Source organism: Nocardia sp. NPDC127579, from assembly GCF_042672005.1.
Taxonomy (GTDB): domain Bacteria; phylum Actinomycetota; class Actinomycetes; order Mycobacteriales; family Mycobacteriaceae; genus Nocardia.
The window spans coordinates 980,837-1,036,542 of the sequence record NZ_JBHXVZ010000001.1; the positions used below are offsets into that span (position 1 = coordinate 980,837).

At 68.3% G+C, this 55,706-nt stretch carries 60 protein-coding genes and 1 riboswitch (2 of these 61 running past the window's edge); of the genes, 20 read left to right on the forward strand and 40 right to left on the reverse strand.

The window, feature by feature from the left end; translation table 11 throughout:
- Both ACFVMC_RS04010 and ACFVMC_RS04015 read right to left on the reverse strand, forming a co-directional pair.
- A protein-coding gene (locus ACFVMC_RS04010; protein ID WP_379206647.1) for a BTAD domain-containing putative transcriptional regulator crosses the window boundary here: on the reverse strand, positions 1-301 show its 5' portion. Its footprint begins 3,122 nt before the window's first position; only the first 301 of its 3,423 coding nucleotides appear in the window; the start codon lies at positions 299-301; its stop codon lies beyond the left edge, outside the window.
- Between the two features lie 168 nt (positions 302-469).
- Positions 470-991, reverse strand: coding sequence for a hypothetical protein (locus ACFVMC_RS04015; RefSeq protein WP_379206648.1), 522 nt, complete (start codon positions 989-991; stop codon positions 470-472).
- 195 nt (positions 992-1,186) lie between these two features.
- On the opposite strand from ACFVMC_RS04015, the gene ACFVMC_RS04020 reads away from it, so the two are divergent.
- Positions 1,187-2,356, forward strand: a complete 1,170-nt coding sequence (locus ACFVMC_RS04020; protein ID WP_379206650.1) for an acyl-CoA dehydrogenase family protein — start codon at positions 1,187-1,189, stop codon at positions 2,354-2,356.
- Positions 2,357-2,397: 41 nt separating this feature from the next.
- Positions 2,398-3,207, forward strand: coding sequence for an enoyl-CoA hydratase/isomerase family protein (locus ACFVMC_RS04025; RefSeq protein ID WP_379206652.1), 810 nt, complete (start codon positions 2,398-2,400; stop codon positions 3,205-3,207).
- Positions 3,208-3,210: 3 nt separating this feature from the next.
- Here ACFVMC_RS04025 and ACFVMC_RS04030 read toward each other — a convergent pair whose 3' ends face one another.
- The 6 genes from ACFVMC_RS04030 to carD form a co-directional block, all read right to left on the reverse strand.
- The gene (locus ACFVMC_RS04030) at positions 3,211-3,489 is read right to left on the reverse strand and encodes a DUF4190 domain-containing protein (protein WP_379206654.1); all 279 of its coding nucleotides are present in this window, start codon (positions 3,487-3,489) and stop codon (positions 3,211-3,213) included.
- Between the two features lie 66 nt (positions 3,490-3,555).
- A complete protein-coding gene (gene rlmB / locus ACFVMC_RS04035) occupies positions 3,556-4,530 on the reverse strand; it encodes a 23S rRNA (guanosine(2251)-2'-O)-methyltransferase RlmB (RefSeq protein ID WP_379206656.1) in 975 nt (324 codons plus the stop codon).
- Positions 4,531-5,934: a cysteine--tRNA ligase gene (gene cysS / locus ACFVMC_RS04040; protein WP_379206657.1), complete on the reverse strand. Its 1,404-nt coding sequence runs from the start codon at positions 5,932-5,934 to the stop codon at positions 4,531-4,533.
- Between the two features lie 99 nt (positions 5,935-6,033).
- Complete coding sequence (gene ispF / locus ACFVMC_RS04045; protein WP_379207803.1) at positions 6,034-6,498, reverse strand: 2-C-methyl-D-erythritol 2,4-cyclodiphosphate synthase; 465 nt, start codon at positions 6,496-6,498, stop codon at positions 6,034-6,036.
- A 2-nt stretch (positions 6,499-6,500) separates the two neighbouring features.
- Positions 6,501-7,253 carry a 2-C-methyl-D-erythritol 4-phosphate cytidylyltransferase gene (gene ispD / locus ACFVMC_RS04050; RefSeq protein WP_379206659.1) on the reverse strand — a complete coding sequence of 251 codons (753 nt, stop codon included), beginning with the start codon at positions 7,251-7,253 and terminating at the stop codon, positions 6,501-6,503.
- A 3-nt stretch (positions 7,254-7,256) separates the two neighbouring features.
- Positions 7,257-7,745 (reverse strand): RNA polymerase-binding transcription factor CarD, encoded by a 489-nt coding sequence (gene carD, locus ACFVMC_RS04055; RefSeq protein WP_040686206.1) that lies wholly within the window; start codon positions 7,743-7,745, stop codon positions 7,257-7,259.
- Between the two features lie 382 nt (positions 7,746-8,127).
- Here carD and ACFVMC_RS04060 point away from each other — a divergent pair, with 382 nt between their 5' ends.
- Both ACFVMC_RS04060 and radA read left to right on the forward strand, forming a co-directional pair.
- On the forward strand, positions 8,128-8,802 hold the full coding sequence (locus ACFVMC_RS04060; RefSeq protein WP_379206661.1) for a hypothetical protein: 675 nt from the start codon (positions 8,128-8,130) through the stop codon (positions 8,800-8,802).
- 81 nt (positions 8,803-8,883) lie between these two features.
- The gene (gene radA / locus ACFVMC_RS04065) at positions 8,884-10,287 is read left to right on the forward strand and encodes a DNA repair protein RadA (RefSeq protein WP_379206663.1); all 1,404 of its coding nucleotides are present in this window, start codon (positions 8,884-8,886) and stop codon (positions 10,285-10,287) included.
- A 3-nt stretch (positions 10,288-10,290) separates the two neighbouring features.
- Here the strand turns inward: radA and ACFVMC_RS04070 are convergent, their stop codons facing one another.
- Both ACFVMC_RS04070 and ACFVMC_RS04075 read right to left on the reverse strand, forming a co-directional pair.
- Positions 10,291-10,953, reverse strand: coding sequence for a hypothetical protein (locus tag ACFVMC_RS04070; RefSeq protein WP_379206665.1), 663 nt, complete (start codon positions 10,951-10,953; stop codon positions 10,291-10,293).
- A 103-nt stretch (positions 10,954-11,056) separates the two neighbouring features.
- Positions 11,057-11,680, reverse strand: coding sequence for a carbonic anhydrase (locus ACFVMC_RS04075; protein WP_379206667.1), 624 nt, complete (start codon positions 11,678-11,680; stop codon positions 11,057-11,059).
- 101 nt (positions 11,681-11,781) lie between these two features.
- On the opposite strand from ACFVMC_RS04075, the gene ACFVMC_RS04080 reads away from it, so the two are divergent.
- On the forward strand, positions 11,782-12,684 hold the full coding sequence (locus ACFVMC_RS04080; RefSeq protein ID WP_379206668.1) for an A/G-specific adenine glycosylase: 903 nt from the start codon (positions 11,782-11,784) through the stop codon (positions 12,682-12,684).
- Here ACFVMC_RS04080 and ACFVMC_RS04085 read toward each other — a convergent pair.
- Positions 12,681-13,424 (reverse strand): alpha/beta fold hydrolase, encoded by a 744-nt coding sequence (locus tag ACFVMC_RS04085; protein ID WP_379206670.1) that lies wholly within the window; start codon positions 13,422-13,424, stop codon positions 12,681-12,683. The two genes, ACFVMC_RS04080 and ACFVMC_RS04085, sit on opposite strands and share 4 nt — an antisense overlap.
- Positions 13,425-13,455: 31 nt before the next feature.
- Here ACFVMC_RS04085 and ACFVMC_RS04090 point away from each other — a divergent pair, with 31 nt between their 5' ends.
- The 4 genes from ACFVMC_RS04090 (at position 13,456) to ACFVMC_RS04105 (ending at position 15,509) form a co-directional block, all read left to right on the forward strand.
- Complete coding sequence (locus ACFVMC_RS04090; RefSeq protein ID WP_379206672.1) at positions 13,456-13,767, forward strand: antibiotic biosynthesis monooxygenase family protein; 312 nt, start codon at positions 13,456-13,458, stop codon at positions 13,765-13,767.
- Positions 13,757-13,924: riboswitch (cobalamin riboswitch) on the forward strand. Its footprint overlaps the gene before it by 11 nt.
- A 30-nt stretch (positions 13,925-13,954) precedes the next feature.
- Positions 13,955-14,149, forward strand: coding sequence for a CbtB-domain containing protein (locus ACFVMC_RS04095; RefSeq protein ID WP_379206673.1), 195 nt, complete (start codon positions 13,955-13,957; stop codon positions 14,147-14,149).
- A complete protein-coding gene (locus tag ACFVMC_RS04100) occupies positions 14,140-14,946 on the forward strand; it encodes a CbtA family protein (protein WP_379206675.1) in 807 nt (268 codons plus the stop codon). The genes ACFVMC_RS04095 and ACFVMC_RS04100 overlap by 10 nt, the downstream gene beginning before the upstream one ends.
- A gap of 80 nt (positions 14,947-15,026) precedes the next feature.
- The gene (locus tag ACFVMC_RS04105; RefSeq protein WP_379206676.1) at positions 15,027-15,509 is read left to right on the forward strand and encodes a hypothetical protein; all 483 of its coding nucleotides are present in this window, start codon (positions 15,027-15,029) and stop codon (positions 15,507-15,509) included.
- Between the two features lie 8 nt (positions 15,510-15,517).
- Here ACFVMC_RS04105 and ACFVMC_RS04110 read toward each other — a convergent pair whose 3' ends face one another.
- The 4 genes from ACFVMC_RS04110 to ACFVMC_RS04125 form a co-directional block, all read right to left on the reverse strand.
- A complete protein-coding gene (locus ACFVMC_RS04110; RefSeq protein WP_379206678.1) occupies positions 15,518-15,958 on the reverse strand; it encodes an OsmC family peroxiredoxin in 441 nt (146 codons plus the stop codon).
- Positions 15,959-16,092: 134 nt separating this feature from the next.
- Positions 16,093-16,539, reverse strand: coding sequence for an SRPBCC domain-containing protein (locus ACFVMC_RS04115; RefSeq protein WP_379206680.1), 447 nt, complete (start codon positions 16,537-16,539; stop codon positions 16,093-16,095).
- 17 nt (positions 16,540-16,556) lie between these two features.
- Positions 16,557-16,877, reverse strand: a complete 321-nt coding sequence (locus ACFVMC_RS04120; protein WP_379206682.1) for a DMT family transporter — start codon at positions 16,875-16,877, stop codon at positions 16,557-16,559.
- Position 16,878: 1 nt separating this feature from the next.
- A complete protein-coding gene (locus ACFVMC_RS04125; protein ID WP_379206684.1) occupies positions 16,879-17,526 on the reverse strand; it encodes an FMN-dependent NADH-azoreductase in 648 nt (215 codons plus the stop codon).
- Positions 17,527-17,622: 96 nt separating this feature from the next.
- On the opposite strand from ACFVMC_RS04125, the gene ACFVMC_RS04130 reads away from it, so the two are divergent.
- Entirely contained in the window at positions 17,623-18,228 is a 606-nt protein-coding gene (locus ACFVMC_RS04130; protein ID WP_379206685.1) for a TetR/AcrR family transcriptional regulator, read from the forward strand.
- A gap of 30 nt (positions 18,229-18,258) precedes the next feature.
- Here ACFVMC_RS04130 and ACFVMC_RS04135 read toward each other — a convergent pair whose 3' ends face one another.
- Positions 18,259-19,104: an ABC transporter permease subunit gene (locus ACFVMC_RS04135; protein ID WP_379206687.1), complete on the reverse strand. Its 846-nt coding sequence runs from the start codon at positions 19,102-19,104 to the stop codon at positions 18,259-18,261.
- Positions 19,101-20,000 (reverse strand): ABC transporter ATP-binding protein, encoded by a 900-nt coding sequence (locus ACFVMC_RS04140; RefSeq protein WP_379206689.1) that lies wholly within the window; start codon positions 19,998-20,000, stop codon positions 19,101-19,103. The genes ACFVMC_RS04135 and ACFVMC_RS04140 overlap by 4 nt, the downstream gene beginning before the upstream one ends.
- Before the next feature lie 109 nt (positions 20,001-20,109).
- Between ACFVMC_RS04140 and ACFVMC_RS04145 the strand changes: the two genes are divergently transcribed.
- Both ACFVMC_RS04145 and ACFVMC_RS04150 read left to right on the forward strand, forming a co-directional pair.
- Entirely contained in the window at positions 20,110-21,441 is a 1,332-nt protein-coding gene (locus tag ACFVMC_RS04145) for a sensor histidine kinase (protein WP_379206691.1), read from the forward strand.
- A gap of 27 nt (positions 21,442-21,468) precedes the next feature.
- Complete coding sequence (locus ACFVMC_RS04150; RefSeq protein WP_379206693.1) at positions 21,469-22,131, forward strand: response regulator; 663 nt, start codon at positions 21,469-21,471, stop codon at positions 22,129-22,131.
- Positions 22,132-22,217: 86 nt separating this feature from the next.
- On the opposite strand, the gene ACFVMC_RS04155 is transcribed toward ACFVMC_RS04150, so the two are convergent.
- The 19 genes from ACFVMC_RS04155 to ftsH all read right to left on the reverse strand — a co-directional run bounded on the left by ACFVMC_RS04155 (position 22,218) and on the right by ftsH (position 40,677).
- Positions 22,218-22,865 (reverse strand): hypothetical protein, encoded by a 648-nt coding sequence (locus tag ACFVMC_RS04155; protein WP_379206694.1) that lies wholly within the window; start codon positions 22,863-22,865, stop codon positions 22,218-22,220.
- A gap of 197 nt (positions 22,866-23,062) precedes the next feature.
- Complete coding sequence (locus ACFVMC_RS04160; protein WP_379206696.1) at positions 23,063-25,618, reverse strand: ATP-dependent Clp protease ATP-binding subunit; 2,556 nt, start codon at positions 25,616-25,618, stop codon at positions 23,063-23,065.
- Positions 25,619-25,966: 348 nt separating this feature from the next.
- On the reverse strand, positions 25,967-26,521 hold the full coding sequence (locus ACFVMC_RS04165) for a DUF1772 domain-containing protein (RefSeq protein WP_379206697.1): 555 nt from the start codon (positions 26,519-26,521) through the stop codon (positions 25,967-25,969).
- A 130-nt stretch (positions 26,522-26,651) separates the two neighbouring features.
- Entirely contained in the window at positions 26,652-27,212 is a 561-nt protein-coding gene (locus ACFVMC_RS04170) for an FHA domain-containing protein (protein WP_379207805.1), read from the reverse strand.
- A 240-nt stretch (positions 27,213-27,452) separates the two neighbouring features.
- On the reverse strand, positions 27,453-27,812 hold the full coding sequence (locus tag ACFVMC_RS04175; RefSeq protein WP_379206699.1) for an Lsr2 family protein: 360 nt from the start codon (positions 27,810-27,812) through the stop codon (positions 27,453-27,455).
- Between the two features lie 116 nt (positions 27,813-27,928).
- Positions 27,929-29,395: a lysine--tRNA ligase gene (gene lysS, locus ACFVMC_RS04180; RefSeq protein WP_379207807.1), complete on the reverse strand. Its 1,467-nt coding sequence runs from the start codon at positions 29,393-29,395 to the stop codon at positions 27,929-27,931.
- A gap of 223 nt (positions 29,396-29,618) precedes the next feature.
- The gene (locus ACFVMC_RS04185; RefSeq protein ID WP_379206701.1) at positions 29,619-30,050 is read right to left on the reverse strand and encodes a rhodanese-like domain-containing protein; all 432 of its coding nucleotides are present in this window, start codon (positions 30,048-30,050) and stop codon (positions 29,619-29,621) included.
- On the reverse strand, positions 30,047-30,610 hold the full coding sequence (locus tag ACFVMC_RS04190; RefSeq protein WP_379206702.1) for a cysteine dioxygenase: 564 nt from the start codon (positions 30,608-30,610) through the stop codon (positions 30,047-30,049). The genes ACFVMC_RS04185 and ACFVMC_RS04190 overlap by 4 nt, the downstream gene beginning before the upstream one ends.
- Positions 30,611-30,770: 160 nt before the next feature.
- Positions 30,771-31,565 (reverse strand): type III pantothenate kinase, encoded by a 795-nt coding sequence (locus tag ACFVMC_RS04195; protein WP_379206704.1) that lies wholly within the window; start codon positions 31,563-31,565, stop codon positions 30,771-30,773.
- A 31-nt stretch (positions 31,566-31,596) separates the two neighbouring features.
- Positions 31,597-32,016: an aspartate 1-decarboxylase gene (panD, locus tag ACFVMC_RS04200; RefSeq protein ID WP_379206706.1), complete on the reverse strand. Its 420-nt coding sequence runs from the start codon at positions 32,014-32,016 to the stop codon at positions 31,597-31,599.
- 12 nt (positions 32,017-32,028) lie between these two features.
- A complete protein-coding gene (panC, locus tag ACFVMC_RS04205) occupies positions 32,029-32,967 on the reverse strand; it encodes a pantoate--beta-alanine ligase (protein WP_379206708.1) in 939 nt (312 codons plus the stop codon).
- The gene (locus ACFVMC_RS04210) at positions 32,948-33,898 is read right to left on the reverse strand and encodes a Rossmann-like and DUF2520 domain-containing protein (RefSeq protein WP_379206709.1); all 951 of its coding nucleotides are present in this window, start codon (positions 33,896-33,898) and stop codon (positions 32,948-32,950) included. The genes panC and ACFVMC_RS04210 overlap by 20 nt, the downstream gene beginning before the upstream one ends.
- 234 nt (positions 33,899-34,132) lie before the next feature.
- Positions 34,133-35,116: a DUF6779 domain-containing protein gene (locus ACFVMC_RS04215; protein ID WP_379206710.1), complete on the reverse strand. Its 984-nt coding sequence runs from the start codon at positions 35,114-35,116 to the stop codon at positions 34,133-34,135.
- A gap of 70 nt (positions 35,117-35,186) precedes the next feature.
- Positions 35,187-35,669 carry a DUF3180 domain-containing protein gene (locus ACFVMC_RS04220; RefSeq protein ID WP_379206712.1) on the reverse strand — a complete coding sequence of 161 codons (483 nt, stop codon included), beginning with the start codon at positions 35,667-35,669 and terminating at the stop codon, positions 35,187-35,189.
- The gene (gene folK, locus ACFVMC_RS04225) at positions 35,654-36,202 is read right to left on the reverse strand and encodes a 2-amino-4-hydroxy-6-hydroxymethyldihydropteridine diphosphokinase (protein ID WP_379206714.1); all 549 of its coding nucleotides are present in this window, start codon (positions 36,200-36,202) and stop codon (positions 35,654-35,656) included. Before folK ends, ACFVMC_RS04220 begins: the two co-directional genes overlap by 16 nt.
- The gene (folB, locus tag ACFVMC_RS04230) at positions 36,199-36,618 is read right to left on the reverse strand and encodes a dihydroneopterin aldolase (RefSeq protein ID WP_379206715.1); all 420 of its coding nucleotides are present in this window, start codon (positions 36,616-36,618) and stop codon (positions 36,199-36,201) included. Before folB ends, folK begins: the two co-directional genes overlap by 4 nt.
- Entirely contained in the window at positions 36,615-37,472 is an 858-nt protein-coding gene (folP, locus tag ACFVMC_RS04235) for a dihydropteroate synthase (RefSeq protein WP_379207809.1), read from the reverse strand. The genes folB and folP overlap by 4 nt, the downstream gene beginning before the upstream one ends.
- A 92-nt stretch (positions 37,473-37,564) precedes the next feature.
- The gene (gene folE / locus ACFVMC_RS04240) at positions 37,565-38,170 is read right to left on the reverse strand and encodes a GTP cyclohydrolase I FolE (protein ID WP_379207811.1); all 606 of its coding nucleotides are present in this window, start codon (positions 38,168-38,170) and stop codon (positions 37,565-37,567) included.
- 185 nt (positions 38,171-38,355) lie between these two features.
- Entirely contained in the window at positions 38,356-40,677 is a 2,322-nt protein-coding gene (gene ftsH, locus ACFVMC_RS04245; RefSeq protein WP_379206717.1) for an ATP-dependent zinc metalloprotease FtsH, read from the reverse strand.
- 242 nt (positions 40,678-40,919) lie between these two features.
- Between ftsH and ACFVMC_RS04250 the strand changes: the two genes are divergently transcribed.
- Complete coding sequence (locus ACFVMC_RS04250) at positions 40,920-41,948, forward strand: hypothetical protein (protein WP_379206718.1); 1,029 nt, start codon at positions 40,920-40,922, stop codon at positions 41,946-41,948.
- 56 nt (positions 41,949-42,004) lie between these two features.
- On the opposite strand, the gene ACFVMC_RS04255 is transcribed toward ACFVMC_RS04250, so the two are convergent.
- Positions 42,005-42,802, reverse strand: a complete 798-nt coding sequence (locus tag ACFVMC_RS04255) for a DUF1266 domain-containing protein (protein WP_379206720.1) — start codon at positions 42,800-42,802, stop codon at positions 42,005-42,007.
- Between the two features lie 189 nt (positions 42,803-42,991).
- Here ACFVMC_RS04255 and ACFVMC_RS04260 point away from each other — a divergent pair, with 189 nt between their 5' ends.
- Complete coding sequence (locus ACFVMC_RS04260) at positions 42,992-43,252, forward strand: DUF2277 domain-containing protein (protein WP_379206722.1); 261 nt, start codon at positions 42,992-42,994, stop codon at positions 43,250-43,252.
- Between the two features lie 3 nt (positions 43,253-43,255).
- On the opposite strand, the gene ACFVMC_RS04265 is transcribed toward ACFVMC_RS04260, so the two are convergent.
- On the reverse strand, positions 43,256-44,557 hold the full coding sequence (locus ACFVMC_RS04265; protein WP_379206724.1) for a PucR family transcriptional regulator: 1,302 nt from the start codon (positions 44,555-44,557) through the stop codon (positions 43,256-43,258).
- A 142-nt stretch (positions 44,558-44,699) separates the two neighbouring features.
- On the opposite strand from ACFVMC_RS04265, the gene ACFVMC_RS04270 reads away from it, so the two are divergent.
- From ACFVMC_RS04270 to ACFVMC_RS04280, 3 genes are all read left to right on the forward strand, one after another.
- Positions 44,700-46,241 carry an aldehyde dehydrogenase family protein gene (locus ACFVMC_RS04270; RefSeq protein WP_379207813.1) on the forward strand — a complete coding sequence of 514 codons (1,542 nt, stop codon included), beginning with the start codon at positions 44,700-44,702 and terminating at the stop codon, positions 46,239-46,241.
- Between the two features lie 4 nt (positions 46,242-46,245).
- Positions 46,246-47,076 (forward strand): SDR family oxidoreductase, encoded by an 831-nt coding sequence (locus ACFVMC_RS04275; protein ID WP_379206726.1) that lies wholly within the window; start codon positions 46,246-46,248, stop codon positions 47,074-47,076.
- A 373-nt stretch (positions 47,077-47,449) separates the two neighbouring features.
- Positions 47,450-48,343: a LysR family transcriptional regulator gene (locus tag ACFVMC_RS04280; RefSeq protein WP_379206727.1), complete on the forward strand. Its 894-nt coding sequence runs from the start codon at positions 47,450-47,452 to the stop codon at positions 48,341-48,343.
- Positions 48,344-48,359: 16 nt separating this feature from the next.
- On the opposite strand, the gene ACFVMC_RS04285 is transcribed toward ACFVMC_RS04280, so the two are convergent.
- Entirely contained in the window at positions 48,360-49,766 is a 1,407-nt protein-coding gene (locus tag ACFVMC_RS04285) for an amidase family protein (protein ID WP_379206729.1), read from the reverse strand.
- A gap of 135 nt (positions 49,767-49,901) precedes the next feature.
- Between ACFVMC_RS04285 and ACFVMC_RS04290 the strand changes: the two genes are divergently transcribed.
- The 3 genes from ACFVMC_RS04290 to ACFVMC_RS04300 are packed head-to-tail and all read left to right on the forward strand — an operon-like array spanning position 49,902 to position 55,152.
- Complete coding sequence (locus ACFVMC_RS04290; protein WP_379206730.1) at positions 49,902-52,328, forward strand: serine/threonine-protein kinase; 2,427 nt, start codon at positions 49,902-49,904, stop codon at positions 52,326-52,328.
- A complete protein-coding gene (locus ACFVMC_RS04295) occupies positions 52,325-54,376 on the forward strand; it encodes a serine/threonine protein kinase (protein WP_379206732.1) in 2,052 nt (683 codons plus the stop codon). The genes ACFVMC_RS04290 and ACFVMC_RS04295 overlap by 4 nt, the downstream gene beginning before the upstream one ends.
- Positions 54,373-55,152: a cyclase family protein gene (locus tag ACFVMC_RS04300; protein WP_379206734.1), complete on the forward strand. Its 780-nt coding sequence runs from the start codon at positions 54,373-54,375 to the stop codon at positions 55,150-55,152. The genes ACFVMC_RS04295 and ACFVMC_RS04300 overlap by 4 nt, the downstream gene beginning before the upstream one ends.
- On the opposite strand, the gene ACFVMC_RS04305 is transcribed toward ACFVMC_RS04300, so the two are convergent.
- Positions 55,063-55,706, reverse strand: the 3' portion of a protein-coding gene (locus ACFVMC_RS04305) for a DMT family transporter (RefSeq protein WP_379206736.1). Its footprint extends 268 nt past the window's final position; 644 of the gene's 912 nt are visible here — the last part of the coding sequence; its start codon lies beyond the right edge, outside the window; it ends in the stop codon at positions 55,063-55,065. The genes ACFVMC_RS04300 and ACFVMC_RS04305 overlap by 90 nt on opposite strands.

Below are 55,706 nucleotides of genomic sequence, written 5' to 3' on the forward strand. Positions count from 1 at the left end.
AACGGCAGGCATCGATGTCCTCCGGGCGCACAGTCAGCCGATAGCCACCCGCCGTCAATTCCACCGCGCCGACACCGCGCAGAGCTTTGCGCAGCCGGGATACCAGTGCCTGCAACGCCCCCGTGGCCTCGGCCGGTGGGTCCTCGCCCCACAGTCCGTCCACCAGCGAATCCACCGACACCGGCCGACCCGCCGCCAGCGCCAGCCGCCCGAGCAGCATCCGCAGCCGAAGACCACCGATATCGACCGAAGTCCCATCGTCGGCATAAACCACCACGGGCCCGAGTACACCAATCCGCACGCCGAAAGCCTCTCAGAAGGGCGCGGCGATCACCCCGCCAGCAGTCGATTCAGGCCGACACGAAAGTCCCGGCCCCACTATGGATCGGCAAGGGCCGGCGCGCTCTGTGCTCGGCGGCCACACGGCGAAAGCCCGGCGCTCGGCGCGCCGGGGCTTCGAATCGGGTGGTCAGGCGGTGATCAGCGCGATCAGCACCAGCAGCGAGCCACCGAAGACGACGGCGTGGCGAGCGTAGGTGAGGTGCTTCATGACCCACCGGGGGAAGGCGTTCTCGGCGGCGTCGAGGAAGCCGCGCACGTCGATCCGCGCCAGCTCCGGGTCTCCCTTCTTGGCGAAGGCCGCGGTCACGCTCTGCACGGCGGTCAGATTGCTGTAGATGATCAGCGCGTTGGCCAGCAGGATGATGGCCTGGAAGATCCAGGACAGGGTCTGTCCCCACTCGCTTCCGGCCAGGTTGAGCGCGGCGGCGATCAGCATGAGCGCCGCGAACGAGACGGGCGCCCAGGTCTCGTGGCCGCCGGCGTCGAAGCGCAGGCCGTTCTCGGCCAGGACGGCGGGCCGGACGCCCTGGCGGGTCAACTCCCGGTCGGCGGCGGCCGCCGCGTCGCCGCCGAAGCGGTGGCGCACCAGCGGGATGCTGACAAAGGCGAGGGCGATCAGAATCTGGGCGATGGCGGCGAGGGTGAACATGGTGCTGATTCCTTTCTCGGCGGGGCCCCTTGGGCCCGCGCTCCGGCTTGTCCACAACGATGCGCGGGCACGCTGACAGCACTCCGACAGTCGGCTGACAACCACCGCCGCCACAGTGATGGCAGCCGCCTTCAGTCGTTCCCCCCGGGTTTCGTATGCTGACCTCAAACGCCGCCGAAGGAATGGTGACCACCGATGATCGACTTCTCGCTCCCCGCCGACCTCGCCGCCGAACGCGACCGCGTCCGGCAGTTCGTCATCGACAAGATCGTTCCCTTCGAAAAGGACCCACGCCTGAGCTCACACGGCCCGACCGACGAATTGCGCCAGGAACTGGTCGAACTCGCACGCGCTGAAAAGCTGCTCACCGTGCAGGCGCCGGTGGAATACGGCGGCCGCGGCCTCACCCACATCGAGCAGGCGGTGCTCTACGAGGCCGCGGGCTGGTCCACCCTCGGCCCGGTCGCCATGAACTGCGCCGCGCCCGACGAGGGCAATATGTACCTGCTCTCCAAGATCGCCAACCCGGAACAGGTGGAACAGCACCTGATCCCCGCCATCAACGGCCTGCGGCGCACCGTGTTCGCGATGACCGAACCCGACGGCGCCGGCTCGGACCCGAACCAGCTGGCCACCTCGGCGGTCTTCGACGGCGAGAACTTCGTGATCAACGGCCGCAAATGGCTGATCACCGGCGCCAACGGGGCCAAGACCTGGATCATCATGGCCCGCGTCGCCCCGAATCCGCATGTCCCCGAGGGCCCGACGCTGTTCCTCACCGAGGCCGACCAGCCCGGCATCGTCATCGAACGCACCATGAACACCATGGACCGCAACTACGTGGGCGGCCACGGCGTGGTCCGCTTCGAGAACCTGGCCCTGCCGAAATCCGCAGTGCTCGGCGAGACCGGCCAGGCCCTGCGCTACGCCCAGTTGCGCCTGGCCCCCGCCCGGCTCACGCACTGCATGCGCTGGCTGGGCGCGGCCGAACGGGTACAGAGCATCGCCGTCGACTACGCCAAGACCCGCACCGCCTTCGGCAAGCCGATCGGCGAACACGAGGGCGTGTCGTTCATGCTGGCCGACAACGAGATCGCACTGCACCAGTGCCGCCTGACCATCTGGCACGCCTGCTGGCTGATGGACCAGGGCCACAAGGCCCGGCACGAGAGCTCGATCGCCAAATCCTATGTCTCCGAGGAGCTGTTCAAGGTGACCGATCGCTGCGTGCAGGTGCTCGGCGGCATCGGCATCAGCGACGAAACCGTGGTCGAGATGATCTTCCGCGATATGCGCGCCTTCCGCCTCTACGACGGCCCCACCGAGGTGCACAAGTACGCGATCGGCCGCCAGGTCTTGCGGTAGCGGCCCTCGCGCGCCCGCCCACCCGGCTACCATGCTGTGTCATGAGTTCGGAACTGCTCGTCGATGTCTCCGCGGGCATCGCCGTGCTCACGCTTCACCGGCCCGCCCAGCAGAACGCCGTCACGCCGGCGATGGCCGCCGAACTGAGCGCCGCGCTACATCGATGCGACGCGGAGGACGCGATCCGCGTGGTCGTCATCACGGGGACGCCGCCCGCGTTCTGCGCGGGCGCGGACCTGTCCAACCGGACCGGTGAGGTCAGCGCCACCATCGATCCGCCGCCGTGGCAGGTGCGCAAACCGGTGATCGCCGCGGTGAACGGCCACGCGGTCGGCATCGGCCTGGCGCTGGCCCTGCAATGCGATCTGCGGTACATGGCCGCCGACGCGGTGTACGGCCTGAACCAGGTCCGCCGCGGCGTGCTTGCCGATGGTTACGCGCACTGGACGCTGCCCCGGCTGGTCGGCATGGCCAATGCCGCCGACATCATGCTGACCGGGCGCACCTTCGACGGCGAGGAAGCCAAGGCGATGGGGCTGGCCAACAGCTGCCTGAACGCGGCCGAGGTGCTGCCGACCGCGCTCGCGGTGGCGCACGATCTCGCCAACGGTTCGGCCCCACTGCCGGTCGCGTTGACGAAACGGCTCATGTGGGAAGGCTTGGGCATGAGCCCGGCCATGGTCGGGCAGCTGGAGACCGATCTGAATCAGCACGTCGCCAAGAGCGTCGACGGCGGCGAGGCGATGGCGGCGTTCCGCGATCGCCGCCAACCACAGTGGACGGGCAGCGTCACCTCGGAATGGCCCGCGTGGGACACCGGGCGCGACAATGAGCGCCCCGTCCTCGACTGAACGTCAGGCTCCGCCGCCCAGGGCGATCAGGATGAACAGGATGGCCATGAGCACCATGAGCACGGTGCCGACGATTCCGAGCGAGTACCCGACCAGGACCTGGGCTCGGCCACCGTACGCACCCCCGGACGTCTCGATCTGATCGAGCGCGCGGCGGCCCAGCGCCCACGCCACCGGCCCCAGCGCACCGCAGCAGAAGATGCTGGCGGCGCCGAGAAAGAGCACCATGTTCGCCTGCGGGTGCTCGATGGGCTGGCCAAGGTTCGCTTCGGGGATGACCACGAACCGAATTCTACGGTGACGCCGATGTTTTCGGCGGTGCCTTCGGCACCGCGTGTTCGGACCGGGCTACATCCGGCGCTGGCGAGCCACTTCCGAGAGGACGACACCCGCCGCGACCGAGGCGTTCAGCGACTCGACCGGGCCCGCCATCGGGATGCTCAGGATGGAATCGCAGGTTTCGCGAACCAACCGGGACAGGCCCTTGCCCTCCGAACCGACCACGATGACGGTGTCGGTGCTGCCGTCGAAGGTGTCCAGGGTGGTATCGCCGCCCGCGTCCAAGCCGACGATCTGATAGCCCTTGGCGGCCCAATCCTTCAGCGTGCGAGTCAGATTCGTGGCGCGCGCGACCGGAAGCCGAGCCGCCGCACCCGCACTCGTGCGCCAGGCCACCGCGGTGACGCTGGCACTGCGGCGCGACGGGATCAGCACACCCTGGCCACCGAACGCGGCCACCGAGCGGACGACCGCGCCGAGGTTACGCGGATCGGAGATATTGTCCAGCGCCACCAGCAGCGCCGGTTCGCCTCCGCCGCGCACCCGCTCCACCAGGTCGTCCGGGTGGGCATAGCGGTAGGGCGGCACCTGGAGCGCGACGCCCTGGTGCATTCCGTTGGCGCTGAGCCGATCCAGATCGGTGCGCGGCACCTCCAGGATCGAAATCCCGGCGTCCGCGGCGATTTTCACGCTCTCGGTGAGGCGGTCGTCATTGTCGGTGCCGACCGCGACATACAGCGCGGTCGCGGGCACACCGGCGCGCAGGCACTCCACCACCGGATTGCGGCCGAGCACCAACTCGGGGCCGTCGTCACCCTTGCGGGTACTCGGACGCCCGGGGGTACGACCGGACGCGGACTTGGCCGCCGCCTTGGCCTTGGCCGCGGCGCGTTTGGCCGCTGGGTGCTTGGTGCGCGCCTCGGCCGGCGGTGTGGCGCCGCGGCCTTCCAGCCCGCGCCGTCGTTTGCCGCCGGAACCGACGACGGCGCCCTTCTTGGTGCCGCCCTTGCGAATAGCCCCTTTGCGCTGTGAATTGCCTGCCATTTAGTCGTCGGCCTTTCCCGAGGAGCCCAGAGACCATTCCGGACCGGTGGGTGTATCGGTCACTTCGATGCCGGCGGAGATCAACCGGTCCCGGGCCGCGTCCGCGCTCGGCCAATCCTTGTTCGCCCGCGCCTGCTGGCGCCGTTCCAGCTCGGCGCGCACCAGCACGTCCAGGGCATCCAGCGCCGCCGAGGAATCCTTGGGCGTATGCCACAGCGGGTCCAGCGGGCAGACGCCGAGAATGTTCAGCATGGCCCGGACCTGACCGCACAGCTCGCGGGCGGACTCGAGTTCACCGGCGTCCAGCGCCTTGTTGCCTTCGGTCATCACCCGGTGGATCTCGGCGCGGGCGCGCGGCACCGCGAGATCGTCGTCCATGGCCTCGGCGAATTCCGGGGTCCATTTGCCGACCGGGACCTCGCCCGCGCGCTCGATCACCCGGTGTACGAAAGCCTCGATCCGCTGGTATTCGAGTGCGGCGTCATTGAGCGCCTTGTCCGAATACTCCAGCATGGACCGATAATTGACGCCACCGAGGTAATAGCGAAGTTCCACGGCGCGAACACGTTTGAGCACATTCGGCACCGAGAGCACATTGCCCAGCGATTTGGACATCTTCTCGCCGCCCATGGTCACCCAGCCGTTGTGCAGCCAGTACCGGGCGAAACCGTCCCCGGCGGCCTTGGATTGCGCGATCTCGTTCTCATGGTGCGGGAAGACCAGATCCATGCCGCCGCAGTGGATATCGAATTCCGCGCCGAGATAGGCCTCGGCCATCGCCGAGCACTCCAGATGCCAGCCGGGCCGGCCCGGCCCCCACGGCGACGGCCAGTGCGGCTCACCGGGTTTGGCAGCCTTCCACAGCGTGAAATCGCGCGGGTCCCGTTTGCCCTGGCCCGCGCTCTCGCCCTGGTGGACGTCCTCGAGCTTATGCCCGGAGAGCGCGCCGTAGTCGGGGAAGCTGACCACGTCGAAATAGACATTGCCCGCCGAGGCGTAGGCGTGCCCGCGATCGATCAGGCGCTGCATCAACTCGACCATCTGGGTGATGTGCCCGGTCGCTCTGGGCTCGATGGACGGCGCCTGCACGCCGAGCAGCCGGTAGGCCTGCTGGAAGGCGCGCTCGTAGGTGGCCGCCCACTCCCACCAGGGCCGGCCTGCCTCGGCCGCCTTGGTCAGGATCTTGTCCTCGATGTCGGTGACATTGCGGACGAAGAGCACGTCGTAGTCGTGGGCTTGCAGCCAGCGCCGCAGCACGTCGAAGGCGACTCCGCTGCGCACATGGCCGATGTGCGGTTCCCCCTGGACAGTGGCGCCACAGAGGTACACCGACGCACGGCCGGGAACCAGCGGCGCGAATTCGCGCATGGTCCGCGTGGCGGTGTCAAAAAGGCGCAGAGTCACGGCATTCGATCCTAGTTGGTGTTGTTTTCGCGGCACCCTCGGCACCGCGTATTCCGGGCTGGTCCTGAAAGCACCTCGCCGCGCCCCCCGGCGGCGAAGTCAGCGAGTACAGAGCAAAGCGGTGGCTATTGCCGCGACGCCTTCGCCGCGACCGGTCAATCCGAGGCCGTCGGTGGTGGTGCCGGACACCGAAACCGGGGCACCGAGCAATTCACCGAGCACTTTTTGCGCCTCGGCGCGGCGCGGACCGATCTTCGGCCGATTCCCGATCACCTGTACAGCCGCATTGACAACATCGAATCCGGCCTCGTCCAACAGCCGGACGACTTCGGTGAGCATGGCGGCGCCGGAGACATTCGCCCACTCGGGCCGGCCGGTGCCGAACACCGCGCCGACATCGCCGAGCCCGGCGGCGGACAGGAGCGCGTCGCACAGCGCGTGCGCCGCGACATCGCCGTCGGAGTGACCCGCGCAGCCGTCGTCGCCGTCGAACAGCAGACCCGCCATCCAGCACGGGCGGCCCACCTCGATCGGATGGACGTCGCTGCCGATACCTACGCGCATGGTCACCGGGTCCTCAGTTGCTCGGCCAGCAGCAGATCCAGCGGCGTGGTGATCTTGAAAGCCAGCGAATCGCCGGGAATGGTGCGCACCTTGGCGCCGAGCAATTCGACCAGGCCCGCGTCATCGGTGGTCTGCACATCGAGCGCGTAGGCGGCACGCAGCAGCTCGGCGGAAAATCCCTGCGGCGTCTGGATCGCGCGCAGTTCACTGCGATCGGGGGTGCCGGTCACCAGGCCGGTCGCGTCGATGGATTTGATCGTGTCGACCACGGGCAGCGCGGGCACGACCGCGGGGTGCCCGGCACGCAGCTCGGCAGCGACCTGCGCGATCAGCGCGGGCGGGGTGAGCGCCCGCGCGGCATCGTGCACCAGGAAATGGGCGGCTTCGGGAGCGGCAGCGATACCGGCGCGCACCGAATCGGTGCGCTCGGCGCCGCCGACCACGACCTGCACCTTGCTGCGCGGGAGAAATCCCCCACAGCCATGCCGCGCCGAGTCGTCGGCGCGCGGTCCACCCGCGGGGTCGAAGGCGGGCAGCAGGGCGACTGCGGCCTCGACCAATTCCTCGGGGACCATGACGATGATCCGGTCGACCGCTCCCGAGGCGATCAGACCGTCGACGGCCAGGCGCACCATAGGTGTGCCGCCGACCGTGACGAACGCCTTGGGTGTCGATTCACCCAGACGAACGCCCCGACCGGCGGCAGGAACCAAGGCAACGACGGCAGCGTCGCTGTCGGAATGTTCAGTGCTCACACGTCAGGAAGCCGCTGCGAGGACCTCGTCGAGCAGCGTCTCGGCTTTGCCGTCGTCGGTGCCCTCGGCGAGTGCGAGCTCACCGACCAGGATCTGCCGCGCCTTGGCCAGCATGCGCTTCTCACCCGCGGACAGGCCGCGATCCTGCTCACGACGCCACAGATCGCGAACGACCTCGGCCACCTTGTTCACATCGCCGGAGGCCAGCTTCTCCAGATTGGCCTTGTAGCGCCGTGACCAGTTGGTCGGCTCTTCGGTATGCGGCGCACGCAGTACCTGGAAGACTCGATCGAGACCCTCCTGGCCGACGACATCGCGCACACCGACGTATTCGGCGTTCTCCGCAGGAACGCGAACAGTCAGATCGCCCTGTGCGACCTTTAGGACCAGATACTCTTTCTGCACGCCCTTGATGGTGCGAGTCTCGATTGCTTCGATCAGCGCCGCTCCGTGGTGGGGGTAAACGACGGTGTCTCCGACCTTAAAAATCATGTGTCCCGTGCCCCTTTCGATGTTCACAGTTTAACATGCGACTCGGTAACGGCGCGATCAACTGTGCAGGTCAGGGCCACAACGAGCATATCCAAGGGGTTGACAGAACGGGCGTGGTGTGCATTACGTTGTGGCACAACGAGTTATCCGCACGCACATTCCCCGCCCAGCCCCCTGAACCCTTCTGGCAGCCGCTCGGCAACCGGAACAGACGGTGGTGAACCGTTATCCAACAGATGCCCACGGCTCGGGCGCGGCAAACGATTCGTGACGCATGCCATCGGGGCCAACACAACCCGACATTCACGGTCGCGGAGTCAGCTATTACGCTGCTGTCCTACTACTCTCTGTAGCGGAGCCCGGTCGACATGGAGGACAACCCGTGACTGCCCTGAATGCTGTGAACCGACGCATGGTCGCGGTTGCCGCACTCGCCGCGAGCGCGGCGCTGACGCTGACCGGCTGTAGTGCGGGGCAGATCTCGCAGACCGCCGACCAGGTCGCCGCGGTCAACGGCAACAGCGCCGATGTCGAGAAGATCGCGCTGCGCAATGTGCACATCGTCTTCCCCGGCAACGGCTACACCAACGTCAAGGGCGAGAAGGCGCTGATCGCGCTGTCCATCGTGAACCTGAGCGAGACGGTCACCGACGAACTCACCAGCGTCGACACCGAACTGGGCCCGGTCAAGGTGACCCCGCCGACCGGCCAGACCGCCCTGGTGCTGAAGCCGCAGCAGAGCGTGCTCACCGCCACCGCGCCGGCCGGTGCGGCCGCCACGGACGACTCGCACGCCCCCGATTCGCACGGCGACGGGCACGCCGCGCCGACCACCGCGCCCAAGCCGGCGACCGGCGATACCGCCGCCACCCCGGCCCTGATCGAGATCAGCGGGCTGACCAAGGACATCACCCCCGGCCTGACCTACAAGGTCCGGTTCAACTTCAAGAACAACGGCACCGTGGTCGTCGACGTGCCGGTCGACGCCGCGGACACCGAGCGCAAGGTGACCGACAAGTCCGGCCCGGCCGAAGAGGGCCACGGCGGCGGGCACTGAGCCACCCGGCAGCACGCAGGCCGTCGCACCTCCGGGTGCGGCGGCCTTCGTTTTGTCGGTGCCGCTCCGTAAGGTGCGCGTGTGGCCAAGAACAAGCCGATCTTCCGGTGCTCCGCCTGTTCCCACGAGGTAGCCAAGTGGGTCGGCAAGTGCCCCGATTGCGGCGCCTGGGGCACGGTGGACGAGGTGGCGGTCTCGGCCACCGCGGCGGGTCCCGCGCGCCGGGCCATGCTGCCCAGCACCGCGGCCGCCCCGATCTCCGCGATCAACTCCAAGGTCACTCAGGCCCGCTCGTCCGGAGTGAGCGAATTGGACCGGGTGCTCGGCGGCGGCGTGGTCGCGGGCTCGGTGGTGCTGCTGTCCGGTGAGCCCGGCGTCGGCAAGTCGACGCTGCTGCTCGAGGTGGCCTACCGCTGGGCCAGCCAGCGCGCCGAGACCGCCCTGTACGTGACCGCGGAGGAGTCGGCGGGCCAGGTGCGATTGCGGGCCGACCGCACCGGCGCGGTGCACGAACGGGTCTACCTGGCCGCCGAATCGGACCTGTCGATCCTGCTGGGGCATGTCGATCAGGTGCGGCCCACCCTGCTGGTGGTCGATTCGGTACAGACCATGCTGGCCCCTGAGGTCGACGGCGTGATCGGCGGTGTCACCCAGGTGCGCGCGGTGACCTCCGCGCTCACCTCGTTGGCCAAGGCGAGCGGGATCGCGGTGCTGCTGGTCGGGCACGTCACCAAGGACGGGAACGTGGCAGGCCCGCGCACGCTCGAGCACCTGGTCGACGTGGTGCTCCAATTCGAGGGCGACAAGAACTCCACCCTGCGCATGCTGCGCGGCATCAAGAACCGTTTCGGCAGCGCCGACGAGGTGGGCTGTTTCGAATTGCACGAGGACGGCATCTCCTGCGTGGACGACCCGTCCGGCCTGTTCCTGCACCACCGGACCGAATCGGTGTCGGGCACGGCCGTCACGGTCGCCATGGACGGCAAGCGGCCCCTCGTGGCCGAGGTGCAGGGGCTGACGGTGGAAACCGAGATACCGCAGCCGCGCCGCGCGGTGAGCGGGCTCGACTACAACCGGGTGGCCATGGTGCTGGCCGTATTGCAGAGTCGCGCCAAGGTTTTCGTCGGTAAGCACGATGTGTACGCCGCCACGGTCGGCGGCATGCGGCTGGTCGAGCCGACCGCTGATCTGGCCATCGCCCTGGCGCTGGCCAGCGCGGTCGCGGAGGAGGCACTACCGCCGGGCTGGGTGATCCTGGGTGAGGTCGGGCTGGCGGGCGAGGTGCGCAAGGTCCCGGGTATCGACCGTCGGCTGGCCGAGGCCGAGCGGCTCGGCTTCACCGACGCGGTGGTGCCGCCGGGCACTACCCGCGCCAAGGGGTCCGCCATGAAGATCCACGAGGTGGCCGATCTGAGCGCGGCCATCCGGGTCACCGGAATCCCGCGTGGGAAGCGCAAGACGAAGCAGCCGGAACCGTCCTTCTGACCCTCAGGCGATATTGAACGGCTCGGCTGCGCTGCGCACCGAACCGAGCTGTGCCACAACCGAATACGCGCCGGAATGGACCGGCACCCGCGCGCCCGCGCAATTCGGCTGCGAAGTCGACCCCGACCAGGTGACCTGGAACGCCGCCTGCTCGCCCCGGTTCAGGGTGCGCACATCGGGCTGCCCGTCCGGGTAGCAGTCGGTGCTGGACCACAGGCGCTTCTGACCGTCGAGGGAGAACACCGAGATCTGCTGCAACCCCGAGCCGACATCCCGCGAGCACGGTGTCGAGGAGATATTGGTGATCACGATGCCGAAGACCGGCTGCTCACCGGATTTGTAGGTGGGCTGCTCCACCGTCACCTTCACCGCGAGCGACTGATCCGAACACTGCCCCTGCGCCACCGGCGCCGCGGGGGCGCTGGCCGACGCGCTGGGCGCCGCCGCGTCGGTGGTGTAGGAAGGCTTGGTCTCGCCCGGTTTCGCCTCCGCCGAGGTGGCGCTGGCCGCGGCCGGTTTCGGGTCACCGGACGGATCGCCGCCGCCCCGCGCGATCATCATCACCAGCCAGATGACCAGCGCGACGGCGAATACGAGTATCCCGATAGCGAAAACACGACGACGCCAGTAGATCTCCGGAGGCAGCGGTCCAGTCGGTTCCAGCATGCCCCAACGGTAAGCGCAGGGCTGGGCAACCGGACTCTCCGGCCACGGCGTGTCGAGTCGCGGGCGGTTGCCGCGTCAGTGCAGATCCGGCGATCGTGCCAGGTCAGGCCGCTTCGCCTATATTGCCGACCACCCGTTGCAGGACGGCCTTGCCTTCGGCGAGCTTGTAGGTCACGCACGCGATGGCGAGTTGGCCCTTGGCGACCCGGTCCGCGATGACCATCGACCGTTCCGCCAGCAGAAGGCTGGTCTCCACCACATGCCGGGCCTCGAGCTCGTCCACCGTGGTGAGCCCTTCGCGGCGGCCGAGCAGAATCGACGGCGCGACCTTCTCGACCAGGTTGCGGATGAAACCGCCGGGGACCTCGCCGCCATCGAGGGCGTCGATGGTCGCCTTCACCGCGCCGCAGCTGTCGTGGCCGAGGACCACGATCAGCGGCACGTTCAGCACCTGGACGCCGTATTCGATCGAGCCGAGCACCGAGCCGTCGACGACGTGACCGGCGGTGCGCACGACGAACATCTGGCCGAGGCCCTGATCGAAGATCAGCTCGGCGGCCACACGTGAGTCGCCGCAGCCGAACAGGATCGCGGACGGCTGCTGGCCGCCCACGAGCTTGGCTCGGTCCGCCGCACCTTGGCTAGGATGCAGCAGGTTGCCGCTCATGAAGCGGTCATTGCCTTCACGCAGAGACTTCCAGGCACTGATCGGGTTTGAACGAGGCATACGGTCCATTGTGCACAAGGCAATGGTTACCAACGAGTCCGTCGCGTAACGGCGCGGCAAATATCGACTCGCCGCGGCGCGGCAGGGATGGTGAGTGTGCAGTGATCCCCACCGGACAGGTTCGGGCAATCGACGCCGAGGTGTTACTGGACTGGTACGCCGAAACCGCGCGTGATCTGCCCTGGCGACGTCCGGGCGTCACCGCCTGGCAGATCCTGATGAGCGAGATCATGCTCCAGCAGACGCCGGTGGCGCGGGTGCAGCCGATCTGGCTGGAGTGGGTGGCGCGCTGGCCGGTGCCCTCGGCGATGGCGGCTTCGGCCCCGGCCGAGGTGCTGCGGGCCTGGGGCAAGCTCGGGTATCCGCGGCGGGCCATGCGACTGCACGAATGCGCGCGCGTCCTGGCCGAACAGCACGGCGACGAGGTCCCCGCCGACGTGGACGTGCTGCTCGGGCTGCCCGGAATCGGTGCGTACACGGCGCGCGCGGTGGCCTGTTTCGCCTACGGGCAGCGAGTTCCGGTGGTGGACACCAATGTTCGCCGCGTGGTGGCACGGGCGGTGCACGGGCAGGCGGTGGCCGGTAATCCCGCCGCGCGCGATCTGGTCGAGACCGAAGCGCTGCTGCCGACAGAGGTGCCCCGCGCCGCCGAGTTCTCGGCCGCTCTCATGGAACTCGGCGCCACGGTGTGCACCGCGCGCAGCCCGGAGTGCGCGAATTGCCCGCTCCCGCACTGTGCCTGGGTCGCCGCCGGGCGGCCCGCCTCGCAGGTGGTGCGCCGGGTGCAGAAATACGAGGGCACCGATCGGCAGGCTCGCGGACGCCTGCTGGACGTGCTGCGCGCCGCGAGCGGACCCGTGGAGCGGGTACGCCTGGATCTGGCATGGACCCGGGATCCGGGACAGCGGGATCGGGCGCTGGATTCACTGCTGGTCGACGGATTGATCGAGCAGACGGTCGACGGGTTGTTCGCGCTGGCCGGCGAGGGCGACCGGGCCGGCTAGGCGAGGATCGCGCGCAGGAAGGTCTCGACCTCGGCACGGTAGCGGTCGGGCTGGTCGTCGTGGACCAGGTGCCCGGCCGCGCGGATCAGCGTGTGGGTGGCATTCGGGTTGAGCGCGGCCATCTCCCGCATCTGCCCGGGCGGCGTAATCGTGTATTCCCCCTCGAGCAGCAGCGACGGTGTGCGCACGGCCTGCCATTCGGTCCAGAAGTCGCGGGTGCCCCACTCCTCGGAGATATCGCGGAAGGTCGCCACCGAGCCGTGCAGCCGGTAGCCGTCGGGGCCGTGCTCGAAGGAGTTCAGGAAGTAGCGTCCAGCGACCGGGCCGAAGTAGTCCAGCACCGCGTCGGCGTCGGGGAACGGCTGCGGCCAGGCCTCGATCATGGCGGCCCAGCCGGCGGCGGTGCGGCCCTTGAAGTCCGGTGCGATGTCCTCGACCACCAGGCCGCGCACCCGCTCGGGATGCTGCGCGGCGAACACCCAGCCGTGCAGGCCGCCCATCGAATGACCGATCACCACCATCGGTTCGGCGATACTCGCGGTGGCCGCGGTCAGATCGGTGACGAAGGCTTCGGTGGTGAGCTCCGCCGGTGCGGGTCGCCCGTGCCCGGCCGCGTCGAAGGTGTAGACGTGCCCGTGCCCGCGCAACCAGTCCAGGTGATCGCCCCAGGTGCGCGCACTGCCCATCAAGCCATGTAGCAGCAGGATCGGCGTTCCGGCCCCGCCTTCGTCGTATAACACCGGCAGGATTCTGCCGCATACACTCACAAACATGGCTGTTGTGAAGATCAACGCGATCGAGGTTCCCGAGGGCGCGGGCCCCGAATTGGAGAAGCGATTCGCCCATCGCGCGCACGCCGTGGAGGGCTCGCCGGGCTTCCTCGGCTTCCAGCTGCTGCGCCCCGTTGCCGGGGACAACCGGTATTTCGTTGTCACCCAGTGGGATTCGGAAGAGTCGTTCGCGGCCTGGCGGGATGGGCCGGCTCGGGCAGCGCACGCGGGCAGCGGCGACAAGAAGCCGGTGTCCACCGGCGCCTCGCTGCTGGAGTTCGAAGTCGTGATGGACGTCTCCCCCAAAGGTTGACGGCGGCGGCTCACGCCTGTCACAGTTCGAAGGACAAACGCGAGGGTGATGCGGGAATCCGGTGCGAAGCCGGAGCGGTCGCGCCACTGTGATCCACGCACCCGGGTGCTCCCAGGTGCCGGAAAGCCAGACACCGGCACCCATCGCACGGACCACTCGACGGGACGCGTATCCCAAGGAGGAACTCATGGCCATCGCGCATACCCCCAGCCGGGCTTCGGATTCGCTGGCGACCGTGCTCGTCACGGTGGGTGTCGTTCTGCTCGCACTGCTCACGCTGTACCTGGTCGGTTTCGATCAGGGCGCCATCTCGCGAACCGGGATGTTCATGCATGAGTTGATGCACGACGGACGGCATCTGCTGGGGCTTCCGTGCCACTGATTCCACCCACCCCTCTGAACGACTCGCTGAAGAGCTTGCTCCTACGCGGTCTGCTGGCCGGTCTCATCGCCGGTCTGCTGGCCGCGACCGTCGGCTATTTCGTCGGTGAGCCGAAAATCGAGGCGGCCATCGCCATCGAGGAAGCCGCGTCGGAGTCGACCGGCGCGGGTCACTCGCACGGCGACCAGGCGGGGCATTCGCACGGCGACGAAGAAGAACCGTTGGTGAGCCGCACCGGACAGCGGGGCGGGCAATTCCTGGCGCTCGGCCTGGCCGGGCTCGCGCTCGGCGCGATCTTCGGTGCCGCGGCGCACTTCGCGCGCCGGTTCAGCACCCTGTCCGGGCCCGCTCTCGCGCTCGCGTTGGCGCTCGGCGGCTGGGCCGCGATCGTGGCGGTGCCGTTCTTCAAGTACCCGGCGAACCCACCCGCGGTCGGCGACCCGGAAACCATCGGCGACCGCACCTGGTTGTGGGTGGCGGCGGTGCTTCTCGGCCTCGTCGCCGTGAGCGCGGGCGTTCTCGTCGCGAAACTGCTGCATGCCCAGCCCGGCACGCTGCGGTTGATCGGCGGTGTAGCGGCATTCGTCGCGATCGTCACCATCGGATATGTCGCGCTACCGGGCATCGACGAGGTGCAGGCCGACTTCCCGGCCAGCCTGCTGTGGCAGTTCCGGGTCGCTTCCCTGGCCCAGACCGCAACCCTGTGGGCGGCACTCGGTCTCGGCTTCGCCGCCCTGACCGAATTCGCAACGCGCGGTAGTACCCGGGTAGGGGCACCGGCCGCTACGGCGGGCTGATCCGAAACCAGAACGGAGAAGGCAGTGTCGGTCTCATGACCGACACTGCCTTCTCCGTTCGGCCCCACAAACTTTCACCTGTGCCGACCGGGACGCCACGCGCGGTATCGATCGCCTTCTGCGCGCTCGTCGTCGCATTGCTGGCCGGTGTCGCCGAGGCACTGGCGCGGGCGGCGCTGACTCTGGAACGCTCCGATGCCGAACTGGGCGGGCTCGCTGTCGGACTCGCACAGCGTGCTGTGCTCTACCTGGTGGTGCTGGCGATCGCGATCCGGATGACCCACGGTGCTCGCTGGGCTCGGAACGCACTGACCTTCGGGATCGGCCTGTTCGGCCTGGCCTCCCTGCTCATCGAACCGGTCCGCGCCGTAATCGCCGCCGACAGTGTCGGCGATCTGTTCGACGGGATCACGGTGAGCGGCGTGGGAATCGCTGTCTTCCGGGGCATCCATGTAGTGGCGGTGTTGATCGCGATTCCCGCGATGTATCACCGCACGGCCCGCCCCTACTTCGAGGCTCGCGCTGTCCCGCGCACCGCCGGTACGCGGGACAGCATCCGCTGAATTGCCGGTCAGGCCAGGGCGGCGTCGAGAGTGATGTTGTCGACGCCGGCCAGCGCCTTGCTGACCGGGCAACCGGCCTTGGCGGCGGCCGCGGCGGCGGCGAAACCGTCGGCGTCCAGGCCCGAGACCCGACCGCGCACCGTCAGGTTGATTCCGGTGATCCGGAAACCGCCCGCCGGGTCCGGGCCGAGCGTGACGTCGGCGGTCACGTCCAGGCTCTCCGGGGTGCCGCCCGCATTGGCGATCTGCGCGGACAGCGCCATGGCGAAGCACGACGAGTGCGCGGCGGCGATGAGCTCCTCCGGGCTGGTCGTCCCGTCGGCGTCCTCGGCCGAGCGCTTCGGAAACGACACGTCGAACTTGCCGACGCCGGAGCTGGCCAGGGCGACCTGTCCGGAGCCATCCTGCAGGCCGCCGGTCCAGGCGGTGCGGGCGGTACGTGTTGGCATCACGGTCCTTTCGATGTGATTCGATCTGCTCGCAAGAAACCTACTCGCCCAGCCTATTCGGCGAGCGGGGATCATCGGCGCCGTTCACTACGCCCTCCATGGTCACGCTGCGCTACCGCCTCCGGGCGCTGAGCTCACGGCGCAGTCCGCCGGTCCAGTTGTTCCAAGACCAGCGGCCACGCCGCCCGATGCCGGTCGCGCGCCGCTTCGTTCGGAAAACCGCTGTGCCGCAGCCGAAGTCGGATGCCGCGCGGCTGGTGCACGAATTCGATGGTGACCACGGTCTCCGCGCCCTCGGTGCCGTCGGCGCCGGTCACCCAGGTGAACTCGACGACCCGCTCGGGTTGCAGACGCAGGAAGCGCCCATAGTGCGGATGGCGTTTGCCCTCGACTTCGGTTTCGAAGAAGAACGGTTCGTTCACCGCGGGTTTCATCACCACCGAGCCGGGCGCGGCGAACCAGATGTCGAAACCCTGGGTCAGGGCCGCGTATAACAGCCCCGGGGAGGCGGCCATCACCCGTTCGACGGTGAGCTGGTGTGGTCGGTCGGACAGATCCGGTATCCGAACTGGCTGATCCATTCGACCGACCATACTCATCACTCGGGATTGGTGACCCGGGCCAGCACGATGCCGCCCAGAATCAGAGCCAGCGACAGCATGCGGCCCACACTCATCGGGTCCCGGTGCACCAGGACACCGAGCCCGATCGCGCCGATCGCGCCGATGCCGGTGAACACGGCGTAGGCGGTGCCGACCGGCAGGGTCTGCATGGCGCGCGAGAGCAGATACACCGCCAGCGCGCCGAGCACGAAGCACAGCAGGGTGGGCAGCGGTTTGGTGAAGTTCTCGGTCGGCTTGATGCTCTGCGACCAGATGATCTCGACCAGGCCCGCGACGCCCAGGACGACCCAGTTCATGTCAGTACTCCTTGCCCAGTGTGTGCGCCGCGTCCAGCGCGGCCCGATACGAAGTGTCGTGCTGTGCGCGCAGGTGCGCCAACGCCGGATCCTGGCGCGCGTTGGCCAGCTCGGCGTTGACGAAGACCGTGTCCTCGACGGCGAAGTGGCCGGCGAAGAAGTCGCGCAGGAAGCGCTCCTGATAGTCGAAGCGCGCCTTCGGTGCGCCCGGCGCGTACGCCCCGCCGCGGGCGGTGACGACGACGAAGCGGGTGGGCGCCAACGACATTCGCGGAAATGTGATCTGGTCCAGCCAGGCCTTGAGGCTGGCCGGGATCGAGTAGTTGTACATCGGGGTGCCGATGAGCACCACGTCGGCGGCCCGCACCTCGGCCAGCAGCGGCGCCACGATCGCCCAGGCCGCGCGCTGCGCGGGGGTGCGCGCGAGTTCCGACAGCCGGTCGAGATCGGTTGCGCCGGCGGCGAGTACGCCGTCGCAGAGTTCGGTCCAGGCTTCGCCGATGAACGGGACCGGATCGGCGGCGAGGTCGCGGTAGCGGTAGTCGCCGTCGGGATGCGCGGCGCGCCAGGCACCGGCGAAGGCGGCGCCGAGCTCCCGGCTCAGGGAGTTGCGGCGGGCGCTGGCGTCGAGGTGCAGCAGGGCGGTCATGACTCCTCCATAAGTGGACACTGTGTCCGTTTCACATCTACGGTAGAACAGAACCGGACACTCTGTCCACTTATTCCGGAGGTTACTGTGAACGCCATGAACCCCGCGGATCGCGACCTGCTGGCCGGCGCCGCCGCACCGCCCGAGCGTGCCGATGCGGCTCGCAATCGGAGCAAGATCCTCGCGGCCGCCGCCGAATTGTTCGCGCACCGCGATCCACGCACCGTCACCATGGACGACATCGCCAAGGCCGCCGGTGTCGGACGGGGGACGCTGTATCGCCGCTTCCCGACCGTCGCGGCCGTCGCGCTGCCGCTGCTCGACGAACACGAGCGCGTCATCCAGGAACGCCTGCTGCGGGGCGATCCCCCGCTGGGGCCGGGCGCGCCGCCCGGCGAGCGACTCGCCGCCTTCTACGCCGCCATGGTCGAATTGCTGGACGGACACGCGCATCTCGCGCTCGGCGCGGAGATCGGCAGCGCCCGCTTCGACACCGGCGCCTATCAATTCTGGCGAATGCACATCCGCACATTGCTACGTGAATCCGGTGTGCCGGAACCAGACTCGCTGATCGAACCACTGCTCGCACCGCTGGCCGCCGAGGTCTATCTGAACCAGCGGGCACGCGGGCTCGACAACGCGGCGATCGTGGCGGGCCTGCGCCGCCTGGCCTTCGCGGTCACCACGCCGGAAAACCGCTGACAGCTCGGCCGCCAGCGGTTTCGACTACCTTCAGACCAGATCCCGGCGCCGCACCAGCCACAGCGTGCCCACCGCGAACAGCGCCAGGTAGACCCCCAGCACCACCAGCGATTCCGTGCGGGACAGAATATCCAGCACGCCGGGCGTCGGCGGGCCGTCCACGGTGCGCATCGCGCCCGCCAGCGAACCCGCCGCGGTACCGGGCAGGCGATCGGTCAACGCCGCCAGCGGGCCGAGAATGCCGGAGACGCCACGCAGCAGGTTCTCCACCACCAGCACCCAGACCAGTCCCAGACCGACCGCGAGCGCCGGACCGCGCGCGATCGTCCCGATGAACGCGCCCGCCAGCGTCCACATGCCGAGAATCATGGTGCCAGTGACGATTCCGTTCACCGCCTGGCCGACGGTGGGCAGCGTCAGCGACGCGTCCTGCGACACCGCGATCACCGACGCCACACCCAGATCGACCACGAAGGCCGCGCAGACCAGCGCGAACACCACCGCCAGCAGACTCAGCAGGGTGCCGCCGAACGCCGCCGAACGCGAAGGCCCCTGCGTGAGAACGGTTTTCCAACTGCCCCAGCCGTAGCCGCTGCCCAGCACCAGCGCGCCCAGGATCAGCATCAGCGCGCCGCCGAACATCGCCATCCCCTGGGTGAACACCTCGGGCACCGCCGCGGGCAGCAGCTGACGCAGCAGCACGTCCTCGGGCAGATTGTCGGACATGGCGCTCTGCCCGCCGGTGTAATCCAGATAGTTGAACAGGTAGGCGAAGGTCAGATTCAACAGAATCCAGGTGCCCAGAATGATCCAGAACGCGGGCCATTTCCGCAGCCGCAGCAGTTCCGCCCGCGTGCTCGCCAGCAAGCCGCTCATTGTGCCGTCTCCATTTCGGTCAGTTCGAAGAACACTTCTTCCAGGGATTTCTCGTCGACGCGTAGTTCGAGCAGATCCGCGCCCGCAGCGACCACCGCGCGCGCCACCTCGGGCGCCGCCGCCGGTCCGGCCTCGATCCGGATACCGCCCGCGGTCAGCAGCGCCTTGCCGTCCAGTGCGCCGCGCACGGCAGGAAACGCCAGTTCCAACGGTTCGGCACGGAGCAACAGCGATGCGCCGCCGCGTAATTCGGCCACCGACGACTCCGTGCGCAGTCGCCCGCCGGCGATCACGCCGACCCGATCGCAGATCTCCTGCACCTCGCTGAGCATGTGGCTGGACAGCAGCACGGTGTGCCCGTCGGCCGCCAGCGCGGTGATCAGCGCACGCATCTCGGCCATGCCCGCGGGATCCAGACCATTGGTCGGCTCGTCCAGAATCAGCAGTTCGGGACCGCCCAGCAGTGCGGCGCCGACGCCGAGACGCTGTTTCATGCCGAGGGAATAGGTCCGAAACCGATCGCCTGCCCGATCGGCCAGGCCGACCCGTTCCAGGGCCGCCGCCACCTCCGCGTCACCCAGGCCGCGATAGCGCGCCAGCACGCGCAGGTTGTCGCGGCCGGACAGATACGGATAGAAGCCGGGGCCCTCGATCAGCACGCCGATCCGGCGCACCACATCGGGGTCGCCCGGCTGGTGGCCGAGCACCGTCGCCGAGCCCGAACTCGGGCGGATCAGGCCCGCCAGCATCCGCAGCGTGGTCGTCTTGCCAGCGCCGTTCGGACCGAGAAAGCCGTACACCTCGCCGGGTTCGACGCGCATGGCGACGTCGTCGACGGCCGTGTGAGTGCCGTAACGTTTGGTCAACCCCGAGGTGACCACGATGGATTCGTTCATGGATCGAGAATCCATCGCCACCCGCCCCGGCCACATCCGTCGCGCGGCGACGTTCGACATACGTACTGCGGCGCACGCCGAACCGACCCGATCCGCATAGGCTGAGGGCGTGAAGGCGGCGGACATTTCGAAACGTGGCTGGGTCGGGGATCTGGTTCTCGCGGCGGTCATCGCGGCGGTGCAGGTCATGGGCGGTCGCGGCGCGAATCTGGGACAGACCGGCGTACGCGCGCTGGACTGGCTGGGTTACGCGCTCCTGCTCGCCGGTCCGGTGGCGCTACTGTTCCGCAGACGTTCGCCCATGGTCGTCCTACTCGTGATCCTCGCGGCCTGCGTGCTCTACGTGAGCATCGGCTACGGGTACGGGCCGATCTTCCTGTCGCTGGTCGCCGCGTTCCTGACCGCCGCGACGGTCGGATCCCGCTGGTGGACCTATCCGATCGTGCCGCTGGGCTACCTCTTCTTCGTCTGGCCGGTACCGAGTTGGTTCGGCCACACCACCAATGGCTGGCAGGTGCTCGGGCTGGCCGCCTGGATGACGGTGCTGGTCGGCATCGCCGAGGGCATCCGGCAGCGGCGCTCGGTGCTCGAAGCGCGGCAGCAGCGGGCCGAGGCGGCCCGAAGAGACGAGGAGGCCCAGCGTGAGCGGCGGGCGACCGAGGAGCGGCTCGCCATCGCCAGAGAATTGCATGACGTTCTTGCACATAGCCTTTCGCTGATCAACGTGCAGTCCTCGGTGGCGCTGGAATTGTTCGAGCGCAAACCCGAGCAGGCCGCGTCCGCCCTGGCCGCGATCAAGACCGCGAGCAAGGAGGCACTCGCCGAGGTGCACACCCTGCTCCAGACCATCCGCACCGGAACGGTGATGGAACCCGTTGCCGAAGAAGCGGATTCGGCGCTGGACGAGGTCGGCGAACGCCGCCGGGCCCGCGCGGCCGCCCAGGAAAGCCCCGTCGCCCAGGAACGCCCGGCGCAACCGCGTCCGGCGCCGCGCGCGCCCGCCCCCGGCATCGCCGATCTGGACGGCCTGGTGCAGCGCAGCCGCACGGCGGGCCTCCAGGTCGACACACGCGTCCTGGGCGAACCGCAGAAATTGCCGAGCGTCATCGACGTGGCCGCCGCGCGCATCATCCAGGAATCGCTCACCAATGTCGCCCGGCACGCACCCGGCGCCGACGCCACGGTCACCGTCCGCTATGCCGCGGAATCGGTCGACCTCACCATCGACAACACCCGCCCGCTGGGCAACCAGCCCCGCGCCGGCGGAACCGGCGGCAACGGCATCGTCGGCATGCGCGAACGCGCACACGCCCTCGGCGGCGCGCTGACCGCGGGTCCGCGCCCCAGCGGCGGGTTCCGGGTCGCCGCGCGCCTGCCCATTCGCGCGCGGGACCGCGCGCAATCGGCCGCGTCGGGCAGTCCGTCGGCGCAGGATAGATAGGGATCGGCCGATGCGCGGGAGGGCAGCGTGAACGTACGAGTACTCGTCGCCGACGATCAAGCGCTGGTGCGCGGCGGCTTCGTGGCGCTGCTCGACGCGCAGGACGGCATCGAGGTCGTCGGCGAGGCGGACAACGGCGAACAGGCCGTCCGGATGACCCGCGCGCTGACGCCCGACGTGGTCCTGATGGATATCCGCATGCCGGTCCTGGACGGTTTGGCCGCCACCCGCATGATCGCCGAAGACCCGCAGCTCGCCGCGGTGAAGGTCGTCGTGCTCACCACCTTCGAACTCGACGAGTACGTCTTCGAGGCAATGCGTTCCGGCGCAACGGGTTTCCTGGTCAAACACACCGAACCCGCCGACCTGGTCCGCGCCGTTCGCGTCGTGGCCGAGGGCGAGGCGCTGCTGTCCCCCGGAGTCACCCGCCGTCTGATCGCCGAATTCTGCGCGCACGCCAAAGCGCCGCCACCCGCAACCCTCACCGAGCTCACCGACCGCGAACGCGAGGTGATGACGTTGGTCGCCGAGGGACTGACCAATGCCGAGATCGGCGAACAGCTGTTCATGAGCCCAGCCACGGCCCGCACCCACGTCAGCCGCATCCTGATGAAACTCGGCGCTCGCGACCGGACCCAGTTGGTCGTCATGGCCTACGAATCGGGCCTGGTCCGGCCCGGCTGGCAGTAGGGCGCCCTCCGCCGGGCCGGAAATGGGAAATGCCCGCCGCCGGTGCTGTGCACCGGCGGCGGGCATCGCGACCCGGAACTACTCGATCAGGGCAGCACCTGCGGGATCACCTGCGGTGCGACGGCCCCCACAATCGCGCCGATAACGGCGGCCCACAGCGCGTTGCCGATCAAGCTGACCGCACAGAGCGGGATACCGACGATGGAAATAACCATGGGCACGCAGAAGACAGCGCCGATGACCAGACCGATACCGGCACCGGCCGCAGCACCGTTCTGAATCGGATCAGAGTTCTGCGCACCCGGGTTGGTGGCGATGTCCTTCAGCTCGGCCGCCGCCTCCGGCGAAACCTCAGGGGTCATCGACAGCGTCTTGCCGTCCGCCGAGACCTGAGTAGCCACCGGAATGGACTTACCCGAGGCCGTCTGCAGAGTCAGCGGGAACTCGCTGACCTTGGTACCGGCGGCGGATTCGATGCGCAACGCCGACGAATCCGCGGTCAGAGCGAACTTGCCGTTGTCCAGCACGGTGGTGATGGACTTCAGATCCGGCGTGACGGTGGTCTTGTAATCGATGCCTTCGGCATTACCCGCGGCGGCCAGGCTTTCCGCCCACCGCGCCTGCTCGGCCGCGTAGTCGGTCGCGGACGCAGTCCCAGCGCTGGCCAGGGTGGCCGCCACCGCGAACGGCAGCACACCGGTAATCACCTTGCGCAGGACAGTATTACGAAACACGAGAATTCCCTCCCGACCCCGATCCCCCATGGAACCCCAAGTCCCCCAGTCGAATCGAAGTGTTGATGTTGATCGACAGGGATATTTCTAACCGAAGACCACCGATGCGCAAACTTAATGTGACCAGAGGCACAATTCAACGCCGAAGGCCCGCCCCCACCGCGAACGCGGTGCGGACGGGCCTTCGTCGCTTGTGCTTACTCGCCGGAGGCGGCGGCTTCGCCTTCGCCCGCGCCCGCGAGGACCGCGATCTCGGGCTTGTCGTCGATGGTCTCCTTGGTCAGCTTCGCCTTCGGGGTGAAGGTGAACTTGGCGTTCTCGCCGGAGCCCTCGCCGTCCCAGCCTTCGACATCCACGAACACGGTCTGACCGGGGCCGATCTCGCCGAAGAGGATCTTCTCCGACAGCTGGTCCTCGATCTCGCGCTGAATGGTGCGGCGCAGCGGCCGGGCACCGAGCACGGGATCGAAGCCACGCTTGGCCAGCAGCGCCTTGCCCTGCTCGGACAGCTCCAGCGCCATGTCCTTGTTCTTCAGCTGCTTCTCGACGCGGCCGATCATCAGATCCACCATCATGACGATCTGCTCGTTGGTGAGCTGGTGGAAGACGATGACATCGTCGATGCGGTTGAGGAACTCGGGGCGGAAGTGCTTCTTCAGCTCATCGTTGACCTTGAGCTTCATCCGCTCGTAGTTCGACTGGGTGTTGTCGGAGGACGTGAAGCCCAGGCCGACGGCCTTCGAGATATCGGAGGTACCCAGGTTCGAGGTGAAGATCAGCACGGTGTTCTTGAAGTCGACCGTGCGGCCCTGACCGTCGGTGAGGCGGCCGTCCTCGAGCACCTGCAACAGGGTGTTGTAGATCTCCTGGTGGGCCTTCTCGATCTCGTCGAAGAGCACCACGGAGAACGGCTTGCGGCGCACCTTCTCGGTGAGCTGGCCACCCTCCTCGTAGCCCACATAGCCCGGAGGGGCACCGAACAGGCGCGAGGCCGTGAAGCGGTCGTGGAACTCGCCCATATCGATCTGGATGAGCGCGTCGTCGTCGCCGAAGAGGAAGTTCGCCAGCGCCTTGGACAGCTCGGTCTTACCGACACCGGACGGACCGGCGAAGATGAACGAACCGGACGGACGCTTCGGATCCTTCAGGCCGGCGCGAGTGCGGCGGATGGCCTTGGACACGGCCTTGACCGCGTCCTCCTGGCCGATGATCCGCTTGTGCAGCTCGTCCTCCATGCGGAGCAGACGGGTGGTCTCCTCCTCGGTGAGCTTGAAGACCGGGATACCGGTCCAGTTGGCCAGCACCTCGGCGATCTGCTCGTCGTCGACCTCGGCCACGACATCCAGATCACCTGAGCGCCACTGCTTTTCGCGCTCGGCCCGCTTGGCGACGAGCTGCTTCTCCTTGTCGCGCAGGCGCGCGGCCTTCTCGAAGTCCTGCGCGTCGATCGCGCTTTCCTTCTCGCGGCGGGCGTCGGCGATCTTGTCGTCGAACTCGCGCAGGTCCGGCGGCGCGGTCATCCGGCGGATGCGCATCCGGGCGCCGGCCTCGTCGATCAGGTCGATCGCCTTGTCCGGCAGGAACCGGTCGTTGATGTAGCGGTCGGCCAGGGTGGCCGCGGCCACCAGCGCGCCATCGGTGATGGAGACCCGGTGGTGCGCCTCGTAGCGGTCGCGCAGACCCTTGAGGATGTTGATGGTGTGCTCGACGGTCGGCTCGCCGACCTGCACCGGCTGGAAGCGGCGTTCCAGGGCGGCGTCCTTCTCGATGTACTTGCGGTACTCGTCGAGCGTGGTCGCGCCGATGGTCTGGAGTTCACCGCGGGCCAGCTTGGGCTTGAGGATGGAGGCCGCGTCGATGGCGCCCTCGGCCGCGCCCGCACCCACCAGGGTGTGCAGCTCGTCGATGAACAGGATGATGTCGCCGCGGGTGTTGATCTCCTTGAGCACCTTCTTCAGGCGCTCCTCGAAATCACCGCGGTAGCGGCTGCCCGCGACCAGGGAACCCAGGTCGAGGGTGTAGAGCTGCTTGTCCTTGAGGGTCTCGGGGACCTCGCCGTTGACGATGGCCTGGGCCAGGCCCTCGACGACCGCGGTCTTACCGACACCCGGCTCGCCGATCAGGACGGGGTTGTTCTTGGTGCGGCGGCTCAGCACCTGCATGACCCGCTCGATCTCCTTCGAGCGGCCGATGACCGGGTCCAGCTTGCCTTCCAGCGCGGCCTGAGTCAGGTTGCGGCCGAACTGATCCAGCACCAGCGAGGTGGACGGCGTACCCGTCTCCCCGCGCGGGCCCGACTCGACCGGCTCCTTGCCCTGGTAACCGGACAGCAGCTGAATCACCTGCTGGCGCACGCGATTCAGGTCGGCGCCCAGCTTCACCAGCACCTGCGCCGCCACGCCCTCGCCCTCGCGGATGAGGCCGAGCAGGATGTGCTCGGTGCCGATGTAGTTGTGGCCGAGCTGCAGCGCCTCACGCAGCGACAGCTCGAGCACCTTCTTGGCGCGCGGGGTGAACGGAATGTGCCCGGACGGGGCCTGCTGCCCCTGGCCGATGATCTCCTCCACCTGGCTACGCACACCCTCGAGCGAAATGCCGAGCGATTCCAGCGACTTCGCCGCCACGCCCTCGCCCTCGTGAATCAACCCAAGCAGGATGTGCTCGGTGCCGATGTAGTTGTGGTTGAGCATCCGGGCCTCTTCTTGGGCCAGGACAACGACACGCCTCGCGCGGTCGGTGAACCTCTCGAACATCGCTCCCTCACTCTCCTGCTCAAGCCTTCACTGGCGTCCGACGCTTCAGTGCATTCAACCTGTGGTCGTCAGCCTGCCATGAAGCCCGGGGGTTGCGGCCCCTGCCTCCCACTCTAGTTGGCAGGGGTACGGGCCGCCGCCAGTCCACCCTATTGGTGACCAGCGACAGCACGGTCATTCACTCATAACGCGAGCGTTGCGAGTTTCGTTTCCGCCGCGGTTTTGCCAACAGCGAACATCGACCTCGGAGAACCCCTCGACCCGACCACCTACCTGTATACGCCGAAGCTCCCCACGCCGTACCCAGCGTAGGGAGCTTTCCGACAATCCGGGCAGCACCCCGGTCGGTCAGGCCCGCCCGACCAGCTGCTGACCGGGCGTCGGCGCGGCCGCCGTCTCGGACCGGCCCTGCTGGGTGCCCGCCACGAACAGCGCGCCGCACAGCACCAGGAAGGCCAGCGTGTGCAGCACCGCGCGGACGATGTTCCAACGCACCCAGTCGGATTCGAAATCGGCGCGGACCGCCGCCAGATCCTGGATCTGCGCCACCTCGCCCGCGTTGGCCAGCTGATCGTTGAGCGGGACATTCAGGGCGACGGTGACACCGAAGGCGATCACATTGAGCACCAGGGCGATCCCGACCCACACCAGGGTGGCGCGGTGATCCCGCCCCAGATGCAGCACCGCGGCCAGCGCGCTGAACCCGACGGTGCCCATGAAGCCGAGCATGAACCACGGGTTGATGATCACCACGTTGATCTTCTGCATCACCTCGACGATGGTCCGGTCGTCGGTCCGGTTCAGCGCGGGCATCACCGAGATCGCGTAGGCGTAGAAAACGCCGCCGATCAGACCCGAGGCCAGCGTGGCCGCCACGAGCGCGGCAATCCGAAGCGCGAACATACTGTTTCTCCTGTCCCGTCCCGGACCTTCGATCGGCCCGGCATGCAGACAAGTCAACCGCGTCCGGACCCCGCCCACCATGGCTCAGACGCTCGACCGCCTACGTCAGCGTCCACATTTCGGGAATCGGCTACAGGTCCCGATCGGAAATGAGGCCACTCTGCATGGCCAGGGCCGCCAGCCGCACCCGCTTCTGGTTCTGCGGCAGGTTCTCCACCCCGAATTTGGCGAACAGCGCGCGCAGATGCGTTTTGATCGCGTCGACACTGAGAAAGAGCTCTTCGGCGATCTGCTGGTTGGACGCGGGCGTCGCGAAACCGGCGTTGTTCTTGTACGGGCGGCACAACGCCACCAGCACCGAGCGCTGGGTATCGGTGAGCGAACGCAGGGTCGGCATGGTCGCGGTGGCGGTGCGGGTCGGGTCGTCGGCCACGGCGCCGTAATGGCGGAATTCGACCATCGAACTGCCGACGCGGATCTTGTCGCCCGCCATCAACCGCCGGCGACCGGCCAGCCGGTCGCCGTTGACGAATGTGCCGTTACGGGACAGGCCGTCATCGACAATGGTCCAGTGCGCGCCCAGATATTCGACGGCGGCGTGCAATCGGGAGACCTCGGCATCCCACGGCAGGGACAGATCGGCGTGGATCGAGCGGCCGATGGTGATGCGCTGCTGCTCGGGCGCGAGCATGAACTCCTGCCACGTTCCGGTGTCGTCCAGGAACCGGAGCAGCGAACCTACGAAAGAACCCGTCACTGCGCAGGTACCTCATCTCTCCATACGATCAGTGACCACCACACCTACCCATGGTGCCGCTTCGGGGCCACCACTAGCAAGATCGCCGCCGGACTCATACCGGCGGTCTATGAATACGGCACTGCCGCCCCGGCGTGGCTCGATTTGCCCGGGCGGCAGTTGAAGAAATGAACTTCAGGCCTTCGCGGCCTTGTTGTACGCATCGGTGATGTCGGCCGAGATACGACCGCGGGCAGACACCTTGTGTCCATTCCGGCGCGCCCACTCACGAATTGCCGCGCTTTGTTCACGATCGATGGAAACCCGGCTCTTCGGGCTCGTCGCGGCACCGGCGGTGGCCTTGACCCGGCGACGTCCGCTCACCCGGCGAGCGCTCGAAACCCACTGATCCAGCCCGTCGCGCAGCTTCGCCGCATTTGCCGACGACAGGTCGATCTCGTACGACACACCGTCGATCGCGAACTCGATGGTCTCGTCCGCGATGGACTCACCATCGACATCGTCGATCAGGCTAACGGTGACCTTCTTTGCCATGAGATGAACGTCCTCTCGAAATCGTACGACCTGCATACTAGGCCGATTACCCGAGGCAAGAATACCTCGAATTCGGAAAATTCCAAGACGGGATCCAAACCTTTGAAACGCAGTGCTCAGCGGGTGACCGGGCGCACAATTGGGAACAGTATCGTTTCGCGGATTCCCAATCCCGTCAGCGCCATCAACAAGCGATCGATTCCCATACCGGTTCCCGTCGTCGGAGGCATACCGTACTCCATCGCGGCAAGGAAGTCCTCGTCGAGGACCATCGCTTCGTCATCACCCTGCGCGGCCAGCCTCGCCTGATCGACGAACCGCTCGCGCTGGATCACCGGATCCACCAACTCCGAATAGCCTGTTGCCAACTCGAAGCCACGCACATAGAGATCCCACTTCTCGGTAACTCCAGGTTTGCTGCGATGCTGACGGGTCAGCGGCGACGTCTCGACGGGGAAGTCACGCACGAAAGTGGGTGCATACAGTTTGTCGCCGTATACGTGTTCCCACAGTTCCTCGACAAGTTTGCCGTGACCGTAGCCTTTGCCTTCCGGAATTTCCAAACCGACCTGATCGGCGAGCTTCAGCAATTCCTCGACGGTCGTTTCCGGAGTGACCGAAACACCGATGGAATCGGACAGCGAGGGGTACATCTCGACGGTTGCCCACTCGCCGCTGAGATCGTATTCGGTGCCGTCGGCGAGGGTCAGAACCTGGGTGCCGAACGCCTCCTGCGCGACCTCCTGCACCAATTCCCGGATCATCACCGCGGAGGTGTCGTAGGTGCCGTACGCCTCGTAGGTTTCCAGCATGGCGAACTCCGGCGAATGCGTGGAGTCCGCGCCCTCGTTGCGGAAGTTCCGGTTGATCTCGAAAACTTTCTCCAGACCGCCCACCACACAGCGCTTCAGGAACAGCTCCGGGGCGATCCGCAGGAAAAGATCCATATCCAGGGCATTGGAATGGGTGACGAACGGACGGGCCGCCGCGCCACCGTGCAGCGTTTGCAGCATCGGGGTCTCGACCTCGAGGAAACCGCGCCGCTCCAGCGCGCCCCGCAGCGCCCGCACCACCGCGACCCTGGTCCGCGCCATTTCCCGGGCCTCGGGCCGCACGATCAGGTCGACATAGCGCTGCCGGACCCGCGACTCCTCGTTCATTTCCTTGTGCGCGACCGGCAGCGGGCGCAGCGACTTGGCGGTCATCGACCAGGAATCGGCCATGACGCTCAATTCCCCGGTACGCGAGGAGATGACCGTGCCGTGCACGAACACGAAGTCACCGAGATCGACATCGGACTTCCACGCCGCCAGCGCGTCCGCACCGACGCCGTTGAGGCTGATCATCGCCTGCAGCTTGGTGCCGTCACCCTCCTGAAGGGTCGCGAAACATAGCTTTCCGGTATTGCGGACGAAAATGACGCGCCCGACCACGCCGACCTGCTCATCGGTCTCGGTGCCCGGCTCGAGTTCCGGATGGGCGGCCCGGATTTCGGCAAGGGTATGCGTGCGCGCGACGACCACCGGATAAGCCTCGGTACCCGCGTCGAGCAGCCGCTCACGCTTGTCCCGGCGAATCCGCATCTGCTCCGGAACATCCACTTCCGGAACGGGGCGACTGGATTGCCCCGCAGGACCCTTACCTGCGGAGCGACCGGACGAAGACGGGTTCTCGGTGCTCACGTCCGATAACACTAGCGGGCACCGGAAATCGTTTTAACGCCCGCCCGGCGAGTTGCGGCCCGGGCGAGTTTGCGCGGACCGAAATTTGCGATGCCTTAACGAAAGCCCTTGTGCCGCCGCCGGATTACAGGGAGGCCAGCGCACGGACCTCGCGGGCGAAGTGCGGGGCACCGACCGCGATGTTGAGCAACCCGGCCGCCTTCAGCGCCTGATAGCCACCGATCAGGTCGGTCGCGCGATGCAAACCGAGTTCTTGCAGCGACGCCGCGGCGAGACTGGAGGTATAGCCCTCCGAGCAGACGACGATCCATTCCACGTCATGATCGGCGGCCAGCGCCAAGCGCGCGGAACTGGACGGATCGAGCCGCCATTCCAGTACATTCCGCTCGATCACCAGGGCGCCGGGCAGGGTGCCCTCGCGATCACGCTGGGCCTGCGGCCGGATGTCGACCAGAATCGCGCCCTCGGCCAGGGCCCGGGGCAATTCGAAAACGTAGCGTCGCCGCAGCTTGGCGCGGGCGTTGTCGAGCATCTGAGCAATGGTCAAATGACTCATCGGATATCACCTTCGGGCTGATCGGTGAGGACGGTGTGGGTGCGCCGCAAGGTGCCGTGGTCGCTTACCTCGTAATACGACATGGCGGTCAGCGGCGGTGAATAGGCGTGCACGCTGAGCGTGGGATCGCCCAGGCCCGACGGCTCCGGGGCATGCTCGACGTCGTGCACCCAGCCGATCGGGAAAGCGGCCTGATCACCGGCGGCCAGGGTGCGGCGGCGCAATTGCGTACCGTCCCAGCGGAATTCCGCCAGCGCGCCACTCAATACGGTGAGCGCGCCGAGCGAACCGGCGTGGTCGTGCAATTCGGTGGACTTTCCGGGAGTCCAGCTGATCAGCCAGATATCGACCTCGTCATCGGCGACCAGGCGGGTGGCCCAGCGCTCGTCGACCGGCCAGACGCCATCGGCGGGTAGCAGATGGTCGTATTTCCCCGCGAGGACCTCGTCGGCGCCCTCGTCGGTAAGCCGCAGCAGGTCAGCGGGGCGCAGCCGGGTGGGCAGCGCGGGGGCCGGGGCGGTTCTACCGGAAACGGGAAGGGAAAGAACAGAAGAACGCATGAGCGAATCTCCAGGAGTTTGATCGGTCGAGGGACTGGAAGTCAGCCTCGAACGGTCGAGGCTGGATCAGCCTCGACAACACTCCTGGGTGCGCACGCGGGAAGACATGGCAGCGACTATATCAGCGCACAAGCACCGCGCAATAGCGGCCCGCACCGAATCACACCTTGCGACGCTGCTGGTTGCGCTCGTAGACCAGGCGCAGACCAGCGGACGTCAGATGCGGATCATGATGCTCGACGGTCTCCGATTCCGGGACGATCAGCGGCGCGCTGATCCCGGTCGCGACCACGGCGACCTCGTCGCCGGCGAACGCGTCGAACTCGTCGCGGATCCGGTCGATCAACCCGTCCACCAGACCCGCGAAACCGTAGATCGCGCCGGACTGGATCGCCTCGACGGTGTTCTTGCCGACCACCGAGCGCGGCCGGGCCAGCTCCACCCGGCGCAGCGCGGCGCGCTCGATCAACGCCGCACTGGAGATCTCCACGCCGGGCGCGATCACACCGCCCAGGAACTCGCCCTTCGCCGAGACCAGATCCACCGTGGTAGCGGTGCCGAAATCGACCACGATCGCCGCGGCACCGAATCGATGATGCGCCGCAAGGGTATTCACGATGCGATCGGCACCGATCTCCTTGGGATTGTCGACCAGCAGCGGAATACCGGTCCGCACGCCGGGCTCCACCACCACGTGCGGCACCTGGTGCCAGTAGCGGTCCAGCATCAGGCGCAGCTCACGCAGCACCGGCGGCACGGTGGACAGCGCGGCCACGCCCGTCACCTGCTCCGCCTGCTCGCCGAGCAGCCCGCGCAACTGCATGGCGAACTCGTCGGCGGTCAGCAGCGGATTGGTGTGCAGCCGCCAGTGCCGCACCAAAGTGGCGTGATTACCCGAGCCCGAGAACAAACCCAATTCCACATGGGTGTTGCGGACATCGATGGTCAGCAGCATCGCTCACCTGTCTGGAGGGAAACGGCGGATGTCAGTTGAAGCTCAGCGCGCGGGGCGAGATCAGATCCGAGCCCTCCGGCGCGTGCGCCGGATCCGAACCCAGCTCGACCTGGCGGTTGCGGTCGTCGACGAATACGACCCGCGGATCGTATTCGCGGACCTCCTGCTCGTCCAGCTGCGCGTAGGCGATCAGGATGACCAGATCGCCCGGATGCACGAGATGGGCGGCGGCGCCGTTGATCCCGATGACACCCGAACCGCGCTCCCCCGCGATCACATAGGTCTCGAGGCGGGCGCCATTGGTGATGTCGACGATCGCGACCTGCTCGCCCTCGAGCAGATCGGCGGCGTCGAGCAGGTCCTGGTCGACGGTGACCGAGCCGACATAGTGCAGGTCGGCGTGGGTGACGGTGGCCCGGTGGATCTTGGACTTCATCATGGTGCGCAGCATCGGAATGGCCTTTCAGGACGCCTGGGCAGGCTGGGTGTTCGAGTTCGGGTGACCGGCGTCCGGCAGCGCGGCGCTGGTCGGTGAGAGCACGATCGCGACGTTGTCGATCAGCCGGGTGGCGCCGACCCGGGCCGCGACCAGCAGGCGGGCATTGCCGGTGACCGGGGCGGGACCGAGGGTGGTGGAGCGCAACTCCAGATAGTCGACCTCGACGCCGGGCGCGGCGGCGAGCACCTCGCGGGCGGCCGCGAGCACGCCGTCAGCGCCCAGGCCACCGGCCAGCTTGCCCGCCAGCAACGCGGCGGACAGCGTCAGCGCCGATTCCCGCTGCGCCGCCTCGAGATAGCGGTTCCGCGAGGACATCGCCAGCCCGTCGGCCTCCCGCACGGTGGGCACCGGCACGATGGTCACGTCGAAATTCAGGTCCCGCACCAGCTGCCGGATCAGGGTGAGCTGCTGGTAGTCCTTCTCGCCGAAGAACGCCTCGGTCGGATGGACGATCTGCAGCAGTTTGGCGACCACGGTCAGCATGCCCGCGAAATGGGTGGGGCGGCTGGCCCCCTCGAGCTCGGCGCCGACCGGGCCCGGCTGCACCGTGGTGCGCGGACCGTCCGGATACATATCGAGCGCGCTCGGCGCGAACACCACATCCACGCCCTCGGCGCGCAGCAGCTCCACGTCGGCGTCCAGGGTGCGCGGGTATTTGTCCAGGTCCTCGCCCGCGCCGAATTGCAGCGGGTTCACGAAGATCGACACGATGACGACGCGATTGCGACGCTTGGCCTCACGCACGATCGCCAGGTGGCCCTCGTGCAGCGCGCCCATGGTGGGAACAAAGCCGACGGTCCGGCCGACGCCGCGCAGCGCTTTGCTGATCGCGGACACCACCGCGGGATCGTGGTGCACGGTCAGCTCGCCCGGGCGGTAGACGTCACGCAATTTCGGATCCATCGGACCGTCCTTCCAGCAGTTCGATCAGGGCGGGATTGGTTTGGGCGCGTTCGGCGGTGCGCAACGACATGGCGCGATACCCGGCGGCCAGCCGGTCGTCCACGGCTTCGAGCGCCTCCAGATGCGCGGCGACCGCGCCGACATCGCCGCGGGCGACCGGGCCGGTGAGGGCGGCCTGGCCCCGGCGCAGGGCATTGTCCAGAGCCGCCGACGCGAGCGGGGCCAGCAGGCGCTCGGCCAGGCCGTTGGGCTGCTCGTCGACCAGTTGCTGACCGAGCAGGCCGGGGCCGGCCAGCGCCTGGCGCAGCGCCGCCACCGCGTCCACGATCACGGTGACCAGGTGATTGGAGCCGTGCGCGAGCGCCGCGTGATAGAGGGTTCGGTTCTCCTCGGCGACCCGCACCGGTTCGCCGCCCATCTCGATCACCAGCGATTGCGCGATGGCGTAGCCGATGTCGTCGGCGGCGGTGACGCCGAAGCACGCGTTGGCGAGCCGGGCCACATCCTCGTCGTGGCCGGTGAAGGTCATCGCCGGATGGATCGCCAGCGGCAGCGCGCCGAGCGCCGCCAGCGGGGCCAGCACGCCGACACCGTTGGCGCCGGAGGTGTGCGCGACGATGGTGCCCGGCCGCACCACCCGCGCCGCGGCCATACCGCGGACCAGTCCGGCCAGTTCGGCATCGGGCACCGCGAGCAGCAGCAGTTCGCTGCGCGCGGCCACATCCTCGACCGGCAGGATCTCGGAATCGGGCAGGCGGGTGCGCGCCCGGTGCACGGACGCGTCGGAGATGGCGGAGACGCCGAACACCACGTGCCCGGCGCGTTCCAGAGCGACGCCGAGCGCCGAACCGACGCGTCCCGCCGAGACGATTCCCACCGTCAGGCGTGCGGGCGCGGGGTCCAGGTGCTCGGCACCACCGTCAGAAGTCATGCTTCCAGAGGTCAACACTGTCCTCTCGCGAAGTCGTTCCAGTCCCGGCAAGCGGGTACCAGACGTACAACCCCGAGCGTAGCTTGCCCGCCTCCCCGCGTCTTCAGGCCAGACCCAGGTGAGTGGAACCGTAGCGTCGGCGGCCGGCGGTCTCGATGCCTGCGATTCAGCCCGTACCCGGCGAGTTACCCATGTTCGAACGAGATCAGTTGCCCAGTCCGCCTGTGGGCGAATTCACGCCCGGCCGTTCTCCTCGGATCGCAGGTTGGCCATGATTTCGGCCACGGAGAGTTTGCGCGCGCCGGAATCGCCGTCGGCGTCGACGCGGCGGCGGCGCCGGGCGGTCGGGGTGCCGATCGGCGGGGCGGGCGCGGCCGTGGCGGTCGGCCGGGGGCGCGCGGCGGGCTGGGGCTCCAGCGGCGGCAGGCGCAGCGGGGCGGAGGGTTCCGGGTCGGACGCGGTCGCGGCGAAGGCGTCCCAGGTCGCGCCGGTTCGGGCCGGGTCGGGGTAGCGGCGCTCGTCGGTGATCTCCGCGTCCTCGATGTTGTCGTACTCGCGGGGGACAGCCTGGGTCTCGGCGGTCACCGGCTCGTCGAACGGGCTCGCGAAACGCGGCGCCTCGGGATGATCCGGGGAGAAGACCGGGGTCACGTTATTGCGCATCTGCTCGCCCAGGCCGCCGGGTAGACCCATCATCCACGGGTCGGCATTCGCGGAGCTATTGTTCGCCGGACGCGCCGATCCGCCCGGCAATTCCTGGATTCTGGTGGCGTCGGCCCGCAGCGCGGGGCGTTCGGCGGGTAGCTCACCGTCGAAAAGCCGTTGCAGACTGTGCCGTAGCACGCTGAGTTCGGCTCGCAGCGCGGCCATTTCGGCGGCGTCCGCACCGACTTCCTGCCGGACCCGGGTCTCGATCCCGAGCTCGTATTCGCGGCGCGCCGTGACCTCGCGCTCCAGCTGCAATTCGTAGACCTTCTGCAGGTCACCCACCTTCGCCTTGTCCACCGCGGCTTCCTTGCGATAGCGCGTGGCGGCCAACGCTGCGAGGACCGCGGCCCACAGTGCCGCGACCAATCCGATTCTGATCAGGTGCAGGCTATTGCTGAAGACCAGAAAAACGCTGGCAACCAGACCGAGCAGAATCAGCGAACCGATGAACAATTTTCCCGCTTGGTCCCGTCGTGGCCGGGAAGTGCTGGTACGGGAGGGTGAAACCATGCCCGCCAGGGTAGCTCGGATGACGCGACAGGCACAGGCACTCCCGGAAGTAATCCGACCGACCAGCTTGCTATGTGGTAGCGGCGTCATCCGTGGGGTCGTCGGGGGCGCGACAGCAATACTCGAGCCACAGCGCCGCCGCGACCAGGGCCAGGCCCGCGAGGAATCCGACGATCGCGCCGGGTGAATCCGCCGCGGCCACACGCAGAGTCCCGCGCTGCGGGAAAACCCAGCACAGGAAGCCGAGCCAGACGCCCGCCGCGATCGCACCCACATGCGCCGACGCCTTGGCCAATGCCACAGCACGCGCCGCGGTGATCGGGTGCAGCCGGTCGCGGCCGGCACCGATCTCGTCATCGTTGACCTTGGCCCGGATCATGAGGGCCAGCACCGCCTCGATCACCGCCACCGGGAACAGCGACGCACCCGCGAAGATCGAGATCGTGGGAAAGTTGGCGTACGCCACCCGGGTCGCCGCCCAGGCGACAACCGCCGCGATCAGCAGGTTCGCGACCAGATCCAGGATCCGGGTCGGCTTCAGTTGGTGTCGCACGACTCGTCCCCGCGGGTCTGGAAAGCCAATAGGTGATCGGTCCGGTGGACGCCGGCGCGCTCGGCCGGGTCCAGCCGGTCCAGCAGTTCGCGGATCGGCACCGGCACGCCATCGACCTCTAGTTCGGCGGCCGGATCCACCTCCAGCCACGGCACCAGCACGAACGCCCGATCCCGCGCGCGCGGATGCGGCAGCGTCAATTCGGGGTCGGCGCTGCGGCGGGGGCCGTCGTCATCGGCACACCACACCACGTCGACATCGAGAGTGCGTGCGCCCCAGCGCACCTCGCGCACCCGATCGGCCGCCTGCTCCAGCCGCTGCCCCGCCCGCAACCAGTCCATACAGTCGAACTCCGGATCGTCCACCAGGACAATGGCATTGAGAAAGTCATCCTGCTCGACACCGCCCCACGGCGCGGTCGAATACACCGCGGACACCGCCTGTACCCGATTCCCCAGTCCGTCGACCACGCCGCGCAGCCGCGCCAGCCGGTCCCCCAGATTCGACCCGATCGACAGCACCGCGCGCGTCACTGCCGCGCCCCACCGGCCGCGGGCTCGGCAGCCGCACCGCCGCTGACCTCGCCTGCCCGGCTCCTGGTGGTGACCACCCGCACATCGGCGAAGGTATGCGGGATCGGCGCGGACGGCTTGTGCAGCACCACCTCGCAGGCGCGCACTCGCGAATCGGTCATCACGTCGTCGGCGAGCTCGGCGACCACCGTCTCGATCAGATTGCGCGGCGTGCCGGACACGATCCGCACCGCGCGCTCGGCCAGCTCCCCGTAATGCACGGTGTCGGCGATATCGTCGGACTTCGCGGCCGCCGCGAAATCCGTCCACAGCGTCAGATCGATCACGAACTCCTGGCCGTCACGACGTTCGAAATCGAAGACCCCGTGATGGGCGAAGACCCGCAGGCCGCGCAATTCGATGCGGTCGGTGCTCAATGCCGTACTTCCCTCCGGGACCACAGGTGCTGCTCACGTAACCGGGCGGCGGCCCGGGTACAGGCGTCGGTGACCGCGATGGCGTCCAGCGATGCGCGCACATCGTGCACACGGACACCCCATGCACCGTGCTCGGCGGCCAGCGCGGAAATGGTGGCGGTCGCGATCTCGCGGCCATCGGGCGGGCGCGGGCCGTCGGCGTCGGCGAGCAGCGCGCCGAGAAAACGCTTGCGCGAGGCCCCGATCAGAATCGGCAACCCCATCTCGGTCAGCTCGCATCCCGCGGCCAGCGCGCCCAGCAGTTCCCAGTTGTGGTCGGCGTTCTTGGCGAACCCGATCCCCGGGTCCAGGATCAGCTTGTCGAACGCGACGCCACCGGCGACCGCCAGCTCGACCTGCTGCCGCAGTTCCCGCGCCACCTCGGCGCTCACGTCGTCGTAGTGCTCGGCCGGGCCGGTGTGCTGATAGTTGGCGTCGGCACGCCAGTGCATGAGAATCCACGGTACGCCCGCGGCGGCGACAACTCGCACCATGTCGGCGTCGGCACGACCGCCGGACACATCGTTCACCATGGAGACGCCCGCGTCGACGGCGGCCTCGGCCACCCGCGCCCGCATGGTGTCCACGCTGGTCGGCACGCCCGCGGCCGCCAGGCCGCGGATCACCGGGATGACGCGCGCCGCCTCGGTCTCCGGATCCACCCGCACCGCGCCGGGGCGGGTGGACTCACCCCCCACGTCGATGATGTCGGCGCCCAGCTCGTAGAGCTCCAGGCCGTGCGCCACAGCGACGTTCGGATCCAGGTAGCGGCCGCCGTCTGAGAACGAATCGCTGGTGACGTTCACCACGCCCATCACCACGCAGGAGCGCCCGTCGCGCGGAACCAGGACGGAACGTCTTGCTCGCTCCCCCCGCCCGACTCCGCTCTCGGTCATGAGGGGCGCGCTCACTTCCGCAGAATCAGGTCCAGCGCCTCGGCACGCGAGGCGGCGTTGGACTGCAACAGACCGCGCACCGCCGAGGTGGTGGTGCTCGCCCCCGGCTTGCGGATCCCGCGCATGGCCATGCAGAGGTGTTCGGCCTCGACCACCACGATGGCGCCGCGCGGATCCAGCTTGCGCATCACCGCGTCGGCGATCTGGCTGGTCAGCCGCTCCTGCACCTGCGGGCGCTTGGAGTACAGGTCGACCACGCGGGCCAGTTTGGACAGACCGGTGACCCGGCCGTGCGGGCCGGGGATATAGCCGACGTGCGCGACGCCGTGGAAGGACACCAGGTGGTGCTCACAGGTCGAGTACATCGGAATATCGCGGACCAGCACCAGCTCCTGGTGGCCCTCGTCGAAGGTGGTGTCGAGCACCGCGTCCGGCTCCTGATAGAGCCCGGCGAACATTTCCCGGTAGGCGCGCGCGACCCGGGACGGCGTGTCGACCAGGCCGGGACGATCCGGGTTCTCACCGACCGCGATCAGCAGTTCGCGGATCGCGGCCTCGGCCCGGGCCTGATCGAAGATCTGCCCGGTCTCCAGCGCGATCGGGCCGTGGGGGCCCACGCCATTGGTGCCCGGCGCGTGGTCGGCAGCACCGTGCGCGACGCCTAGTGAGTGGCTGTCACCGTTCTGGTTCGCCGACAATCGAGACACCTCCAAGATCCGGGCACCGGCAATTTCCCGGCACCCTGCAATACGAGCGTAAACGGCGCCCGCTCCCGCTGATCACAACGGGGCGGGCACCGCGATTAATCCGCTCGGTGCCGGTTCGGACCATCCCAATCGCGGTTGTCGTTCTCCCGGCCGGACGGCTCGTCGTAACCGCCCCGCTCCGGGCCCTGGCCCGGCTGCGGGTTGCGCCACGGCTGACCGGATGGCGGCTGCTGCTCCTCGCGCGGCGGCCAGCCCGGCGCGGACCAGCCCGCGGGAGCGCCGTAATCCGGGCGCGAACCGTGGGTGCCACTCGCCGGACGCGGGAAGCCCTGGGTCGGCGGCGGCCGGTAGCCGGGATCGGCGGCCGGCGGGTAGTCGTAGCGCGGCTGACCGGTGTACCCCTCGGGCGGGTAGCCGTTGGCGGGTGCGGGTTCGCGCTGCGCGGCCGCCGCGGCGGGCAGTGCCTCGGCGGGCGGCCACGGCTCGCCGCGCTCCTGGGCCAGTTCGCGCGGGGTCTTCACCGGCGGCTTGTCCGAGGGCAGGCGATCACCGAAGTCGTTGAATGCCGTGATGCGCGGGCGCTTTTCGACCGAGGCGAGCAGTTCCTCGAGCTCGCGGCGGTGCAGTGTCTCCTTCTCCAGCAGCGCGGTGGCCAGCACGTCCAGCACATCGCGGTACTCGTTGAGAATGGCCCACGCCTCGGTATGCGCGGCCTCGATCAGGTTGCGCACCTCCTCGTCGATGGCGCCGGCGACCTCGTGTGAGTAATCCGAGGACTGGCCCATGGACCGGCCCAGGAACGGATCGCCAGCCTCCTGGCCGTAGCGCACCGCGCCCAGCCGCGCGCTCATACCGTATTCGGTGACCATGGCGCGGGCGATCTTGGTGGCCTGATCGATATCGGAGGAGGCGCCGGTGGTCGGCTCGTGGAAGACCAGCTCCTCGGCCGCGCGGCCGCCCATCGCCATCACCAGGCGGGCGATCATCTCCGAGCGGGTCATCAGGCCCTTGTCGTCCTCGGGCACCGTCATGGCGTGGCCGCCGGTGCGGCCGCGCGCCAGAATGGTGACCTTGTAGACGGGCTCGATATCGGGCATCGCCCAGGCCGCCAGGGTGTGGCCGCCCTCGTGGTAGGCGGTGATCTTCTTCTCGTGCTCGCTGATGATGCGGCTCTTGCGGCGCGGGCCGCCGATCACCCGGTCCACCGATTCCTCGAGGTTGGCGCCGGTGATCACGGTGCCGTTCTCGCGGGCGGTGAGCAGCGCGGCCTCGTTGATGACATTGGCCAGATCCGCGCCGGACATGCCGACGGTGCGCTTGGCCAGACCCTCGAGGTCGGCGTCGGGCGAGATCGGCTTGCCGGAGGAGTGCACCCGCAGAATGGCGCGGCGACCGGCCAGATCGGGGTTGCTGACCGGGATCTGCCGGTCGAAGCGGCCCGGGCGCAGCAGCGCCGGATCCAGGATGTCGGGGCGGTTGGTGGCGGCGATCAGGATGATGCCGGTGCGATCGCCGAAGCCGTCCATCTCGACCAGCAGCTGGTTCAGCGTCTGCTCGCGTTCGTCGTGGCCGCCGCCCAGGCCGGCGCCGCGCTGGCGGCCGACCGCGTCGATCTCGTCGACGAAGATGATGCAGGGGCTGTTCTGCTTGGCCTGATCGAACAGGTCACGCACGCGGGAGGCGCCGACACCGACGAACATCTCGACGAAGTCGGAACCGGAGATGGTGAAGAACGGGACGCCGGCCTCACCGGCGACAGCGCGGGCCAGCAGCGTCTTACCGGTGCCGGGCGGGCCGTAGAGCAGCACGCCCTTCGGGATCTTGGCACCGAGTGCTTGATAGCGCACCGGGTTCTGGAGGAAGTCCTTGATCTCGTAGAGCTCTTCGACGGCCTCGTCGGCGCCTGCCACATCCGCGAAGGTGGTCTTGGGCATGTCCTTGGACAACTGCTTGGCCTTGGACTTGCCGAAGCCCATCATGCCGCCGCGACCACCGCCCTGCATCCGGCCCATCACGAAGACGAACAGGCCGAGCAGGATGATCATCGGCAGCACGAACAGCAGGATCTGGGTCAGCCAGCTCTCCTGCTTGACCACGGTGTTGTACGGCGCGCCGGTCGTCTTGACCGCGTCGAAGATCTGATTGGAGGTCTCGCTACCGCTCGGATACTTCGCGATGATCTTGTTCGAGCCTTTGGTGGCGTCGTTGCCGTTGTTCAGCTCGATCCGCAGCTGCTGCTCGCGGTCATCGATCTGAACGTTCTTGACGTTGCCCTTGTCACCCAGCTGCGCCAGCGCCACGGAGGTGTCGACGTTCTTCCACCCGCGCGTGTCGTTGCCGAAATAGCTGAACGCATAGACCACGAGCAGGATGCCCGCGATTATGGCCAGGGTGCGAAACACAGTCTTGCGGTTCATAGAGCGTCGGCCGGGCGGCCAGTCCTTTCCGGTGTCTCCGGTTCTGCCTAGCGAAAACGCGGACATGCCACGTTACCGCGTGCGGTTACAGTCGATACATCGCGCAGTTCGGCAGTTGGTGTAGTTCGTGAGGTAAACGGTCGGCGGACCTCGTCGGTTCCCGATCTCACCGGTCCGGGTTAACTCAAGTGCCCACAATCATGGCATGTTCGGCCTATCGTGGGCGACGACACAACAAGAGCATGAAGCAGAGGTCCGGCCCGAAGAAGGCAGCAGGTGTAACCGTGGAGGGGCCCGATCATGCCGAGACGAACGCAGGGGGTATGGACATAGTCGAGCTACGGACACCCACAGCGATTGTGCGCCACGGCCGCGGGCGATTGATCGTCCTGCGACCCGGTAGCGAGGGCGAGCGCGTGCTGGACGTCCCGGTCACCGATCTATTGAAGGTCCGGCTGAATCGGCGCGCCGACGACGCGGTCGTCATCGAGATCTACCTGCGCTACCCCACTCCGGTGCTGACCGGGGTGCCCGCCGACCGCACGCCCTTACCGGTATTGATCGCCGAGCACGATGTGCCGCAGGCGAGCGAGATCGTGGACAAGATCAACGCGCAGATCCTGGCGACCCAGCGCATCGATGTCGCTGCCCCCGATCTGCATCCGCCCGACCCGACCTGGGACAAGAACGGCCCGATCCGCGCCGACGTGGACCGGGCCGTCCATCGTATGGCGACCAAACGCGAGGCCAAGTCGGCGGTGAACGCGCTGCACCGCTTCGTCACGCCCGAGGAGTACGTGCTCGAGACCGCCGTCGCCGTGGCCCGCCCGCCCGCGGGCAACGGCACCGGGTTGCTGGCCGCCACCACCGAGCGCCTGCTGTTCATCTCGATCGGCGCCGGCACCCGCTACGCGCACGAACTGCCGATCGCGGCCGTGCTGTGGGCGCACAGCACCGACGGCGCCAAGGGGTCGCCGGGCGAGATCGGCACCGTCCGGCACGAGCCCGGGCTCGAGGTGAACGACGGCAAGCAGACCCTGTGCTTCACCGGCTCCGATCGCGCCGATACCGAGCGGGTCAGCCTGGCCCTGAATTTCGCGGTGCGCCGGGCGGCCACCGACGGCGCCATGGGTCCGGCCGATCCGAGTGTGTCGCAACTGTATTCGGAGTGGGAACTGCTGGTGGAGCGGCACTCGCTGGGCATGGTGGACGACACCCAGTTCCAGCGCTACGGCCGCGGTATCCTGCGGTCGCTGCCGGACGGGCTGTAACCGCGAGACCGAGAAAACGCCGCGCGTGTACCGCGCGGCGTTTTCTGTGTCTCGGGCTAGGCGGGGTTGAGGGCGATGCGCCGCCACGGGCTGGTCGGCCGAGTCCACAGGCGCAGCAACTCCATCCGCCGGTCGACGCCGCCGTTCTTGAGCTCGGCGAGATCCTCACAGGCCTGCCAGTAGGTCCAGCCGGTCAGGTAGGCGTCACCGAATTGCCGCCAGTTCCGGTACTTTCGCTGCGCGATCGGCAGCGCACGCAGGAGATAGGCCCACGCCACATCGGCTTCCAGGTAGCCGGCCGTGAACGCCATCCGGGCCACCGCGACCACGCGGGCCAGATCCCAGGCGTGGATATCGGTGGGCAGCGGCTTGGACAGATGATCGGTGAAGCCGATCTTGATGGCCTGGGACCAGATGTCGTAATCGCGAACCAGCGCCTCGGGATTGTCCATACCGCGAAACGAGCCGACCTGCCGCAGGAAGGCCCGGTGCCGGTCGGCGCGCTCGCCGAAGCGGTCCCGCTCGCTGGCATTGATCGAGGCCATCACCAGCGGATGCACCAGCGCGTAGAGCGGACCGTGCATCCCGTCGAGCAACTGCTCCATCGAGGCCTGCGCCTCGGTACCGTCGGTGATACCCCAGGCGCCGGTCAGCGTGTCGATGGCGAGCTCGCGGCGATCGCCGAGCGGATGCTCGCGCTCCGGGCCGAGCAGCAGCGCGTCATGGAACGCGTCCCAGCGCGCGGAGTAGAAGCCGCCGAGCGAGAGCGCGCGCAGCTCGTCGTCGGATACGGCCGCACCGGACCAGTGGTCTTCTTCCCGCTGGTCGAGCTCCTCGAAGGGGAAGGTTGTCAAGGTAGGTATCCCGCGGGCAGGCATGGCTCGATTCTTCCTGAAGATCCGCGACACAGCTCGTGTTCGGGCGAATGCGTTCGGTGTGTTTGCCGACAGATCCCTGTCCGGGGTCCGCACCGGCCCGGGCGATTTAGCCCTTCTTCGATTCGTCCCCTGACGCATTGCCCTGTGGCGGACTAATCTTCACGCATGCGTGACAACATCACCCTCCTGCGTGGCCTGGAACCTGCCGCTACCGAACAGGAAATCTATGCCGCCGCACTGAACTACGTGCGCAGGGTCGGTGGGGTCTCCGGCTTGAGCACCACGACCAAGGCGGCCGTCGACAAGGCCGTCGCCACCATCGCCGCGGCGACCACACAGTTGCTGGCCGAGCTACCCGATACCCGGGTCGCGCCGACCGCCGAGCCGCCGCTGCGCCGGGTCGGCGCCGGGGACGCACTCGACTGAAACCTAGTCGGGCAGCGCGTCGGGACCGTACGTGGCGACACAGGCCAGCGCGGTTTCCAGCGCGAGGCTGTGCCCGTCGATCGGGCGTCCCAGCAACTCCTCGATCCGCTGAATTCGATAGCGGACCGTATTCTTGTGCACGCCTATGAGTCTCGCGGTCGCCTCCGGGCTGCGCCGCGACCCCAGATAGGCGTGCAGGGTCTCGCGCAGGCGCGCGGCGTGCGGGTCGCGGGCCGCCAGCGGGCCCAGTTCCCGGGCGATCAGGCCCCGCATGGCCGCGTCGTCGACCCCGGCGAGGTAGGCGATCTCGACATCACGGTAGGCCCGCACGCGTGGCCCACCTGTCGACGCGCGCTCGGCGACCTGCCGCGCGGCCACGGCCTCCCGATGACTCGCGCGGAAACCCTCGACGTTCCCGCCCGGCACCCCGAAGGCCACCCGCACCGGCGCGTCGATCTGCTCGGCCAGTCGTGAGAGTGCCCCGGGCACAGCGAGTCTCGCGGCCTGCGCGGTGTCCTCCAGTGCCGCCCAGGCCCACATGCCACTGGCGCCGGACGGCACGGTGAGAGCTCCGGTCGCGCCGAGCGCGGTCGTCAGCCGGGTGGCCGTCCGGTCCAGCAGTCCGATCGCCTCGTCCTCGCCGGGAATCTCTCCGCCGGGCTCGTCGGTCCAGAGCACGAAGGCCAGGTGCTGGCCGCCGAGCCGGTACCCGAGCTGGATCGAGGCCTGTTCGGTGTCCACCGGGGCGCCCGCGGTATCGAGATCGGCCAGCAGCGCGTGCACGGTTTCGGTACGCCGGTTCAGCGCGGCGCGGAAAACCTGCTCGCGTTCGGCCATGTAGGTGTCGGTGAGCAGTTCCACCGAGGCGCCGACCCATTTCGAGGACCGCTCGAACACCCGCAGCAGCACCCGGCGTTCGACCTCGTAGGGCGCTTCGCGCTGGTCGATGGCGTCGGTCAGGAAGTCCAGCACGGCCTCGTGGCCCACGTGATAGACGCGCAGGAGCAGGCGCAATTCGAAGCCGCGCCGGGCGATGGTGCGGGCCAGGGCGTGCGCCTGTTCCGGAATGGCGAATTCGACGGTGTCGCTGGTCAATCCGGGCAGCATGGCGCGGATGTGCGCGCGGGTGCTCGCGGCGAGGTCGCGGCGCATATCGCGATCGGCGAGTTCCGGCACCCGCGCGATGATCGCGGAGTTGAGCCGCTCGGCCACCTGCTCCAGCGAGTCGGTGCGCATCTTCTCGTAGACGTAGTCGGCCAGCCAGGCCCGGACCGCCTCGTCCTCGGGCACCACCGTCGTGCTCACCGCCTGTGTTTGTGCTCAGAATCCAAAAAGCGCCAGTTCGGTTGACCGATCGGGCCAAGAACATCACGCTCGATTGTGTCACGATCCTAGTCAAGTGAGTTGGAGCACAGCGGTGCGCGAGACGACGCAGTGGGAGTACAGCGTGACCAATACCGAATCCACGTCCCTCATCGAGGTACGCAATCCCGGCACCGGCGAGATCGTCGGCACGGTACCGGTGCAGTCCGCCGACGATGTCGCCGCGAAGGTCCGCGAATTGCGGCTCTACCAGCCCGAGTGGGAGGCCATCGGCCCCGAGGGCCGCAAGGAATGGCTGCTGAAACTCCAGGACTGGCTGATCGACAACACCGAGCAGCTGGCCGACGTGCTCCAATCCGAGACCTCCAAGCCGCGCGCCGATGCCCTGATCGATCCGGCGTTCGGCTGCGATCTGATCGGCTACTACGCGCGCCGGGCCGCCGGGTTCCTCACCGACGACCACCCGTCGCCGCACAGCCCGCTGGCCCGGGTCAAGAAGCTCACCGTGACCTACCGGCCGTATCCGGTGGTCGGCGTGATCACGCCCTGGAACTTTCCGCTGGCCATGCCGATCATGGATGTCATCCCGGCGCTGGCCGCGGGCGCCGCGGTCATCCTGAAGCCGTCCGAGGTGACACCGCTGTCGGCGCTCGAATTGGCCCGGGGCTGGGCCGAGATCGGCGCGCCGCCGGTGCTGGCCGTGGTCACCGGCGCGGGCGAGACCGGCGCCGCCGTGGTCGCCAACGCCGATTACATCCAGTTCACCGGCTCGACGGCGACCGGCAAGAAGATCGCCGCCGCCTGCGTCGAGCGCCTGGTCCCCTACAGCCTCGAGCTCGGCGGCAAGGATCCGGCCATCGTGCTGGCCGACGCCGATCTGGATCGGGCGGCGCACGGTATCGCCTTCGGCGGCATGTTCAACGCGGGCCAGGTCTGCATCTCGGTGGAGCGGGTCTATGTGGAGGCGGCGGTCTACGACGAGTTCGTCGCGAAGCTGACCGCGAATGTGCGGGCGCTGCGCCAGGGCATCGACGGCCGGACGATCGCCCACGACGTGGGCGCGCTGGCCAACGAGAACCAGGTGAGCATCGTGACGCGCCATGTCGAGGAGGCCGTCGCGGCCGGCGCGAAGGTGCTGACGGGCGGCAAACGCACCGGGCAGGGCACCTTCTTCGAACCGACGGTGTTGGTGGATGTGGACCACACCATGTCGTGCATCACCGAGGAGACCTTCGGTCCGACGCTGCCGGTGGTGCGGGTCGCCGATGAGGCGGAAGCCGTTCGGCTGGCCAATGATTCGATCTACGGGCTGTCGGCTTCGGTGTGGACCGGGGACAAGGAGCGCGGTGAGCGGATCGCGCGGCAGCTGAACGCCGGCGCGGTCAATATCAACGACGTCTTCTCCAACCTGTTCAGTTACGCGCTGCCGATGGGCGGCTGGGGCCAGTCCGGCGTCGGCGCGCGCTGGGGCGGCGCCAACGGGGTGCGCAAGTACTGCCGCGCCCAGGCCATTACCAAGCCGATCCTGCCGACCCAGGACAAGGAACTGTTCTGGTATCCGGCCAAACCGGCGAATCTGCTGTTCGCTCTGGGCGCCATGCGCGCCGCGGGTGCGCGCGGCCTGCGCCGGATCGATATTCCCGCACTGCTGAAGCTTCGGGGGTAAGACCATGGATGCGACGAAGATCCGCGGCAAGGTCGTGGTGATCACCGGCGGCGCGCGCGGTATCGGACTGGCCACGGCCACCGCTTTGCAGGCGCTGGGCGCGCGCGTGGCGATCGGCGATATCGACGAGGCCACGGTCAAGGAATCGGGCGCCGCACGTGATTTCGACCTGTACGGCAAGCTCGATGTCACCGACGCCGCCTCGTTCGAGAGTTTCCTGGACGAGGTGGAGCGCACGGTCGGCCCGATCGACGTGCTGATCAACAATGCGGGCATCATGCCGACCGGCAAGCTGGCCGACGAGCCGGATCAGGTCACCCGCCGGATCCTGGATATCAATGTCTACGGCGTGATTCTGGGGTCCAAGCTGGCGCTGCGCCGGATGCTGCCGCGCCGGGCCGGGCACATCATCAATATCGCCTCGCTGGCCGGGGAGACCCATATCCCGGGTCTGGCTACATACAACGCGAGTAAGCACGCGGTGCTCGGTTTCACCGACACCTTGCGCGAGGAGTACCGGGAGTCGGGCGTGCGGTTCTCCTCGGTGCTGCCGACCTTGACGAACACCGAGCTGGGTTCCGGCGTCACCGCGCCCAAGCTGTTGCGCCCGGCCGAGCCGGAGGAGATCGCCGACGCGATCGCCGCGCTGATCGCCGCGCCCAGGTCGAAGGTCCGGGTGACCACGGTGGCGGGCGTGATCTCGCAGGTGGTGGGGTTGCTGCCGGAGGCCGTGGGTGATGGCATCGCGCGGGCGCTGGGTGCGAGCCACGCGTTCCTCGACGATGTCGACGCGGCCAAGCGGCGGGCTTACGAGGATCGGGCGCGCAACGCCTGATTCGCGGGGTTCCGGACCGGGCGGTGGCTCAGCTGAGCCACCGCCCAAACCATTTGTGATGAATCTCACAATGTACCAATGGCCTCGATCATAGTTCGCACACGCGACGTTTTCCGAGCGTTCACTGAATGACAGTGTTCGCCGCCACCGGATAGCGCCGTCATCGACATCCTCGCTGGTCAAGTGACCAGAAAAGCGTGGGCGACCCCGCCCGAGATGCGGATGCCGAAGATTCGCGGAGGCGATGGTGCATGCAGCCCGAGAAGCGAATATGCTGTCCCTAACAAACCTGTCGTTTGTTTCGGCACCCATATCCGAACTTTCTGGCTTGATAAGGCTGGAAATCCAGGACTGATTCTGATAGCAAGGGGCTATGGACCCGCATTTGCGCGACCTGCGGTATTTCGTCGCCGTCGCTGAGGAACTGCATTTCACCAACGCGGCGCAACGCCTGCACATCGCTCAACCCACTCTTTCGCGTCAGATCCGTCAGCTGGAACGCCAGCTCGACGTGGTCCTGTTCGACCGCAACCAGCGCAGCGTCGCGCTGACCGTCGCGGGCAAGGAGCTGCTCGAAGGCGCCCGTAAGATCCTCGACCTCTGGGAAGTCACCAACGTCTCGCTGCAAGAGGCGGGTGAGGTGCTGCGCGTCGGCATCCAATCCGCGCTCGGGCGCGGCCTGCTCAACGATCTGGAGAGCGCCAGCGGCCATCGGCTCGCACTGCACGCCGCGTCCTGGACCGACCCGTCGAGCGGATTGTCCGGCCGCCAGGCCGATCTCGCGCTGGTGTGGTTGCCGCTGCCGGATCAGAACCGCTACCGCTGGCAGGTGCTGCGCACCGAACAGCGCTGGGTGCTGCTGCCCGAGACGCATCCCCTCGCCGAACAGGAGAGCATCGCGTTCAGCGATCTGCTCGACGAGCCGTTCGTCGCGCTGCCCTCCGAAGCCGGTGCGGTGCGCGAGTTCTGGCTCGGCAACGACGCACGCAACGGCCGCCAGGCCAAGATCGGCGCCGAGGCCGCCACCACCGAGGACAAGCTGGAGGCCGTCGGCCTCGGGCTCGGTGTCTGCTTGCTGGCCGAGAACAATGTGCCCATGTACCGCTGGCCCGGCCTGACCGCGCGACCGGTCACGGGGCTCGCGCCGTGCGAGCTCGCGGTGGCCTGGCGCGCGGACGACACCCGCCCGACGATTCTCGAATTCGCCGGACGGGCGGTCGCGGGCGGCTTTTCGGCCACCGGCGAGCGTGCCGCCGCTGCTTCCTGACAGCGGCGACCCCGGGTCAGTGCACGGTGCGGGCCCAGGGCCGGAGTTCCTCCAGCTGTGCCGACAGGCGCAGTAGAGTGGCCTCGCTGCCGGGCGGACCGGCCAGCTGCGCCGCGACCGGGGTGTTCGAACGCGGATGGGTACCCATCGGAATCGAGGCGGCGGGCCAGCCGACCAGATTCCAGATCGCGGCGAACGGTGAGAAGTGGATGCCCGACAGGACATTCGCGAACCAGCCGCGGGCACTGAAGGCCCGGGCCCGCGGTGGTGCGGCGGCCAGCGTCGGGGTGATCACGACGTCGTAGCGTTCGAAGAATTCCAGCAGGCGGGCCTCGACGCGGTCGATCTGCGCGGGACGGACCAGTCGCAGGCGCAGCACCAGTTCGCCGAGGGCGAGGTGCCACCGTGTTCGCGTTTGCAGGCGTTCGGGATTGGTGAGCTGGTTACCGGCGGGCACGGCCGCGGTGAGCCAGCGCAGCAGGGTCGCCGCCATGGCGTTGCCGTAGGGCAGGGTGGTGAGTTCGACGCGATGGCCGGCGGCGGCCGCTACCGCCGCCGCGGTCCGCGCCGCGGTGATCCAGTGCCGATCGACTCGACCGAAGCGCAGTGGTGGAGCCACGACCAAGGCGATATGTAGTCGCTTGGGTGGATCCACCTCGGCTAGGTTCGGGCGGGCGGCGAGCACCGAGAGCATGAGCGCGGCGTCGCCGACAGTGGTTGCCAGCACGCTGTTTTCGGACATTCCGGACCAATCATCGGCATTCGGCACGATGTGGCGGCCCGGCTTGAATCCGTAGACGCCGCAGCAGGCCGCAGGCACCCGCACCGAACCCAGCCCGTCGCTACCGAGCGCCACCGGAACCAGTCCGGCGGCCACCGCCGCCGCGGCCCCGCCGGACGCGCCACCCGCGGTGCGCTTGGGATTCCACGGATTTCGGGTGATATGGCCGTGTCCGTCGGTGGTCGCCCACAGCCCGAGTTCCGACACCGAGGTGAGGCCGACGACCACCGCGCCGGCCGCGCGTAGTCTGCGCACCACCTGATCGTCGTAGCGCGCCGAACCCGGATCGGTCGCGGCCGAACCCGCGAGCGTCGTCTCCCCCGCCACGGCGATACCGTGCTGCACCGCGACCGGCACCCCGGCCATCGGCAGTTCCTCCAGGTCCGAGCGGTGCTCCAGCTCGGCGGCCTCGGATTTGGCCTGCTCGGTGCGGATGACGCTGAAGGCGTTGGTCTTCCGGTTCTGTTCGGTGATCCGCCACAGGGCGGTATCGATCACCTCGGTCGGGGCCACCGTGGCCTCGTGGATACCGGCGGCGATCGCGCCGGCGGGGCCCGTGGCGAAAACCACGGTGTCGTTGTCGTCAGCGGAGGTGATTTCGACGGCCGCGCCGTCGGCTACCGTCGTAGGCTCATTGTGCATGTGTTGAATCGCCCCCATCGCTCTCAGTCGAAATCGGGTGATTGCTATAGAGCGGCAAGTTATCATTCCGAATACTGCTCGGGCGACGATGACGTCGGGTGTGGCGGGAAATTTTTGATCGAGTAGGTCAGCAGAATGAGTACCGAGCCAGGCAGAAACGCGAGCGACGACCCGGGTTCGGATGGTTTCGGTACCCTCCGAGCCGACTTCGGCGCGGTCGAAGCGTTCTCCGCCGCATGGGAATCCGCTGCTCGCGCGGCTGCGGCGGGACAGGGTACACCCGAGGTACCGCAGATCGCGGAATATTTGCCCGATGCCCGAACCTTGCGTCGCGAAGCGCTCGTCGAACTGATTCGAGTCGATCTCCGGCACCGCTGGCTGCGCCGTTCCGAATCGCCGCCGCGACGTAAACGGCTCACCGAATACTGTGTGGAATTCCCGGAACTCGAGCAGCGAGAACTGCCCGCCGGTTTGGTATACGAGGAATTCGTGGTGCGCCGCCACAGCGGTGAGCGTGTCGATCCGCGGGAATGCCTGCGTGAATATCCTTACCAGGCAGCGCAGTTGCGTGAACTGCTCAATTCGGAGGAGGTCGAGCAGAGCACCCGGCGCTCGGCGATGCCGGACGAAACAGACGAATCGGAATCCGAAACCCGGGTCGCCCCAGTCGAAACCACGCGCGACGTCACCGCAACCGCGTTCGACACGACCGCCGGTCCCGATCCGGCTGCGCGCGCACCGCTGGACAGCATCGAAATCGGCCAGCGCATAGATGATTTCGATCTACTGACCGGGCTCGGCAGCGGCGCGTTCGCGCGGGTCTTCCTGGCTCGGCAACGATCGCTGCAGCGTCTGGTGGCGGTGAAGATCTCGGCCGATCACGGCACCGAACCGCAGACCCTGGCCCAGCTCGACCACGACTACATCGTGCGCGTGTTCGACCAGCGCCTGCTCGACTCCGGCGACCGCGACGGCACGGCACGGCGGCTTCGATTGCTGTACATGCAATTCCTGCCCGGCGGCACCCTGCTCGGCCTGCTGCGCTGGGTGCGCGCCACCCCGGCCGGCGAGCGCAGCGGGCGGCTGCTGCTGGACGCGGTGGACGCGGCCATGGAGGAGAAGGGCGAGATTCGCCCCACCGACTCCAGTGTGCGCGCCGAGATCGCGACGCTGTCCTGGCCGGAGACGATCGCCTGGCTGGGGCGCAGGCTGGCCGAGGCGCTGCAGTACGCCTCGGATCACGGTGTGCTGCACCGCGACATCAAACCCGCGAACGTGCTGCTCACCGCCGAGGGCGTACCGAAGCTGGCCGATTTCAACATCAGCTTCAGCCGGAATGTGGAAGGCACCAGCCCGGTCGCCTACTTCGGCGGCTCACTGGCCTACATGTCGCCGGAGCAGCTCGAGGCCTGTCATCCGGGCCGGGAGCGTTCGGCCGCGGACCTGGACACCCGCGCCGACATCTACTCACTCGGCGTCGTGCTGTGGGAGTTGCTGACCGGCGCGAAACCCTTCGACGACAGCACCGCGGGCGCGGGTGCCCACGGCGACGACACCACCCTCGACGCCATGCTCGAGCGACGCGCCTTCGGCGTGGAAGCGGCTGCGCTGCACCGAGTTCCGGCCGACTGCCCGGCCGCGTTGCGCCGCGTGCTGCTGATCTGCCTGGCGCCCGACCGGGACCAGCGCTGGGCCGGCGGCGAGGTGCTGGCCACCCAGTTCGACCTGTGCCTGGACGCCCGGGCCCGGGAACTGGTCGACCCGAAGCCCGGCAGCTGGCGGCTGCGGCTGCGGCCCTGGATCGTGCCGGTGCTGCTGGCCGCCATCGGCCTGCCCAATGTGCTGGCGTCGCTGTACAACATCCAGCACAACCAGACCCTGATCGTGGACCGGATGACCGCCCAGGCGCAGCACACCTTCGAGATCGTCACGGGCGCGGTGAATTCGATCTTCTTCCCACTCGGTTTCCTCCTGGTGGCCTATCTGTCGCGACACGTGCTGACGGTGCCGCGCGGCCTGCGGCACGGCAGGCAGTACGACCCGGACATCCTGCGCCGGGCCCGCGCCGACGCGCTGCTGCTCGGGGAACGAGCGGTGGCGATCCCGTTCTGCCTGTGGCTGATCTCCGGCATCGCCTTCCCTGCGGCCCTACAGGCGGCGACCGGCGAGATCACCGGCCGGTCGGTGGTCCACTTCCTGGCTTCGTTCGTGGTGTGCGGCGCGATGGCGGCCTCGTACCCGTTCTTCCTGGCGACGTTCTACATCGTGCGCTGCGTCTACCCGGTGTTCCTGCGGCACGGCGAGATCGGCGCCGAGGACGCGGCGTGGTTGCGCGGGCTGGACCGCCGCTGCAACGGCTACCTGGCGATCGCCGCGTCGGTGCCGCTGCTCGCGGTGGCCGGGGTGACCTTCCTGCCGCCGGAGGATATTCCGCGGGTGATCGTCGCGGTACGGGTGCTGTGCGCGGGCGCTATCGTCGCGTTCGTGGGTTCCTATCTGCTGTTCCGGGCTCTGGAGGCGGATCTGCGGGCCCTGGAGCGGGTGGTGGCGGTGGCGCGGTGACCGCGCGCCTGGCCGACAGCGTCGCGCGCTTCGCGGCCGATTGGCGGCACTGGCCGGCTCGGGCGCGGGCGGATCCGCCGCGGCTGGCGGCCTACGTGCCCGACGAATCCGCGGCGCGGCTGTCGGTGCTCACCGATCTGGTGCGCATCGATATCCGGCACCGCTGGGAACGCCCCGGATTGGGCAAGCGGATCATCGAGTACCGCAGGGAGTTTCCCGAGTTCGCGCACAGCCCCGACCTGGTGGATCTGTTGTGCGAGGAGTTCGTGGCGCGCCGCCGCGGCGCCGCGCTGCCGCTGGCCGATTTCCTCGCGGAGTATCCCGAGCTGGCCGAGGACGTGCGGATGCGGCTGGAGGCGATCGGCGCGGATCGGATCGACGCGCGGCTGCTGCACATCGATCGGAGCCTGCGCGCGATCGCGCCCGGACAGCGGATCGACGATTTCGATCTGCTGACCGAGCTCGGCGGGGCGGCGCCGGACTGCCGGGTCTTCCTGGCCCGGCAGCGATCGATGCAGCGGCTGGTGACGGTCCGGCTCTCGATCGGCGGCGGCGACGAACCCGATCCCCAGGCGCGCCTGGATCATCCGCACATCGTGCGGGTCTTCGACCACCGGATGGTGGTGTATGGCGCGGGACCCGAATCCGGGCGGCTGGTCTATCTGCAATATCTGCCGGGCGGCACGCTCACCGAGGTGCTCGCGCGGCGGCGGGCCGCCGGGGACACCGCGCGCGGGCGGGACCTGCTGCGGGCCGTGGACGCGGCGATGGAGGCCAAGGGCGAGATCCCCCCGGCGGATTCGCCGACCCGCGCCGAGCTCGCGGCGCTCGGCTGGCCGGAGACCGTGGCCTGGGTGGGGCGGCGACTGGCCGACGCCCTCGACTACGCGGCTCGGCACGGCGTCGGGCATCGGGCGCTGAAACCGTCGAGCGTGGTCTTCACCGCCGAGGGCGAGCCGAAGCTCGCGGACTTCGCCCCGGCCGCGACCCCGGATATCGCCGCCGATATTCGCGATCTCGGCGCGTTGCTGTGTGAAATGCTCACCGGGACAAGCCTCTTCGACGACACCGAGGCCGGGTTCGACCCCGACGCGGTGCTCGCCGACTGCCCGGCCGCCCTGCGCCGTGTCCTGCTGACCTGCCTGGAATCGGATCCGGCGCACCGCTGGAGCAGCGGCGCGGTCCTGGCCCAGCAGCTCGACCTGTGCCTGGACGCCCGCGCCCGCGACCTGGTCGACCCACCGCCGGACAGCCCGCGCCGCCGTCTGCGGCACTGGCGGATCCCGGTGCTCGCCCTGGCTATCGTCATACCGAACGCGCTCGCCTCGCTCTACAACATCGTGCACGGTCAGGCGTTGATCACCGACCGGCTGTCCGCGGCCGCGCAGGAGCGCATCGATCTCACCACGGCGGTCACCAACGCCGTCTACTTCGGTGTGGGGACGGCGGTGCTGGTCTATTTCGGCCGATATCTGATCCTCGTCCCGCACGGCCTGCGCCTCGGTGTCCGGTACTCGCCGCGAACCCTGGATCGGGCCCGCACCAGCACCATTCGCTTCGGTCACCGCGCGCTGCTCGTGGTGTTCTCGATGTGGCTGCTCTCGGGTGTCTCGTTTCCGGTCCTGCTGTTGGGCACCGGCGAGGATTCGCCCTCGGCGTACGCTTACGCGCACTTCTTCGTCTCGCACGTCATCTGCGGCGCGATCGCCCTGGTGTATCCCTTCTTCCTGGTGAACTTCTATCTGATCCGATGTATCTATCCGATGTTCCTCAGCCACGGGGAGGTCGGCGCGCTGGACGCGGTGCGGCTGCACCGGCTGCGACGGCAGTGCGGACGCTGGCTCCTGGTCGCCGCCGCCATTCCGCTCCTGTCGGTCGCCGGCGCCACCCTGCTGGTTCCGGCGGATCTCGCCGAAATCATCGTGGTGCTGCGGCTCCTGGCGATCGGCAGCCTCGCGGCCTTCCTCGGCGGCTATGTTCTGTTCATGGCACTGGAGCGGGATCTGCGGGCCCTGGAGCGAGTCCTCTCCGGTCGGGTCGGCGCGTGACCTCGCCGTTCGGACGGCCGATCAGCCTCTCGCACGTGCATGATCCGGCCACCACCCCGCTGTTTCCAGGCGACCCGGAATTTCGCGTCGACACCGTGGCCACCGTCGCGACGGACGGCTACTACCTGCGGACCGTGCGGCACGGTGAGCACACCGGAACACACTGGGGCGCACCGATTCACTTCCACGCCGATGGGCTGGCCGCCGACCAGCTCGACCTGGAGGACCTGCTGCTGCCCGCCGTGAAGCTCGATGTGCGCGAGCCGTGCGCGGCCGATCGCGACTACGCGATCACCGTCGACGACGTGCGTCGCTGGGAAGCGCGGCACGGGCGGATCGCGAGCGGATCGGCGATCATCGCCTGGACCGGCTGGGATGCCCTGTGGGGCACACCGGAATTCGCGGGTAGTCAGCCGGGTTTCGCCGTGGAAACGGTGCGGTGGCTGTTGCGGACCGGCCGCCTGGGCCACCGGGGCGCGCTCGGGATCGACACCTTCGGCCCGGATCTCGGGGCCGATGACAGCTACGCCGTGTCGAAACTGCTGTACGGGGCGCACCGGATCAGCCTGGAATGCCTGGCGAACCTGGCCGAGCTGCCGGCCACCGGAGCCTGGGTACTGGTCGGCGGCCCGCTGTATCGGGGCGGATCCGGCTCCCCCGCAACGATATTCGCCTTCGTGCCCGGACTAGAGCGGCGCGGGCGGTTCGGCCTCGGGTCCGCGCGTCGGCGCGGCATTGACGATCAGGGCGATCATGACCAATGCGATTCCGAGTAGCTCGCCCGGCTCGGGCCGCTGGGTCAGCATGATCGCGCCGACGATCGCGGCGGTCGCGGGCAGCAGGGCCAGCAGCAGCGCGAAACGCGCGCGGCCCACCCGCGCCAGCACCACCTGATCCAGGGCATAGGGCACCGCGCTGGACAGCACGCCGACACCGAGACCGAACAGCCAGGTCCGCGGATCGGCGAAAACGCCTGCGTCGATGACGATTTGCGGGATCAGCACGAACGGCGCGAGCAGGACCGCGGCCACCGCCATGCCCACCGCCAGCGAGTCGAGTCCGGCACCGGCGTCGGCCACCCGCTTGCCGAGCAGAATGTAGCCCGCCCACGCCGCCGCGGCCGCCAGCGCGAACCCGACCCCGACCGGCGCCACATCGATCCGCACCCCGGCCAGCAGAAAGACACCGGCCGCCACCAGCAGCACGGCGAGCACATCACGCGCCCGGCGGGATCCGAGCGTCGCCACCGCCACCGGGCCGAGGAACTCGATCGCCACCGCCGTTCCCAGCGGAATCCGCGCGATCGCCTCGTAGAACACCACATTCATCA

Bases quoted from the DNA above. Each gene is read 5' to 3' on its own strand.
- ACFVMC_RS04185 (WP_379206701.1), bottom strand. From the start codon at position 30,050: ATGAGTCATTTGACCATTGCTCAGATGCTCGACAACGCCCGCGCCAAG.
- ACFVMC_RS04115 (WP_379206680.1), bottom strand. From the start codon at position 16,539: ATGGATCAGCCAGTTCGGATACCGGATCTGTCCGACCGACCACACCAG.
- ACFVMC_RS04125 (WP_379206684.1), bottom strand. From the start codon at position 17,526: ATGACCGCCCTGCTGCACCTCGACGCCAGCGCCCGCCGCAACTCCCTG.
- ACFVMC_RS04095 (WP_379206673.1), top strand. From the start codon at position 13,955: ATGGCCATCGCGCATACCCCCAGCCGGGCTTCGGATTCGCTGGCGACC.
- ACFVMC_RS04025 (WP_379206652.1), top strand. From the start codon at position 2,398: ATGAGTTCGGAACTGCTCGTCGATGTCTCCGCGGGCATCGCCGTGCTC.
- ACFVMC_RS04020 (WP_379206650.1), top strand. From the start codon at position 1,187: ATGATCGACTTCTCGCTCCCCGCCGACCTCGCCGCCGAACGCGACCGC.
- ACFVMC_RS04075 (WP_379206667.1), bottom strand. From the start codon at position 11,680: ATGCCTCGTTCAAACCCGATCAGTGCCTGGAAGTCTCTGCGTGAAGGC.
- panC (WP_379206708.1), bottom strand. From the start codon at position 32,967: ATGGATCCGAAATTGCGTGACGTCTACCGCCCGGGCGAGCTGACCGTG.
- ispF (WP_379207803.1), bottom strand. From the start codon at position 6,498: ATGCGCGTAGGTATCGGCAGCGACGTCCATCCGATCGAGGTGGGCCGC.
- ACFVMC_RS04275 (WP_379206726.1), top strand. From the start codon at position 46,246: ATGGATGCGACGAAGATCCGCGGCAAGGTCGTGGTGATCACCGGCGGC.
- ACFVMC_RS04170 (WP_379207805.1), bottom strand. From the start codon at position 27,212: ATGCTCGCGCCCGAGCAGCAGCGCATCACCATCGGCCGCTCGATCCAC.
- ACFVMC_RS04260 (WP_379206722.1), top strand. From the start codon at position 42,992: ATGCGTGACAACATCACCCTCCTGCGTGGCCTGGAACCTGCCGCTACC.
- ACFVMC_RS04195 (WP_379206704.1), bottom strand. From the start codon at position 31,565: ATGCTGCTGACCATCGATGTCCGCAACACCCATGTGGAATTGGGTTTG.
- ACFVMC_RS04120 (WP_379206682.1), bottom strand. From the start codon at position 16,877: ATGAACTGGGTCGTCCTGGGCGTCGCGGGCCTGGTCGAGATCATCTGG.
- ACFVMC_RS04165 (WP_379206697.1), bottom strand. From the start codon at position 26,521: ATGTTCGCGCTTCGGATTGCCGCGCTCGTGGCGGCCACGCTGGCCTCG.
- ACFVMC_RS04290 (WP_379206730.1), top strand. From the start codon at position 49,902: ATGAGTACCGAGCCAGGCAGAAACGCGAGCGACGACCCGGGTTCGGAT.
- ACFVMC_RS04160 (WP_379206696.1), bottom strand. From the start codon at position 25,618: ATGTTCGAGAGGTTCACCGACCGCGCGAGGCGTGTCGTTGTCCTGGCC.
- ACFVMC_RS04110 (WP_379206678.1), bottom strand. From the start codon at position 15,958: ATGCCAACACGTACCGCCCGCACCGCCTGGACCGGCGGCCTGCAGGAT.
- ACFVMC_RS04015 (WP_379206648.1), bottom strand. From the start codon at position 991: ATGTTCACCCTCGCCGCCATCGCCCAGATTCTGATCGCCCTCGCCTTT.
- lysS (WP_379207807.1), bottom strand. From the start codon at position 29,395: ATGCGGATTCGCCGGGACAAGCGTGAGCGGCTGCTCGACGCGGGTACC.
- panD (WP_379206706.1), bottom strand. From the start codon at position 32,016: ATGCTGCGCACCATGATGAAGTCCAAGATCCACCGGGCCACCGTCACC.
- ACFVMC_RS04140 (WP_379206689.1), bottom strand. From the start codon at position 20,000: ATGAACGAATCCATCGTGGTCACCTCGGGGTTGACCAAACGTTACGGC.
- ACFVMC_RS04190 (WP_379206702.1), bottom strand. From the start codon at position 30,610: ATGCGTTCTTCTGTTCTTTCCCTTCCCGTTTCCGGTAGAACCGCCCCG.
- folP (WP_379207809.1), bottom strand. From the start codon at position 37,472: ATGGGCGTGGTGAACGTCACCAGCGATTCGTTCTCAGACGGCGGCCGC.
- ACFVMC_RS04130 (WP_379206685.1), top strand. From the start codon at position 17,623: ATGAACCCCGCGGATCGCGACCTGCTGGCCGGCGCCGCCGCACCGCCC.
- ACFVMC_RS04285 (WP_379206729.1), bottom strand. From the start codon at position 49,766: ATGCACAATGAGCCTACGACGGTAGCCGACGGCGCGGCCGTCGAAATC.
- ftsH (WP_379206717.1), bottom strand. From the start codon at position 40,677: ATGAACCGCAAGACTGTGTTTCGCACCCTGGCCATAATCGCGGGCATC.
- ACFVMC_RS04070 (WP_379206665.1), bottom strand. From the start codon at position 10,953: ATGCTGGAACCGACTGGACCGCTGCCTCCGGAGATCTACTGGCGTCGT.
- rlmB (WP_379206656.1), bottom strand. From the start codon at position 4,530: ATGGCAGGCAATTCACAGCGCAAAGGGGCTATTCGCAAGGGCGGCACC.
- carD (WP_040686206.1), bottom strand. From the start codon at position 7,745: ATGATTTTTAAGGTCGGAGACACCGTCGTTTACCCCCACCACGGAGCG.
- ACFVMC_RS04135 (WP_379206687.1), bottom strand. From the start codon at position 19,104: ATGAGCGGCTTGCTGGCGAGCACGCGGGCGGAACTGCTGCGGCTGCGG.
- ACFVMC_RS04250 (WP_379206718.1), top strand. From the start codon at position 40,920: ATGAAGCAGAGGTCCGGCCCGAAGAAGGCAGCAGGTGTAACCGTGGAG.
- ACFVMC_RS04215 (WP_379206710.1), bottom strand. From the start codon at position 35,116: ATGGTTTCACCCTCCCGTACCAGCACTTCCCGGCCACGACGGGACCAA.
- ACFVMC_RS04280 (WP_379206727.1), top strand. From the start codon at position 47,450: ATGGACCCGCATTTGCGCGACCTGCGGTATTTCGTCGCCGTCGCTGAG.
- ACFVMC_RS04175 (WP_379206699.1), bottom strand. From the start codon at position 27,812: ATGGCAAAGAAGGTCACCGTTAGCCTGATCGACGATGTCGATGGTGAG.
- ACFVMC_RS04210 (WP_379206709.1), bottom strand. From the start codon at position 33,898: ATGACTTCTGACGGTGGTGCCGAGCACCTGGACCCCGCGCCCGCACGC.
- ACFVMC_RS04090 (WP_379206672.1), top strand. From the start codon at position 13,456: ATGGCTGTTGTGAAGATCAACGCGATCGAGGTTCCCGAGGGCGCGGGC.